This window comes from Pseudomonas sp. o96-267, assembly GCF_003935465.1.
Classification (GTDB): Bacteria; Pseudomonadota; Gammaproteobacteria; order Pseudomonadales; family Pseudomonadaceae; genus Aquipseudomonas; species Aquipseudomonas sediminis.
The window spans coordinates 82909-140579 of the sequence record NZ_RHQP01000005.1; the positions used below are offsets into that span (position 1 = coordinate 82909).

55 protein-coding genes (1 of these 55 running past the window's edge) are annotated in these 57671 nt (G+C 60.8%); 2 read left to right on the plus strand and 53 right to left on the minus strand.

Features of this window, described 5'->3' with window-relative positions; translation table 11 throughout:
• Positions 1-162: 162 nt before the first annotated feature.
• From EGJ86_RS04795 to ccmA, 10 genes are all read right to left on the minus strand, one after another.
• Positions 163-489 (minus strand): hypothetical protein, encoded by a 327-nt coding sequence (locus EGJ86_RS04795; protein ID WP_106734324.1) that lies wholly within the window; start codon positions 487-489, stop codon positions 163-165.
• Positions 486-1697 (minus strand): c-type cytochrome biogenesis protein CcmI, encoded by a 1212-nt coding sequence (gene ccmI / locus EGJ86_RS04800; protein ID WP_125834256.1) that lies wholly within the window; start codon positions 1695-1697, stop codon positions 486-488. Before ccmI ends, EGJ86_RS04795 begins: the two co-directional genes overlap by 4 nt.
• Complete coding sequence (locus EGJ86_RS04805) at positions 1694-2182, minus strand: cytochrome c-type biogenesis protein (protein ID WP_125834257.1); 489 nt, start codon at positions 2180-2182, stop codon at positions 1694-1696. Before EGJ86_RS04805 ends, ccmI begins: the two co-directional genes overlap by 4 nt.
• Entirely contained in the window at positions 2179-2718 is a 540-nt protein-coding gene (locus EGJ86_RS04810) for a DsbE family thiol:disulfide interchange protein (protein WP_106734321.1), read from the minus strand. Before EGJ86_RS04810 ends, EGJ86_RS04805 begins: the two co-directional genes overlap by 4 nt.
• Complete coding sequence (locus tag EGJ86_RS04815) at positions 2715-4688, minus strand: heme lyase CcmF/NrfE family subunit (protein WP_125834258.1); 1974 nt, start codon at positions 4686-4688, stop codon at positions 2715-2717. Before EGJ86_RS04815 ends, EGJ86_RS04810 begins: the two co-directional genes overlap by 4 nt.
• The gene (gene ccmE, locus EGJ86_RS04820; protein WP_125834259.1) at positions 4685-5173 is read right to left on the minus strand and encodes a cytochrome c maturation protein CcmE; all 489 of its coding nucleotides are present in this window, start codon (positions 5171-5173) and stop codon (positions 4685-4687) included. The genes EGJ86_RS04815 and ccmE overlap by 4 nt, the downstream gene beginning before the upstream one ends.
• Complete coding sequence (gene ccmD / locus EGJ86_RS04825) at positions 5170-5346, minus strand: heme exporter protein CcmD (RefSeq protein WP_079783423.1); 177 nt, start codon at positions 5344-5346, stop codon at positions 5170-5172. The genes ccmE and ccmD overlap by 4 nt, the downstream gene beginning before the upstream one ends.
• On the minus strand, positions 5343-6098 hold the full coding sequence (locus EGJ86_RS04830; protein WP_079783422.1) for a heme ABC transporter permease: 756 nt from the start codon (positions 6096-6098) through the stop codon (positions 5343-5345). The genes ccmD and EGJ86_RS04830 overlap by 4 nt, the downstream gene beginning before the upstream one ends.
• A gap of 65 nt (positions 6099-6163) precedes the next feature.
• Positions 6164-6835 (minus strand): heme exporter protein CcmB, encoded by a 672-nt coding sequence (gene ccmB, locus EGJ86_RS04835; protein WP_037002833.1) that lies wholly within the window; start codon positions 6833-6835, stop codon positions 6164-6166.
• Positions 6832-7476, minus strand: coding sequence for a cytochrome c biogenesis heme-transporting ATPase CcmA (ccmA, locus tag EGJ86_RS04840; protein ID WP_125834260.1), 645 nt, complete (start codon positions 7474-7476; stop codon positions 6832-6834). The genes ccmB and ccmA overlap by 4 nt, the downstream gene beginning before the upstream one ends.
• A 204-nt stretch (positions 7477-7680) precedes the next feature.
• On the opposite strand from ccmA, the gene EGJ86_RS04845 reads away from it, so the two are divergent.
• Positions 7681-9210, plus strand: a complete 1530-nt coding sequence (locus EGJ86_RS04845) for a flagellar hook-length control protein FliK (RefSeq protein WP_125834261.1) — start codon at positions 7681-7683, stop codon at positions 9208-9210.
• The gene (locus tag EGJ86_RS04850) at positions 9207-9557 is read left to right on the plus strand and encodes an EscU/YscU/HrcU family type III secretion system export apparatus switch protein (RefSeq protein ID WP_125834262.1); all 351 of its coding nucleotides are present in this window, start codon (positions 9207-9209) and stop codon (positions 9555-9557) included. Before EGJ86_RS04845 ends, EGJ86_RS04850 begins: the two co-directional genes overlap by 4 nt.
• A 58-nt stretch (positions 9558-9615) precedes the next feature.
• Here EGJ86_RS04850 and EGJ86_RS04855 read toward each other — a convergent pair whose 3' ends face one another.
• From EGJ86_RS04855 to flgK, 43 genes are all read right to left on the minus strand, one after another.
• Positions 9616-10029: a DUF2802 domain-containing protein gene (locus EGJ86_RS04855; protein ID WP_099523112.1), complete on the minus strand. Its 414-nt coding sequence runs from the start codon at positions 10027-10029 to the stop codon at positions 9616-9618.
• Positions 10030-10032: 3 nt separating this feature from the next.
• Positions 10033-10512, minus strand: coding sequence for a chemotaxis protein CheW (locus tag EGJ86_RS04860; protein ID WP_003243242.1), 480 nt, complete (start codon positions 10510-10512; stop codon positions 10033-10035).
• A 95-nt stretch (positions 10513-10607) separates the two neighbouring features.
• Positions 10608-11411, minus strand: coding sequence for a CheW domain-containing protein (locus EGJ86_RS04865; protein WP_125834263.1), 804 nt, complete (start codon positions 11409-11411; stop codon positions 10608-10610).
• An 86-nt stretch (positions 11412-11497) separates the two neighbouring features.
• Positions 11498-12286: a ParA family protein gene (locus EGJ86_RS04870; protein WP_099523114.1), complete on the minus strand. Its 789-nt coding sequence runs from the start codon at positions 12284-12286 to the stop codon at positions 11498-11500.
• Positions 12287-12368: 82 nt separating this feature from the next.
• Positions 12369-13178: a flagellar motor protein MotD gene (gene motD, locus EGJ86_RS04875; RefSeq protein ID WP_125834264.1), complete on the minus strand. Its 810-nt coding sequence runs from the start codon at positions 13176-13178 to the stop codon at positions 12369-12371.
• 12 nt (positions 13179-13190) lie between these two features.
• A complete protein-coding gene (locus EGJ86_RS04880) occupies positions 13191-13931 on the minus strand; it encodes a flagellar motor protein (protein WP_075748382.1) in 741 nt (246 codons plus the stop codon).
• Positions 13932-13956: 25 nt separating this feature from the next.
• Positions 13957-15090, minus strand: coding sequence for a chemotaxis response regulator protein-glutamate methylesterase (locus EGJ86_RS04885; protein WP_125834265.1), 1134 nt, complete (start codon positions 15088-15090; stop codon positions 13957-13959).
• 45 nt (positions 15091-15135) lie between these two features.
• Positions 15136-17364, minus strand: coding sequence for a chemotaxis protein CheA (locus EGJ86_RS04890; protein ID WP_125834266.1), 2229 nt, complete (start codon positions 17362-17364; stop codon positions 15136-15138).
• Between the two features lie 12 nt (positions 17365-17376).
• Entirely contained in the window at positions 17377-18165 is a 789-nt protein-coding gene (locus EGJ86_RS04895; RefSeq protein WP_125834267.1) for a protein phosphatase CheZ, read from the minus strand.
• Between the two features lie 19 nt (positions 18166-18184).
• On the minus strand, positions 18185-18559 hold the full coding sequence (locus tag EGJ86_RS04900) for a chemotaxis response regulator CheY (RefSeq protein ID WP_169968482.1): 375 nt from the start codon (positions 18557-18559) through the stop codon (positions 18185-18187).
• Positions 18560-18658: 99 nt separating this feature from the next.
• On the minus strand, positions 18659-19405 hold the full coding sequence (fliA, locus tag EGJ86_RS04905) for an RNA polymerase sigma factor FliA (protein ID WP_166432387.1): 747 nt from the start codon (positions 19403-19405) through the stop codon (positions 18659-18661).
• On the minus strand, positions 19402-20232 hold the full coding sequence (fleN, locus tag EGJ86_RS04910) for a flagellar synthesis regulator FleN (RefSeq protein WP_162843938.1): 831 nt from the start codon (positions 20230-20232) through the stop codon (positions 19402-19404). The genes fliA and fleN overlap by 4 nt, the downstream gene beginning before the upstream one ends.
• Positions 20233-20345: 113 nt before the next feature.
• A complete protein-coding gene (gene flhF, locus EGJ86_RS04915) occupies positions 20346-21656 on the minus strand; it encodes a flagellar biosynthesis protein FlhF (protein WP_125834268.1) in 1311 nt (436 codons plus the stop codon).
• An 11-nt stretch (positions 21657-21667) separates the two neighbouring features.
• Complete coding sequence (gene flhA, locus EGJ86_RS04920) at positions 21668-23815, minus strand: flagellar biosynthesis protein FlhA (protein WP_125834269.1); 2148 nt, start codon at positions 23813-23815, stop codon at positions 21668-21670.
• Positions 23816-23898: 83 nt separating this feature from the next.
• On the minus strand, positions 23899-25035 hold the full coding sequence (gene flhB, locus EGJ86_RS04925) for a flagellar biosynthesis protein FlhB (RefSeq protein ID WP_125834270.1): 1137 nt from the start codon (positions 25033-25035) through the stop codon (positions 23899-23901).
• 2 nt (positions 25036-25037) lie between these two features.
• Positions 25038-25814 carry a flagellar biosynthetic protein FliR gene (fliR, locus tag EGJ86_RS04930; protein WP_099523124.1) on the minus strand — a complete coding sequence of 259 codons (777 nt, stop codon included), beginning with the start codon at positions 25812-25814 and terminating at the stop codon, positions 25038-25040.
• Positions 25815-25827: 13 nt separating this feature from the next.
• The gene (fliQ, locus tag EGJ86_RS04935) at positions 25828-26097 is read right to left on the minus strand and encodes a flagellar biosynthesis protein FliQ (RefSeq protein WP_096826229.1); all 270 of its coding nucleotides are present in this window, start codon (positions 26095-26097) and stop codon (positions 25828-25830) included.
• Positions 26098-26108: 11 nt separating this feature from the next.
• Positions 26109-26894, minus strand: a complete 786-nt coding sequence (fliP, locus tag EGJ86_RS04940) for a flagellar type III secretion system pore protein FliP (protein WP_099523125.1) — start codon at positions 26892-26894, stop codon at positions 26109-26111.
• On the minus strand, positions 26894-27325 hold the full coding sequence (gene fliO / locus EGJ86_RS04945; protein WP_106734305.1) for a flagellar biosynthetic protein FliO: 432 nt from the start codon (positions 27323-27325) through the stop codon (positions 26894-26896). Before fliO ends, fliP begins: the two co-directional genes overlap by 1 nt.
• Before the next feature lie 2 nt (positions 27326-27327).
• Positions 27328-27804, minus strand: coding sequence for a flagellar motor switch protein FliN (gene fliN, locus EGJ86_RS04950; protein WP_125834271.1), 477 nt, complete (start codon positions 27802-27804; stop codon positions 27328-27330).
• Positions 27805-27875: 71 nt separating this feature from the next.
• Positions 27876-28847, minus strand: a complete 972-nt coding sequence (gene fliM, locus EGJ86_RS04955) for a flagellar motor switch protein FliM (RefSeq protein WP_017679168.1) — start codon at positions 28845-28847, stop codon at positions 27876-27878.
• A 12-nt stretch (positions 28848-28859) separates the two neighbouring features.
• Complete coding sequence (gene fliL / locus EGJ86_RS04960; RefSeq protein ID WP_125834272.1) at positions 28860-29381, minus strand: flagellar basal body-associated protein FliL; 522 nt, start codon at positions 29379-29381, stop codon at positions 28860-28862.
• Positions 29382-29609: 228 nt separating this feature from the next.
• On the minus strand, positions 29610-30836 hold the full coding sequence (locus tag EGJ86_RS04965; RefSeq protein WP_125834273.1) for a flagellar hook-length control protein FliK: 1227 nt from the start codon (positions 30834-30836) through the stop codon (positions 29610-29612).
• A 67-nt stretch (positions 30837-30903) separates the two neighbouring features.
• The gene (locus tag EGJ86_RS04970; protein ID WP_099523130.1) at positions 30904-31257 is read right to left on the minus strand and encodes an Hpt domain-containing protein; all 354 of its coding nucleotides are present in this window, start codon (positions 31255-31257) and stop codon (positions 30904-30906) included.
• Between the two features lie 30 nt (positions 31258-31287).
• Positions 31288-32976, minus strand: a complete 1689-nt coding sequence (locus tag EGJ86_RS04975; protein WP_125834274.1) for a fused response regulator/phosphatase — start codon at positions 32974-32976, stop codon at positions 31288-31290.
• A gap of 2 nt (positions 32977-32978) precedes the next feature.
• A complete protein-coding gene (locus EGJ86_RS04980; RefSeq protein WP_099523132.1) occupies positions 32979-33284 on the minus strand; it encodes an STAS domain-containing protein in 306 nt (101 codons plus the stop codon).
• Between the two features lie 85 nt (positions 33285-33369).
• Positions 33370-33819 (minus strand): flagellar export protein FliJ, encoded by a 450-nt coding sequence (gene fliJ / locus EGJ86_RS04985; RefSeq protein WP_021489636.1) that lies wholly within the window; start codon positions 33817-33819, stop codon positions 33370-33372.
• Positions 33820-33865: 46 nt separating this feature from the next.
• The gene (gene fliI, locus EGJ86_RS04990; RefSeq protein ID WP_125834275.1) at positions 33866-35212 is read right to left on the minus strand and encodes a flagellar protein export ATPase FliI; all 1347 of its coding nucleotides are present in this window, start codon (positions 35210-35212) and stop codon (positions 33866-33868) included.
• On the minus strand, positions 35202-36002 hold the full coding sequence (gene fliH / locus EGJ86_RS04995) for a flagellar assembly protein FliH (RefSeq protein ID WP_125834276.1): 801 nt from the start codon (positions 36000-36002) through the stop codon (positions 35202-35204). The genes fliI and fliH overlap by 11 nt, the downstream gene beginning before the upstream one ends.
• A gap of 3 nt (positions 36003-36005) precedes the next feature.
• Positions 36006-37022, minus strand: a complete 1017-nt coding sequence (gene fliG / locus EGJ86_RS05000; RefSeq protein ID WP_125834277.1) for a flagellar motor switch protein FliG — start codon at positions 37020-37022, stop codon at positions 36006-36008.
• Positions 37015-38799 (minus strand): flagellar basal-body MS-ring/collar protein FliF, encoded by a 1785-nt coding sequence (gene fliF, locus EGJ86_RS05005; RefSeq protein ID WP_125834278.1) that lies wholly within the window; start codon positions 38797-38799, stop codon positions 37015-37017. Before fliF ends, fliG begins: the two co-directional genes overlap by 8 nt.
• A gap of 10 nt (positions 38800-38809) precedes the next feature.
• Positions 38810-39139, minus strand: a complete 330-nt coding sequence (fliE, locus tag EGJ86_RS05010; protein WP_013714978.1) for a flagellar hook-basal body complex protein FliE — start codon at positions 39137-39139, stop codon at positions 38810-38812.
• Between the two features lie 251 nt (positions 39140-39390).
• Positions 39391-40806 (minus strand): sigma-54-dependent response regulator transcription factor FleR, encoded by a 1416-nt coding sequence (gene fleR / locus EGJ86_RS05015; RefSeq protein ID WP_125834279.1) that lies wholly within the window; start codon positions 40804-40806, stop codon positions 39391-39393.
• Between the two features lie 3 nt (positions 40807-40809).
• Complete coding sequence (locus EGJ86_RS05020; protein WP_125834280.1) at positions 40810-42024, minus strand: PAS domain-containing sensor histidine kinase; 1215 nt, start codon at positions 42022-42024, stop codon at positions 40810-40812.
• A 281-nt stretch (positions 42025-42305) separates the two neighbouring features.
• Complete coding sequence (locus EGJ86_RS05025; RefSeq protein ID WP_125834281.1) at positions 42306-43781, minus strand: sigma-54 dependent transcriptional regulator; 1476 nt, start codon at positions 43779-43781, stop codon at positions 42306-42308.
• A gap of 246 nt (positions 43782-44027) precedes the next feature.
• Entirely contained in the window at positions 44028-44324 is a 297-nt protein-coding gene (gene fliT / locus EGJ86_RS05030; RefSeq protein WP_055986443.1) for a flagellar protein FliT, read from the minus strand.
• A 23-nt stretch (positions 44325-44347) separates the two neighbouring features.
• Entirely contained in the window at positions 44348-44725 is a 378-nt protein-coding gene (fliS, locus tag EGJ86_RS05035; RefSeq protein WP_055986446.1) for a flagellar export chaperone FliS, read from the minus strand.
• Between the two features lie 252 nt (positions 44726-44977).
• Positions 44978-46381 (minus strand): flagellar filament capping protein FliD, encoded by a 1404-nt coding sequence (fliD, locus tag EGJ86_RS05040; RefSeq protein WP_055986451.1) that lies wholly within the window; start codon positions 46379-46381, stop codon positions 44978-44980.
• A gap of 60 nt (positions 46382-46441) precedes the next feature.
• A complete protein-coding gene (locus EGJ86_RS05045) occupies positions 46442-46807 on the minus strand; it encodes a flagellar protein FlaG (protein WP_082469402.1) in 366 nt (121 codons plus the stop codon).
• A 69-nt stretch (positions 46808-46876) separates the two neighbouring features.
• A complete protein-coding gene (locus tag EGJ86_RS05050; protein WP_055986457.1) occupies positions 46877-48319 on the minus strand; it encodes a flagellin in 1443 nt (480 codons plus the stop codon).
• A gap of 341 nt (positions 48320-48660) precedes the next feature.
• Positions 48661-55089, minus strand: a complete 6429-nt coding sequence (locus EGJ86_RS05055) for a glycoside hydrolase family 99-like domain-containing protein (protein ID WP_055986459.1) — start codon at positions 55087-55089, stop codon at positions 48661-48663.
• 290 nt (positions 55090-55379) lie between these two features.
• A complete protein-coding gene (locus tag EGJ86_RS05060) occupies positions 55380-56975 on the minus strand; it encodes a flagellar hook-associated protein 3 (RefSeq protein WP_055986462.1) in 1596 nt (531 codons plus the stop codon).
• A gap of 11 nt (positions 56976-56986) precedes the next feature.
• Positions 56987-57671, minus strand: partial view of a flagellar hook-associated protein FlgK gene (flgK, locus tag EGJ86_RS05065; RefSeq protein WP_055986465.1) — the 3' end only. 1337 nt of this gene lie beyond the right edge of the window; 685 of the gene's 2022 nt are visible here — the last part of the coding sequence; its start codon lies off the right edge, out of view — the gene reads right to left on this strand; it ends in the stop codon at positions 56987-56989.

Here is a 57671-nt window from a genome sequence, read left to right on the forward strand (position 1 = left end):
GTCGTTCCCATCGTGTTCGGGGTGGTGCTGGTGACGGTGATCTGCTATGGGCTGTTAGCCATGTTCTGGGCGCATTGAGCACTAATCACACCCAACTAAACCGGCGCCTTCGGGCGCCGTTTTCGTTAGAAATGCAAAGCGGGTGAAACCCGTCCTACGGGATCAGCGGTTCTGGTACTGGCGAAACAACCCTGGCGGAATGCCCGAGCTGTCGGTGTCCTTCCACGGCCCGCCAGCTTGCGACGACCAGCTCCAGCCGCCGTCCCAGCGATAGAACACACGCTCGCGGTAGTAGAGATCCCGCGCGCCTTCGACGACGTAGACACCCAAGCCCGGATTCCAGTGGCTCTTCACCCCAGGCGGCGGTGCGTAGCGCGGGTGCGATGGCTGCTGTACTGGTGGCAAGTCACCCACCGGCGCGCTCGGTTGCTGCAGTACGCAGCCACTCAGGCCGAGCCCGAGTGCGCAGGCCAGCGCCAGGCGCTTCACTGGGTCTGCCCGTCGCGGCTGTCGATCAGCAGCGCCTGAACGTCACGGGCGGTGTTGGAAACCGGGCCAGTCTGGCCGGTCCATTCGCCCTGGGTAGCGTTACCCGCGCGGGACACACGCGCCACCAGCTGTACCTGGTCGAATCGGGAAATCTTCAGTTCGGGCATCATTGCATCCACGTCGGAGAGGCTGATCTGCACCGGCAGGTCGGAGACCTTCAGGCGTTTGACTGCCAGCGGCATCGGCGGGCCGCTGAGTGCACGGGCGAAGACGAATACGGCATCGTCCGGCTGCACGTTCTGCTGCACCTCGGGCGACAGCGACACGCTGACCTCCAACGCATGCACCTTGGCACTCGGCGCGGCTGCCGCACTGGGCTGCTCGCCCTCGCCCATCTGCTGACGGGCGCGCTCGATACCACCGGCGATGGCCGCACGCGACGGGTCCTGCTCCGGCAGCACGGCGACCAGACGCTCCCAGTAACGCACGGCATCAGCATAGCGCTGGTTTTCATAGGCTGCGATACCAAGCAGGCCCAGGCTGGTGACCTCTTGCGGGTCGGCCTTCAGCGCTTCGTCGGTGAGCGCCTGCATCTGCTCGCTCCACTGCTTGCCTTCAGCGAAGTACAACGCCTGCGCCCACTGGCCGAGCAGTTCCGGGGCGCGCCCGGCAATCTCCACGGCACGCTCGAACGCCTTGGCGGCATCGCCAGCGCGCTCCTGCGCCATGTAGGTACGGCCGAGGAAGTACCAGGCCTCGGCGGAGTCTGGCTGCTGCTGGACAGTCTGCTCCAGGCGCGCAGTCATTTCCTCGATGCTCTGCGGCTGCGCAGCGGCCAGTTGGCGAGTCTGTACAACCTCATCGACCGCGCCCCAATGCAGGTACAGGGCCACGCCCAGCACAGGTACCAACAGCGCCGAAACCAGCGGAATCTTGCCGCCGAGCACGCTGCTGCGGCGCTGCACGCCTTCGGTGTCATCGAGCAGCTCGCGCGCCGCTTCGGCGCGGCCGGCCTCCATCTGCGCGTCATCGAGTACGCCAGCCTGACGCTGGTTTTCCAGCTCCTGCAGGCGCTCCTGATAGAGGGTGACGTTGAGTGCGGTACGGTCTTCTTCGGCCTGCAGCTTGCGAATACGCAGAACCGGAATCAGCAGAAACGCCAGGGCAGTCAGCAACAGCAGCCCGGCGGGCAACCAGAAATCGATCATCGGTCTTTCTTGTCCTGAGAGGCTTGTTCGAGCAACGCGGCTAGGCGCGCCTGCTCATCGGCGGAGAGGCCAGCGGCTGGGTGATTCTTCTGCTCGCTGCGGCGACGCAGAACGATCACTCCGAGCACACCGAACCCCAGTACCAGCAGGCCGGCCGGGCCATACCAAAGCAGCAGCGTGCGGCTGGTCAGCGGCGGTTTGTAGAGCACGAAATCGCCATAGCGCGAGACCAGAAAATCGATGATCTCGTCGTTGCTCTTGCCCGCTTCGAGCAAGCGGTAGATCTCGTTGCGCAGGTCCATGGCGATCGGCGCATCGGAATCGGCGATGTTCTGGTTCTGGCACTTCGGGCACCGCAGCTCTTCGACCAGGTTGCGATAACGCTGGCGTTCGGCCTCATTGGCGAACTCGAAGGTATCGATGGCGGCATGCGCGCTGGCCAACAGACCAAGCGCCAGACCGGCAGAAATCAACAGGCGCTTCATGGCTGTGCCTCGTCGACCAGTTGCTGGTAGATCGGCGCCAGCTGCTCGCGCCAGACGCGCTCGTCGATGGTGCCGACGAACTTGTGGCGAATGATGCCCTTGGCATCGACGAAGAAGGTCTCCGGCGCGCCGTACACGCCCAGGTCCAGCCCCAGGCTGCCCTTGGCATCTTCGATATTGAGCTGATAGGGGTTATGCAGGTCGCGCAGCCACTTCTGCGCCGGCTCGCGCTGATCCTTGTAGTTGACCCCGTGGATCACCACGCCGGCCTCGGCCAGCTTGTTCAGCACCGGATGCTCATGACGGCAGGCCGGGCACCAGGTCGCCCACACGTTGACCAGCGCAGGCCGGCCCTTGATGTCGGCCTCGCTAAGGGTGCGCTCAGGATCGTCCAGCGACGGCAGGCTGAAAGCCGGGAACGGCTTGCCGATCAACGCCGAGGGCAACTCCGAGGGGTCGAGAAACAAGCCGCGATAGAGAAATACGGCAATCGCCAGAAAGGCCAGCAGCGGCAACAGCAGGAGCAGGCGTCTCATGCACTGGCCTCCTGCATGCCAAGGGCTTCGCGCACGCGGGTTCTGACCTTGATCCGGTAGCGCTTGTCGGCCGCGGCGAGGAAGCCACCGAAGCCCATCAGCAACGCACCCAGCCAGATCCAGCGGACGAACGGCTTGATGTGAATGCGTACGGCCCAGGCGCCCTGCTCCAGTGGCTCGCCGAGGGCGACGAACAGGTCGCGAGTGAAGCCAGCATCGATGCCCGCCTCGGTCATGGTCGCCTGCTGCACGGTGTACAGACGCTTCTCCGGGTGCAGCACCTTGATCTGCCGCTCGCCATCGAACACACGCACCGTGCCTTTATCGGAAATGAAGTTGGGCCCTTCGTGATGCACCGCACCCTCGAACTGGAAGCGATAGCCGGCCAGCTCCACGGAATCACCCGGCGCCATACGCAGATCGCGCTCGTAGCTGCCAAGGCTGGTGAGCACCACGCCCAGGGCGCACACAGCGAAACCCAGGTGCGCCATCTGCATGCCCCAGTAGCTGCGGCTCAGGCTCGGCAGCCCCTTGATCAGACCCTTGTGGCGCGTCTTGTCGAGGATGTCACGCACGCCAGCGAGGATTACCCAGAAGGCCAGCAGGCAGACGGCCAGTACAGCCCAGTGGAAATCGCCATGCAAGAAGGTGGCGATGACCGCCAGGACCACACTGGCCACCAGTACCGGCGCCAGCATGCTGCCCAGCCATTTCAGCGGGGTATCCTTCCAGCGCACCAGCACGCCGACGCTGATCACCGCCATCAGCAGTGCCCTCAGCGGCAGGAACAACGCGTTGAAGTAAGGCGGGCCAACCGACAGCTTGGCGCCGGTCAGCGCGTCGAGCACCAGCGGGTAGAGCGTGCCGAGCAGGATCATCGCGGCCGACACTACCAGCACGATGTTGTTGACCAGCAGCAGCGTCTCACGCGACCACAGGCCGAAGCCAACCTGGCTCTTGACCACCGGTGCGCGCACGGCGAACAACGCCAGCGAACCGCCCACCACCACCAGCAGGAAAGCGAGGATGAACACGCCGCGCTCCGGATCGGTGGCAAAGGCGTGCACCGAAGTCAGCACGCCGGAACGTACCAGGAAGGTACCCAGCAGGCTCAGGGAGAAGGCGGCGATGGCCAGCAGCACGGTCCAGCTCTTGAACACCCCGCGCTTCTCGGTCACGGCGAGGGAATGAATCAATGCGGTGCCCACCAACCAGGGCATGAAGGACGCGTTCTCTACCGGGTCCCAGAACCACCAGCCACCCCAGCCAAGCTCGTAGTAGGCCCACCAGGAGCCCAGGGCGATACCGATGCCGAGGAAGGCCCAGGCGATGATGGTCCAAGGACGCGACCAGCGCGCCCAGGCGGCGTCCAGCTTGCCGCCGAGCAAGGCGGCGATGGCGAAAGCGAAAGCCACCGAGAAACCGACATAGCCCATGTACAGCATCGGCGGATGCACGATCAGGCCGAAGTCCTGCAGCAGCGGGTTGAGGTCGCGGCCATCCGCCGGCGAGTTCGGCAGCAGGCGCTCGAAGGGGTTGGAGGTAACGATCAGGAACAGCAGGAAGCCGACACTGATCATGCCCATCACCGCCAGCACGCGTGCAAGCATTTCTTCCGGCAGGTGGCGCGAGAAGATCGCCACGGCGAAGGTCCAGCCCGCCAGGATCAAGGCCCACAGCAGCAAGGAGCCTTCGTGTGCGCCCCATACCGCGCTGAACTTGTAGTACCAGGGCAGCGCGCTGTTGGAGTTGTTGGCCACGTAGGCGACGGAAAAATCGTCGACCATGAAGGCATAGGTCAGGCAGATGAAGGAAAACAGCAAAAAGGCGAACTGACCCCAGGCAGCCGGCTGCGCCAGGCTCATCCACTGGTGGTCACCACGCCAGGCACCGATCAGCGGCAGCGTCGCCTGTACCAGACACAGGCACAGCGCCAGAATCATCGCCAGATGGCCGAGCTCGGGGATCATTGTGCACTCTCCTGCTGATAGCCCTGTTTGGCGGCTTTGGCCTCATTGTGCTTCTGCATCATTCCGCTCTTTTCCAGCGCCTGCATGACTTCAGGCGGCATGTAATTCTCGTCGTGCTTGGCCAGCACCTCGTCAGCTACCAGCACGCCTTGTTCGTTGACCCGGCCCAGGGCGACGATGCCCTGCCCTTCACGGAACAGATCCGGGAGGATGCCGTGGTAGCGAATGGTCACGCCATGAGCGCCGTCGGTGACGACGAAGTCGACTTCCAGGGTATCCGCGGAACGCTTGACCGAGCCCTCTTCCACCAGGCCGCCGGCACGGATGCGGGTAGCGACCGGCGCCTCGCCATTGGCGATCTGGCTCGGGGTGTAGAACAGGTTGATGTTCTCCTGCAGCGCGGTCAGCGCCAGCGCGACGGCGATGCTGACGCCGCAGAGGATGGCCAGAACGATATACAGGCGTTTCTTGCGAACCGGATTCACTTCGACTTCTCCCGGCGCAAACGGCGCGCCTCGTCTTGCAGGTAACGGCGGCGTGCCAGGATCGGCAGCACCACATTCAACGCCAGGATCGCCAGGCTGATGCCGTAGGCGCTCCAGACGTAGGGGCCATGGGTGCCCATGGCGAGGAATTCGGAAAAGGACGAAAAGCTCATGCCTTGCCCTCCACAAGTGCCTGTACTTCGGCTTTCACCCAGCTGCTGCGCGCTTCGCGCTTGAGCACTTCCAGGCGCATGCGATAGAGCAGCACGGCACCGAAGAAACAGTAGAAACCCAACACCGCCAGCAGCAGCGGCAGCCACATTTCCACCGGCATCGCCGGCTTTTCGGTGATCTTGAAAGTGGCAGTCTGGTGCAGCGAGTTCCACCACTCCACCGAGTACTTGATGATCGGGATGTTGACCACACCGACGATGGCCAGCACGGCGCAGGCCTTGGCGGCGCTGTCGCGATTGCTGATGGCGTTGCCCAGGGCGATGACGCCGAAGTAGAGGAACAGCAGGATCAGCATCGAGGTCAGGCGTGCATCCCAGACCCAATAGGTGCCCCAGGTCGGTTTGCCCCAGATGGCGCCGGTAAGCAGCGCAATAGCGGTCATCCAGGCACCGATGGGGGCAGCCTGTTGCACGGCGACGTCGGCCAGCTTCATCTTCCAGACCAGGCCGACCAGGCCAGCAACAGCCAGGGTCACGTAGATGGACTGAGCGAGAAAGGCGGCAGGAACGTGGATGTAGATGATGCGAAAGCTGTTGCCCTGCTGGTAATCCGGCGGCGCGAACGCCAGGCCCCAGATCAGGCCAGCGGCGATCAGCAACACGGCAGCGATGCTGAGCCAGGGAAGCCAGCGGCCACTCATCTCATAGAACCACTTGGGCGAACCCCATTTGTGAAACCACGTCCAGTTCATGCTCGACTCATTATTCAGGCCTGATCCGGCGGTTGCCCGGTTCAGAGGTCAATCACGGTTCGTTGTTATTCGCCGACGCTGATGGTCAGACCGGCGGCAATCGCAAAAGGTGTCAGGGTCACCGCCAATGCAGTGAGGCTGGCCAGCCATAACAGATGGCCGGTCGCCGGCAGTCCTTGCAGGGCCGCCTGCAACGCCCCGCTGCCAAGAATCAGCACCGGGATGTACAGCGGCAGAATCAACAGCGCCAGCAGCAGACCGCCGCGCTTGAGACCGACGGTGAGCGCCGCGCCCACCGCACCGAGCAAGCTCAGCACCGGGGTGCCGAGCAGCAGGGAAATCAGCAGCACCGGCAGACAACGCCCAGGCAAGCCGAGCATCAGCGCCAGCAAGGGCGCCAGCAGCACCAGCGCCAACCCACTGAACAGCCAGTGTGCCAGCACCTTGGCCAACACCAGAAGAGGCAGGGGGTGCGACGAAAGGACCCACTGTTCGAGCGAGCCGTCCTCGAAATCACTGCGGAAAAGCCCGTCCAACGAGAGCAGCACGGCCAAAAGCGCCGCGACCCAGACCAGGCCAGGGGAAAGGGTTTGCAACAATTGCGTTTCTGGTCCCACCGCCAGCGGGAACAGCGCGATGACGATGGCGAAGAACACCAGCGGGTTGGCCAGATCGGACGGGCGGCGAGCGAGCAGACGCATTTCGCGCGACAGCAGCTGTGTGAAAACGTTGCTCATGCGGCGTACTGCCCCAGATCCAGGTCGCGATAGGTCACCGGTGTGCGTTGCAGACTGTGGTGAGTGGTCAGCACCACGACGCCACCACGTTCGCAATGGCCGGCCAGGTGCGCTTCGAGTTGCGCCACACCACTCTTGTCCAGCGCGGTGAACGGCTCATCGAGCACCCACAACGGGGGTGTATCGGCCAGATAAAGACGGGCCAGCGCGACACGGCGCTGTTGGCCGGCCGACAGGGTATGACAGGGAACGTCCTCGAAACCGCGCAGGCCGACCGCTTCCAGCGCCTGCCAGATCGCCTCGCGACTGGCCGGGCGATGCAGCGCGCAGAGCCAGGCCAGGTTCTCTTCGGCGCTCAGCAGGCCCTTGATGCCGGCGGCATGGCCAATCCATAACAGGTTGCGCGCCAACTCGCTACGCTGCTCGGCCAGGGCCAGGCCCTGCAGGAGAATGTCACCGGAGGTCGGCTGACGCAGGCCGGCGATCAACCGTAGCAAGCTGGTCTTGCCGCTGCCGTTGGGGCCGCTGATCTGCAACATGTCGCCCGGCTGCAGGGCGAAGTGCAACTGCTCGAAGAGCATGCGCCAGTCCCGCTCACAGCTGAGCGCCACGGCTTCGAGAAGGGGAACGGGACGGGTCATCGATACCTGGCAGGGTTAAAGTCGACGGTGCTCCGGCCGCTATACTGACGCGTGCCGGAACTACTATGCGCAGCGGGGCGGCATTATACATGGCGCGTCACTGTCCCCGCAGTCAGCATTTTCGACAGGGTGTTAATCTGTGGCAGGCAAATCAGCCGTAGGCTGTACTCGTGAAGCAGTACGCCATCAGATACGTGAGAGCCCATGAGCGAAATCAGCAGCCCACGCCCACTTCCCCCTTCCGTGCCAGTGATTCGCAACACTGCGACGGCGGCAGACATGGCCGTGCGCCTGTTGCAGCCACTGGAAGGCATGCTGGCGGCCGGCGAAAGCGCCAAGGCCGAAATCGTGGCGATTCGCGAACAAGCGCAAAGCTTCCAGCTGCTGCTCAAACTGACCCTCGCAGGCGGCAAGCAGGCGACTCTGCAAGCCGAGAGCCCCAGGCCGCTGGCTCAGGGCAGCGCGCTGGTGGTCACCGCACTGTCCGAGACTCGCCTGGCGCTGGCCTTGCAGGCTGGCGGTGACAAGCCGCTGACCAGCCTCGACCTGCAGCAACTGCCCCCCGGTACGCTGGTGCAGGGCAAGGTCGTCAGCAACGCCCCACTGCCGACACAGAATGCGCAGACGATCTATCGCCTGGTGGTCAACCTGCTCAACACTCCGCTAGCGGGCAACAAGCTGGCCATCGACAGCCCCTTGAATCTGCCGCTCGGCAGCCTGCTCAGCGCGCAGGTACAAGGCAGCCAGAGCCTCGCCTTTCTGCCGCTCAGCGGCCGCCTCGATCAGTTGGTGCTGGGCCAGCAACTGGCCGCCCAGCAGAATCGCCAGGCGTCACTGGAGGGCTTGTTCAAGGGCCTGCAGAACCTGAGCGGTGGCGATGAGGCGCTGCGCGGCAGTATCGACAAGCTGCTTGCCGGCCTCCCCGATAGCACCCAGCTGAGTACCGCCAAAGGCCTCGCGCAGGCACTCGAAGGCAGCGGTGTGCTGCTCGAAGCCAAACTGCTGCAGGGCCAGACCGGCTCATTGCCGCAGGACCTGAAAGCCAACCTGCTGCGCCTGATCGCCCAGCTGATGCCGCAGTTGCCAGGAGTCTCCGGCCCCCTTGCGGGCCTGCAGAACGCCCTCAACCAGAACTTGCCCAACCTGGCTCGGCAACTGCTCGGGGCAGGCGCTGCCGGCTCAGCACGCCAACAGGCGCTGACCTTTCCCCTGCCCTCGCGCTTGCTGCAGAACATGGATGGCGAAGCCGATCTGGAAACCTTGCTGAAGCTCGCCGCTGCAGCCGTCTCACGGCTGCAGACCCATCAGCTATCGAGCCTGGCGCAAACCCAGGTGGATGCCAACGGCAACCTGCTGACCACCTGGCAGCTGGAGCTGCCCATGCGCCACCAGCAGGAAGTGATTCCACTGCAGATCAAACTGCAGCGCGAAGACAGTGGCAAGGCGGAGAAAGCGGAACAGAAGGAAATGCTCTGGCGCGTGGAACTGGCCTTCGACCTCGATCATCTTGGCCCGCTGCAGGTTCGCGCCCAACTACTGCGCGGCAGCCTCTCCAGCCAACTGTGGGCCGAACGCGCCGATACCGCATCGCTGATCACCGCAGAGCTGGGCAACCTGCGTGAGCGCCTGCTAGCCGCAGGACTGGAGGTTGGCGAACTGGCCTGCAGCCAGGGCATGCCACCGCAAGGACCGAAAACCTCGCTGGAACAACGCTGGGTAGATGAAACCGCATGAGCCGCAAGCCGCAACCTGAAGCGCGTCAGGCCATCGCCCTCAATTATGACGGGCAAAGCGCACCGATACTCAGCGCCAAGGGTGATGACGAACTGGCCGAAGCCATCCTCGCCATCGCTCGCGAATACGAAGTACCGATCTATGAAAATGCCGAGTTGGTGCGTCTGCTGGCGCGCCTCGAACTGGGCGCCGCCATTCCTGACGCGCTGTATCGCTGCATTGCCGAGATCATCGCCTTCGCCTGGCACCTGCAAGGCAAGGCACCGGAGGGTTTCACTCCGACACAGGAAAGCGAGCGCGACGTCACCCCGCCACTCCCCCGCCTGAGTGGGCCGAGTGCCGATTAACGGGAAACCACCAGAACGCGTTGAGTGACCGGCAGAAAGAGCTTCGCGGCCGCAGCGCTTAGGCTTTCTTGGGTCGATGCAGCCGGCTGATCAGCTCGGCCTCGGCCGTACTGAGGCCGCAGGACTGGGTGAGATCGTCGACGCTGGCGCCCATGCCAACCAGGCGAGCGGCCTGGGTGAAGGACAGACTGTTGGGATCGCGCTGCTCGATCTGGCTGACCTTGTCCGGCAGTGGCGCCACCACACGGCGCAGCTCATGCAGCTCTTCGCCCATGCGAATGCTGCCGGTCAGGTAGGCGTCGAGACGTTTACTCAGCTCCCTGATCCGCGCATCGCGCACGGCGTCACGCTTGGCCTGTTCGTCCAGCAGGCGTTGCTGGTTGCGGTACAGGCCTTTGCAGACGATGCCCAGGGCCACGCATAGCAGCGCCACGAAGGCCAGGGCCGCGGCAAGCATGGCGAATTCGGACATGGCTCAGATGCTCTCCAGCTCCGACCACTCTTCCTCGGACATCATCTTGTCCAGCTCGACCAGAATCAGCAGTTCGCCGTTCTTATTGCACACGCCCTGAATGAACTTGGCCGACTCATCGTTGCCGACGTTCGGTGCAGTCTCGATCTCGGACTGACGCAGGTAGACCACTTCGGCCACGCTATCGACCAGGATGCCGACCACTTGCTTGTCCGCTTCGATGATGACGATGCGGGTATTGTCGGTGACCGGCGCCGAACCCAGGCCGAAACGCTGGCGGGTATCGATCACGGTGACCACATTGCCGCGCAGGTTGATGATGCCCAGCACGTAGCTCGGCGCACCCGGGACCGGAGCGATCTCGGTGTAACGCAGGACTTCCTGCACCTGCATCACGTTGATGCCGTAGGTCTCGTTGTCCAGGCGAAAGGTCACCCACTGCAGAATCGGATCTTCGGCACCTTGTGCAGAACTTTTCTTCATGTCCCTAGCCTCGTCAAAAACCGCTCAGTGCGGCATGCGCGGGTCGACCCGCTTGTCATCAACTATAGAGCCCGTTGGCACAGGCCCACCAATTCTCAATGCAGTTTTCCGCCATTCAGGCGCTTCGCCCCACCGCTGGCGATCAGTTCAGCCAATGCCGCCACGTCGAGCAGCGCGCACATGTGTTCGATCACCGTGCCAGCCAACCAGGGACGCTGGGTACGCTGGCTGCGCCACTTGACCTCGCTCGGGTCCAGGCGAATCGAACGGCTGACCTGATGCACCGACAGCCCCCACTCGTAGCCCTGCACCGAAATCACGTACTGCAGACCCTCGCGGAAGTCCTCGCGATAACGGTCTGGCATCACCCAACGGGCGGTATCCAGTACCTTCAGGTTACCGGCCTGGCTCGGCAGGATGCCGAGAAACCAATCCGGCTGACCAAACAGCGGAGTCAGCTCCTGGCCTTCGAGCGGATAGATCGAGCCCAGGCAAATCAGCGGCACGGCCAGGGTCAACCCGGCAACGTCGAACAGCAGGCATTCGAACGGCTCCTCGGCCCAGGCAGGACGACCATCGGCCAGGAGCGCTGCCGGCTGCGGCGCCAGCTCGGCAGCGGGAGCAACTACCGGCGGCGCCTCATCGATGACCGGAGCCTGTATCGGCGCGAGTAACTCAACCGGCGCAACGTCCGCCTGTACCTGCGGCTCGATCACGCTAGCGAGTACTACCGGCTCAACCAACCGCGCATCGCGCACTTGCTCCTCGAGCACTGCAGCCTTGAACTCGTCGAGGCTGACGGACATCTCCAGTTCGGCGGCAGCTTCCTGCAGCAGCCCATCGAGGTAGGACTGCAGAGCCAGCTGGGAACGCGTAGCGGTGGCGAGGTTACGACTCATGACTGGAACCCGGAATAAGATCTTGACAGCCTATCGGCCGCGGCATGCTCAGACTTGAGTGTCGCAGTTCAACACAGACGCTCATTTCAAGCCACCTGCGCCGCCGGCTGATGACTCAACAGATGCTTGAGCAGCGCACGATAGGCGATCACCCCACGGCTGCCGGCATCGAACTGCGAGGGCGTGCGCCCTGCCCGGCTGGCATCACGCAAGCGCGTGTCGACCGGAATGTAAGCCGGCCACAGGTGCTCAGGGTAAGTATTGCGCAGTACCCGCAGCGTACTCATGGACGCCTGGGTGCGGCGGTCGAACAGCGTCGGCACGATGGTGTAAGGCAAGGCCTGCTTGCGCGAACGATTGATCATCGCCAGCGTGGTGATCATGCGCTCCAGACCTTTCACCGCGAGGAACTCGGTCTGCACCGGAATCACCAGTTGCTGGCTGGCTGCCAGGGCATTGACCATCAGCACGCCGAGCAAGGGCGGGCTGTCGATGATGGCGTGATCGAAATCTTCCCACAGCTGCGCCAGGCTCTTGGCGATCACCAGACCCAGGCCATTCTGCCCTGGCGACTGGCGCTCGAGCGTGGCCAGCGCGGTGCTCGACGGCAACAGGGAGATATTCTCGTGACTGGTGCTGTGCAGCAGTTGCTTGGGCAGGCCCTGCGGCACGTTGCCCTGATGCAGGAACAGATCGAAGCAACTGTGCTCCAGCGCATCGGGATCATGACCGAAGTAACTGGTCATCGACCCATGCGGATCGAGATCGACCACGACCACACGCTTGCCGGCATCGGCCAACAGGCCTGCCAGGGCGATGGAGGTGGTGGTCTTGCCGACCCCGCCCTTTTGGTTGGCTACTGCCCAAACTTTCATTTTCTCTCATCCTCCCGGCAAGAGGCGCTCAGGCCGAGAATGGCTGTCGCACGCACACAGCAGGCGACTGGGATTTGACGGCTCACGACTGTGGAACCCCCGACGCAGACGCTGGTGCAGGTTGCGTGCCAGCCTCTGACTGCTGAGTCGCGGCACTGCCAGCGCCACGTCGCGTGTCGAGGTTGCGCGAAATCACCAGCACGACGCGGCGATTACGTCCCCTGCCCTCGGCAGTGGCATTGTCCGCCACCGGTTGGAATTCACCGTAACCGACGGCTGCCAGACGTGAAGGGTTGACGCCATCCATGGCCAGCATACGCACGATGCTCGCCGCACGCGCCGAAGACAACTCCCAGTTGGTCGGGTACAGGGCGGTCTGGATCGGCAGGTTGTCGGTGAACCCCTCCACCTTAACCGGATTCTGATAGGGCGCCAGAATCTTGGCGACCTTCTCGATGATGTCGAACGCCTGATTGTTCGGAATGGCATCACCACTGGGAAACAACAGACTGGAGCTGAGCTCGATCTCGATCCACATCTCGTTGCCGCGCACGGTCAACTGCTCACTCTGGATCAGCTCGCCAAATGCCTCGCGCACGCTGGAGGCGATGTTCTGCAGGGTCGAATCCGAGCTGGGGTCGTCCATCGAGGTGTTATCAGGCTCGCTGGTGCGCGGCCGCTCCTCGCCGACCGGAATCGGCTTGATCGAGCGATCAGGCTGGTTGAATACACCGGTCAGTGACTCCGAGAGGATCTTGTACTTGCCTTCGTTGATCGAGGAAATCGAGTACATCACCACGAAAAAGGCGAACAGCAAGGTGATGAAGTCGGCATAGGAGACCAGCCAACGCTCGTGATTCTCGTGCTCTTCATGATGCCGCCTGCGCGCCATGCCATACCTCCATCAGTCCATGAAGCCTTGCAGCTTCAGTTCGATGGAACGCGGGTTCTCACCCTCGGCGATGGACAGGATGCCTTCGAGGAGCATCTCGCGGTAACGCGACTGGCGCAGCGCGATGGACTTGAGCTTGTTGCCCATCGGTAGCAGCAGCAGGTTGGCAAAACCGACACCGTAGATGGTGGCGACGAACGCCACGGCAATGCCACTGCCGAGCATGCTGGGATCAGCCAGGTTGCCCATCACATGGATCAGGCCCATTACCGCGCCGATGATGCCAATGGTCGGTGCATAGCCGCCCATGCTCTCGAACACCTTGGCGGCCTGGATATCGCGCGCCTCCTGAGTGTAGAGATCAACTTCCAGAATGCTGCGAATGGATTCCGGCTCGGCGCCGTCGACCAGTAACTGCAGGCCCTTGCGCGCATAGGGGTCAGGCTCGGCATCAGCCACCGCTTCCAGACCGAGCAGGCCTTCCTTGCGCGCCACCATGCTCCACCCGGTCACACGATTGATGCCGCCGACCAGATCGATGCGTGGCGGGAAGAAGATCCAGCGCATGATGCTCATGGCACGCTTGAACACCTGCACCGGTGCCTGCAGAAAGGCCGCGCCCAATGTCCCGCCGATGACGATCAGCGCCGCCGGACCGTTGAGCAGGGCCCCAGCATGGCCGCCTTCGAGATAATTGCCGCCCAGAATGGCAACGAATGCCAGAATGACGCCAATAAGGCTCAGTACATCCATGCGCATGTTTCCGATTTAGCGTCCGTCACTGGCAGGCCTCGGTCAGGTGCCGGCCGATGTCATCCAGGCCGTAGACCGCATCCGCCAGATTGGCTTTGACCACGGCCATGGGCATGCCATAGATCACGCAACTGGCCTCGTCCTGAGCCCACACCTGGCTGCCGCCCTGCTTGAGCAGGCGCGCGCCCTCACGACCGTCGGCGCCCATGCCGGTCAGCACCACGGCCAGTACCTTGTCGCCATAGGACTTGGCGGCAGAGCCAAAGGTGATATCGACACAGGGTTTGTAGTTGAGGCGTTCGTCCCCCGGCAGGATTCTTATCGCACCGCGCGCATCGACCATCATCTGCTTGCCACCAGGAGCCAGCAATGCAAGGCCTGGGCGCAGGATATCGCCGTCCTCGGCTTCCTTGACCTGAATGCGGCACAGCTTGTCCAGGCGCTCGGCGAACGCCTTGGTGAAGGCTGCCGGCATGTGCTGGATCAGAACCAGCGGCGCCGGAAAATTGGCCGGAAGCTGGGTCAACACGCGCTGCAGCGCCACCGGGCCACCGGTCGAGGTGCCGATGGCCACCAGCTTGTAGGCCTTGCGCTTGGGCGCAGGCGATGCGGAGGCAGCGCCACCGGTCGCTGACACTGGTCGCGCTGGAACCGCAGGGGCCGGGGCAGGTCGCGCCGAAACGGCTGGACGAGTTGTCGGCGCCGCACTAAGACTAGCCGCAGTCGGCGCCGGAGCCACTGCGGCCGAACTGAAACGGCGATTGCTGCGAGCGATGCTGTGCACCTTCTCGCACAGCATCTGCTTGACCTTTTCGGGGTTGCGCGAGATGTCTTCGAAGTTCTTCGGCAGGAAATCCACCGCACCCGCATCCAGCGCATCGAGCGTGACGCGGGCGCCTTCATGCGTCAGCGAGGAGAACATCAGCACCGGTGTCGGACAGCGCTGCATGATGTTCCGCACTGCGGTGATGCCGTCCATCATCGGCATCTCGTAATCCATGGTGATCACGTCGGGCTTGAGCGCCAACGCCTGATCGATGGCTTCCCGTCCATTGGTGGCCGTGCCCACGACCTGAATACTGGGGTCAGCAGACAGAATTTCCGACACGCGCCGACGGAAGAAACCGGAGTCGTCCACCACCAAGACCTTGACTGCCATACACACTCCTAGACGGCGTGGACGTCAGGTCCACGCCGCGAAACATCAGAAACGTCGAGCGTAGCGCTTGAGCATGCTCGGTACGTCGAGAATCAACGCGATGCGTCCGTCGCCCGTGATCGTGGCACCGGACATTCCGGGCGTGCCTTGCAGCATCTTGCCCAGTGGCTTGATGACCACTTCTTCCTGGCCGACCAGTTGATCGACGACAAAGCCGATGCGCTGACTGCCAACGGTGAGAATCACCACATGGCCTTCGCGCTGGCCTTCATGGAAGGCCTGTGGGACCAACCAGCGCTTGAGATAAAACAGTGGCAGCGCCTTGTCGCGCACGATCACCACTTCCTGACCATCGACCACATTGGTGCGCGACAGGTCGAGATGGAAGATCTCGTTGACGTTGACCAGCGGGAAAGCGAAGGCCTGGTTCTCCAGCATCACCATCAGCGTCGGCATGATCGCCAGGGTCAGCGGCACCTTGATGATGATTTTCGAGCCCTGCCCCTTCTGCGAGAACACGTTGACCGTGCCATTGAGCTGGGAAATCTTGGTCTTCACCACGTCCATGCCGACACCGCGGCCGGACACGTCGGAAATCTCGGTCTTGGTCGAGAAGCCCGGGGCGAAGATCAGGTTGTAGCATTCGAACTCGTTGAGGCGATCAGCTGCGTCCTTGTCCAGCAGGCCCTTCTCCACAGCCTTGGCGCGCAGCACATCGGCGTCCATACCCTTGCCGTCATCGGTGATCGACAACAGGATGTGGTCACCCTCCTGCTCGGCGGACAGCACAACGCGACCAGCGCGTGCCTTGCCGCTCTTCTCGCGCTCTTCCGGGGTTTCCACGCCGTGGTCCACGGCGTTGCGCACCAAGTGCACCAGCGGGTCGGCCAGCGCCTCGACCAGGTTCTTGTCGAGGTCGGTTTCCTCGCCCACCAGCTCGAGGTTGATCTCTTTCTTCAGGTTGCGCGCCAGATCGCGAACCAGGCGCGGGAAGCGGCCGAAGACCTTCTTGATCGGCTGCATGCGGGTCTTCATCACCGAGGTCTGCAGATCCGCGGTGACCACGTCGAGGTTCGACACCGCCTTGGACATGGCCTCGTCGCCGCTGTTGAGCCCAAGGCGAACCAGGCGGTTACGCACCAGAACCAGCTCACCGACCATGTTCATGATCTCGTCGAGCCGTGCGGTGTCGACCCGCACGGTGGTTTCCGCTTCGCTGGCTGGGGCCTTCTCAGCCGCAGCAGGGGCTGGCGCCGGCGCCGCGGCACGCGGTGCGGCAGCTTCAGCCTTGGCCGCAGCTGGCTTGGCTGCTGGTGCAGCGGCCTTGGGCGCGGCGGGCGGTTTCTCAGCAACTACAGGGGCCGGCTCGCTTGGCGGGACGAACTTGCCCTTGCCGTGCAACTGATCGAGCAAGGACTCGAACTCGTCGTCGGTAATCTCGTCACTTCCCGGTGCAGGCGCTGCAGCAACAGCGGCTACAGGCGGCGCAGCTTCGGCTGCGCCGGAGAACTGGCCCTTGCCATGCAGCTGATCGAGCAGCGCTTCGAATTCATCGTCGGTTATGTCGTCACCTGCCGCGGCGGCAGCCGGCGCAGAGACCACGGCACTGGCAACAGCAGGCGGTTCGACCGCGCCGGAGAACTGCCCTTTGCCGTGCAACTGGGCGAGCAACGACTCGAATTCGTCATCGGTGATTTCGTCACTGGCAGCGCTCTCTGCACTCGGAGCGCCTGCTGGCGCATCACCCAGCGCATTGAGCAGCTGCTCGAATTCGCTGTCGGTGATGTCTCCGGAAGCAACGGACGGAGCGACCGCCTGGGGTTCTGGCTCCGGCTCGGGTTCGGGCTCCGGCTGCTGAATTGCCGCAGGGGCCGCCTCGCCGCCGCCCGGCTCTGCCAGACGCGACAGGGCTGCCAGAAGCTCAGGCGATGCGGGCGTCGGCTCACGCCGCTCACGCACTTCGCCGAACATACCATTGACTGCATCAAGAGCCTCGAGCACCACATCCATCAGCTCCGAATCGACGCGACGCTCACCCTTGCGCAGGATGTCGAAGACGTTTTCGGCGATATGGCAGCACTCCACCAACTCATTGAGCTGGAGGAAGCCCGCTCCGCCCTTGACGGTATGGAAACCGCGAAAGATGGCATTGAGCAGGTTCATGTCGTCCGGTCGGCTTTCCAGCTCGACTAACTGTTCGGACAACTGTTCGAGAATCTCGCCGGCCTCTACCAGGAAATCCTGGAGGATCTCTTCATCGGCGCCGAAGCTCATATTGTGTGCTCCTTAGAACCCTAGACTGGACAGCAGGTCGTCGACATCGTCCTGGCTGGAGGCAACGTCATCACGCTTATCGGCATGAATCTGCGGACCTTCACCCCGCGATGGTTCTTTTAATTTTTCCTGTTCGGCGCGCAGCACGTCGTGGTTGTGCTGAATGCCGGCAAAACGGTCGACCTGGCTGGCCATGAGCATCAGCTTGAGCAGGTTGCTTTCCACTTCGGTCACCAGTTGGGTGACACGCTTGATCACCTGGCCGGTGAGGTCCTGGTAGTCCTGCGCCAACAGAATGTCGTTGAGATGACCGGAGAGCTTGGCGCCATCTCGCTCGCTACGGGCGAGGAACAGCTCGACACGCTTGGCCAGCTCACGAAAGCCATCGGCACCGATTTCGCGGCGCATGAAACGACCCCACTCGACGCTCAGGCTTTGCGCTTCATCGCTCAGGTCGTTGACCAGCGGCGCGCTCTGCTCGACCAGATCCATGGTCCGGTTGGCAGCCTTTTCGGTCATGGTCACGACGTAGTTCAGGCGTTCGGTAGCGTCGGCGATCTGCGACAGTTCCTGCGCATGCGGCATACGCGGATCGAGCTGAAAATTGACAATGGCGTTGTGCAGTTCACGGGTCAGTTTGCCGACCTCGTGATACAGCCCGCGATCACGGACCTTGTTGAGCTCGTTGATCAGTTGCACCGCAGCGCCGAAGTTGCCTTGTTCAAGGCTATCGACCAGATCGCGGGCGTTGTTTTTCAGGGTCGACTCGAGGTCACCCAGCGTGGAGTCATCGTGTTCCATAGCACCCTCGCGGCTGGCATCAGCCGTTGACTCGCTCGAAGATCTTCTCGATCTTTTCCTTCAGCACCTGAGCGGTGAAGGGTTTGACCACGTAACCATTCACACCGGCCTGAGCCGCCTCGATGATCTGATCGCGTTTGGCTTCAGCAGTCACCATCAGCACCGGCAGGTGCTTGAGACGCTCGTCGGCACGCACGGCACGTAGCAGGTCGATGCCAGTCATTCCGGGCATGTTCCAGTCGGTCACCAGAAAGTCGAAGCTGCCGCTTTGCAGCATCGGCAGCGCCGAGGTGCCGTCATCGGCTTCTGCGGTATTGGTGAAACCCAAGTCCCGCAAGAGGTTCTTGATGATCCGTCGCATCGTCGAGAAATCGTCAACGATGAGGATTTTCATGTTCTTGTCCAAGTCGACCTCCGTACAGTCCCAAACGTATTGCGCTTGCAACTACGTCCTTTAATCGTGAAACCGTTTGCGCCTGCGAGCACGCCACGTTCAGCCAGCGCGCCATTCACTCAGCCGCGAGCGCAAACGCGCCGCGCACTGGCTGTGCAACTGGCTCACGCGTGACTCGCTAACCCCCAGCACTTCACCGATTTCCTTCAAGTTCAGTTCTTCATCGTAATACAGCGCCAGCACCAGACGTTCACGCTCCGGCAAACCGGCGATGGCATCGGCCAAAGCCGCCTGGAAGCGTTCGTCTTCGAGGTCCCGCGAAGGTTCGAGGTGGTTGTGCCCGGCGTCTTCGTGCAACCCGCCGTGCTCGCCGTCCTGCAACAGGTCGTCGAAACTGAACAGGCGGCTGCCCAAAGTGTCGCCAAGAATGCCGTAGTAATCCTCCAGACTCAATTGGAGTTCGGCCGCAACCTCGTGATCTTTAGCGTCACGCCCGGTTCTTGCCTCAACCACACGAATGGCGTCGCTGACCATGCGGCTGTTGCGGTGCACCGAACGCGGCGCCCAATCACCCTTGCGCACCTCATCGAGCATGGACCCGCGAATGCGGATACCGGCGAAAGTCTCGAAACTGGCGCCCTTGCTGGAGTCGTATTTGCGCGAGGCTTCGAGCAAACCGATCATGCCGGCCTGGATCAGATCATCGACCTGCACGCTGGCCGGTAGACGGGCCAACAGGTGGTAGGCGATGCGTTTGACCAGCGGCGCATAGCGCTCGATCAGTTGGTGCTGGGAGTCCTGCGCCTGAGCCTTGTTGTACATACGAAGTCCAGAGGCTGCTGTCATACGGCCGAGTCTGCGGTCGGTTGTTGCACCAGACGCTCGACGAAAAACTCCAGATGACCACGGGGATTGGCCGGTAACGGCCAGGTATCTACCTTCTGAGCTATCGCCTTGAACGCCAGGGCGCACTTGGAGCGAGGGAAGGCTTCATAGACAGCGCGCTGTTTCTGCACGGCCTTGCGCACACATTCGTCGTAGGGCACGGCACCGACATACTGCAGGGCGACATCGAGGAAACGATCCGTCACCTTGGTCAGCTTAGCAAAGAGATTGCGTCCTTCCTGCGGGCTGTGGGCCATATTGGCCAGCACGCGGAAGCGGCTGATGCCATGGTCACGGTTGAGCAGCTTGATCAGCGCGTAGGCGTCGGTAATCGAGGTCGGCTCATCGCAGACCACCACGAGGATCTCCTGCGCGGCACGCACGAAGCTGACCACCGCATCACCGATGCCTGCGGCGGTGTCGATCACCAGCACGTCAAGATTTTCGCTGATGTCGCTGAATGCCTGGATCAAACCGGCGTGCTGCATCGGCGTGAGGCTGACCATGCTCTGCGTACCGGACGCCGCCGGCACGATACGCACGCCACCCGGCCCCTGCAGCAGGACGTCACGCAGATCGCATTCACCCGCGATGACATCGGCCAGGGTGCGTTTGGGCGTCAGGCCCAACAGAACGTCGACGTTGGCCAAGCCAAGGTCAGCGTCCATCAGCATCACCCGACGGCCGAGATCGGCCAGGGCCATGGACAGATTGACCGATACATTGGTCTTGCCGACGCCACCCTTGCCGCCAGTCACCGCAATCACCTGTACGGGATGCATACCCATGTTCTTTCTACACCTTGTCTAACTTCGACTTGGCCCTACAGGTCGTTGAAATAACCTGTTGGGGCCGCTCACTCCCGCACCACGTGGCGAGAGGGTGCAACATTCTCGCAGCTTCAGCCGGCCCGCTTGGCCGGGTTGTGATAGAGGCCGGCGAACATCTGCGCCATGGCATCTTCACTCGGTTCCTCGGCAGCCTGCAGGCCCACCGCCCGGCTGACCAACTGATGACTGCGTGGCACCTGCAGATCATCCGGAATCCGCGGCCCATCCGTCACATAGGCTACCGGCAGTTGCTGGCCTATAGCCAGGCCTAAAACCTCGCCCAGGCTCGCCGCTTCGTCCAGCTTCGTCAGTATGCAGCCAGAAAGGCCACAACGCTTGTAACTATGGTAGGCCGCCTTGAGCACTTGGCTCTGACTTGTTGCGGCCAATACCAGATAATTCTTCGCCTTGATGCGTGCCGAGGCCAGACTTTCCAACTGCAGACGCAACGCCGGATCGTTACCCGGCAGGCCAGCGGTATCGACCAGCACCACGCGCTTCTTGGCCAGCGGTGCCAGCGTCTGCAACAGGGACTGGCCCGGATCGATCTGGGTCACCGACACACCGAGGATGCGCCCCAGGGTCTTGAGCTGTTCCTGCGCGCCAATACGGAAGCTGTCCATGCTCACCAGAGCGACCTGCTGCGCGCCGTACTTAAGCACATAACGCGCAGCCAGCTTGGCCAGCGTAGTGGTCTTGCCCATGCCGGCCGGACCGACCAGGGCGATCACGCCCCCCTCTTCCAGCGGCTCGACCTTGGGCGTAGCGATCGCATGGGCCAGATGTGCCAGCAGCATACGCCAAGCCTGACGCGGTTCGGCAACGCCGGCCACCTTGCTCAGCAGCGCCTGCGACAGTTCGGCGGACAACCCCATACGCTGCAGGCGGCGCCACAGATTGGCTTGCTGCGGACGACGATTCTGCAGTTGTCCCCAGGCGATCGACCCCAGTTGCACCTCAATCAGCTCACGCAGGCCGTGCAACTCGAAACGCATGGCCTCCAGGGCACGGGGATCGACCGCAGGCGCGGCAGGTGCGGCAACGTCTAGCGGGCGCTGCGGCTTGACCGGAGTTGCCGGCAGCTCGGGCGCCAACAACGACTCGTTGGCGAACAGTTGGCGATCCTTGCCGGCATCCTGTACTGCACGCGTGCTCAGCTCGGCCTGGGCACTGGCAATGCGTGCCTGGGTCTTGCGCAGCTCGGCTTCCAGCGCCGGGTTAGGGCGCACGGGTGCCGGCACCTGATAATCCAGCGCAGCAGTCAGCTCGACGCCACCGGCAACGCGGCGATTGCCGATGATCGCGGCATCAGCGCCCAGTTCGTCACGCACCAGTTTCATGGCGGTCCGCATATCGACAGCGAAGAAGCGTTTGACCTGCATGACCCTTTACCTCAGTTCTGGCCGACCGTAGCGACTATGGTGACCTGCTTGTTGTCCGGAATTTCCTGGTAGGCCAGCACATGCATGCTGGGTACCGCCAGCCGCGCGAAGCGCGACAGCATCGCCCGGACGGGCCCGGCCACCAGCAGAATCACCGGCTTGCCGAGCATTTCCTGGCGCTGCGCCGCTTCCACCAGGGAACGCTGCAGCTTCTCGGCCATGCCAGGTTCGAGGAGGATGCCATCCTCGCTGCCCTGACCGGCCTTCTGCAGACTATTCAGCAATATCTGTTCCAACCTTGGTTCCAGGGTGATCACAGGCAGCTCCGGCTCTAGTCCCACGATGCTTTGCACGATTGCGCGGGCCAGCGACACCCGCACGGCGGCGACCATGGTGGCGGGATCTTGACTCTTCGGTGCGACGTTGGCGATGGCTTCGGCGATGGTACGGATGTCGCGTACCGGTACCTGCTCCTGCAACAGCGCCTGCAGCACCTTGAGCAGCGTCGACAGCGACACCAGGCCTGGCACCAGCTCTTCGGCCAGCTTCGGCGAACTCTTGGCCAGCAACTGCATGAGTTGCTGCACTTCCTCATGCCCGAGCAGCTCGTGGGCATGCTTGTGCAGGATCTGGTTGAGGTGAGTGGCGACCACCGTGCTGGCATCGACCACCGTGTAGCCGAGCGATTGCGCCTGATCGCGCTGAGTGGGGTCGATCCACACGGCCTCCAGACCGAATGCCGGATCCTTGGCGGCGATGCCGTTGAGCGGACCGAACACCTGACCGGGGTTGATCGCCAATTCACGATCCGGATACACCTCGGCCTCGGCCACGCTGACACCCATCAGCGTCAGGCGATAAGCGTTGGGCGCCAAGTCGAGGTTGTCGCGGATATGCACCGAGGGCATGAGAAAACCCATTTCCTGCGACAGCTTCTTGCGCACGCCCTTGATCCGCGCGAGCAGTTGACCACCCTGGTTGCGGTCCACCAGAGGAATCAGGCGATAGCCTACCTCCAGGCCGACCATGTCCACCGGAGTGACATCGTCCCAGCCCAGTTCCTTGACCTCCTGAGCCTTCTGCGCCGGCAGCAGCTCCTGCTGGCGCTGCACCTCCTTGACCTCTTCTTCCTTGACCTTGCGGTTCTTGTGCGCGATCCAGTAGGCGCCACCGGCCGCCACCAGACCAAGGCTGATGAAGGAAAAGTGCGGCATACCCGGCACCAGCCCCATGGCAATGAGGATCGCCGCCGCCACCGCCAGCGCCCGCGGTGACGCGAACATCTGCCGATTGACCTGCGCACCCATGTCTTCGGAGCTGGAAACACGGGTCACCATCACCGCCGCGGCGGTGGACAGCAGCAGCGAAGGAATCTGCGCAACCAGGCCATCACCGATGGTCAGCAGGGTGTAGACCTTACCGGCGTCGGCGAAGGCCAGGCTGTGCTGCAGCACGCCGATGGCGATACCACCAATGAGGTTGATGAACAGGATCAGCAGGCCAGCGATGGCATCGCCACGGACGAACTTGCTGGCACCGTCCATCGAACCGTAGAAGTCTGCCTCCTGGGCCACCTCGCTGCGGCGTTTCTTGGCTTCATTCTGATCGATCAGGCCGGCGTTGAGGTCGGCGTCGATAGCCATCTGCTTGCCTGGCATGGCGTCGAGGGTGAAGCGAGCGCTCACCTCGGAGATACGCCCGGCGCCCTTGGTGACCACCACGAAGTTGATGATCATGAGGATGGCGAATACCACGATACCAACCACGTAGTTGCCGCCGATCACCACCTCACCGAAAGCCTGGATCACCTGACCAGCCGCGCCATGCCCTTCGTGACCATTGAGCAGCACCACACGGGTCGAAGCCACGTTAAGCGCCAGACGAAGCAGCGTGGCGGCCAGCAGGATGGTGGGGAATACAGCGAAATCCAGCGGGCGCAGCGCGTAGATACTGACCAGCAACACGACGATGGACAGCGCGATACTGAAGGTGAACAGGGTATCGAGCAGAAACGGCGGGACCGGCAGCATGACCATGCCGAGCATGACCAGCAGCAGCAGCGGAATGCCCAGGTTGCCATGGCGCAAACCTGCAAGGTTGCTGCGTACGTCACCGATTAACTGTGCGCGATCTACTGCCACGTCCCTACCCCAAGCCATTCAATCTTTTGACGCGAAAGTGCGTCCTAGAGAGGTCATGGCAAGAAGCGTTCCAGAAGTGACACGACAGCGCACTACACGCCCTAAGAGTCGCGGCGTAGATCCGCCGGAATCGGGAAGTCCGGCAGCGGGCCTGGGCGCTTGCCCTTGCCGGCCTGGTACTGACGAAGCTGATAGACGTAGGCCAGCACTTGAGCCACGGCCAGATACAGGCCAGCAGGAATTTCCTGGTCCAGCTCGGTGGAGTAATACACCGCACGGGCCAATGCCGGGGACTCCAGCACCATCACCTTGTGCTCCTGGGCGATCTCGCGAATCTTCAGCGCCAGGAAGTCGCCGCCCTTTGCCAGCAGCACCGGTGCGCTCCCCTTCTCCGGGTCGTACTTGAGCGCTACGGCGAAGTGCGTCGGGTTGGTGATGACCACGTCAGCCTGCGGCACGGCTTGCATCATCCGCCGTTCGGCCATCTCACGCTGCAGTTGACGAATACGTCCTTTCACTTCGGGCTTGCCCTCAGTGTCCTTGTACTCGTCGCGCACCTCCTGCTTGGTCATCATCAGCTTCTGCTTGTGACTCCATAGCTGGAACGGCACATCCACCGCGGCGATCAGGATAAGCCCGCAGGACAGCCAGAACGCGCTCCAGCCGACAACCTTCAGGCTATGCAGAATGGCGGGCTCGACGGGCTCGTTGGCAATGGCCAGCAGATCGTCCTGGTCCACCGAAAGCACTACCAGCGCTACCGCGAGGATTACCAGAAACTTGGCCAGCGCCTTGAGCAACTCGACCAACGCCTGAACCGAAAACATGCGCTTGAGACCCGCCAATGGGTTCATCCGACTGGCTTTGGGTTGCAGCGCCTCGGCAGAGAACAACCACCCCCCCAGCGCGATGGGACCAGCGATGGAGGCGATCAACAGCGCAATGAAAAAGGGTTGCACCGCCAGCAATGCCTGCTTGCCCGAAGCCAGCAGATAAAGCGCCATGCTGCGCTCGCTCATCAGAACATCGCGCGGCAAACTGAAATTGCCGCGCATCACATCCATCAACACATTGCCCATGTAGGCGCCGAAAATGATCAGGGCGACAGTGCCGGTGAGCGTCACCGCCAGCGTGTTGAGTTCCTTGGACCGAGCGATCTGGCCTTTCTTGCGCGACTCTTCAAGTCGCTTGCCTGTGGGTTCCTCGCTCTTGTCAGCGCCGCTCTCGCTTTCGGCCATCGCTACCTCACAAGAGCGAATTCGCTCAGCTGTTGCAGGGCTTCGCTGGCCAGCGCCTGGAACAGGTTGCCGAAATCGGAAAGCCCCACCCAGAAAATCACCAGGCCCATGGCCAGGGTCAAGGGGAAGCCGATGGAAAAGATGTTCAGTTGCGGCGCGGCGCGCGTCATCACGCCAAACGCCAGGTTGATCACCAGCAGCGCAGTGACCATGGGCAGCGTCAACAACAGGCCGGCGCCGATCACCCAGCCCAGTTTGCCAGCCAGCTCCCAGTAATGATTGACCATCAACCCTTGCCCGGACGGCAGCGTGACGAAGCTCTCCGCCAGAATTTCCAGCACTACCAGATGGCCGTTGATGGCCAGAAACAGCAAGGTCACCAGCATCAGCATGAACTGGCCAAGCACCGGCACCGACACACCATTGGTAGGGTCGACCATGGAGGCGAACCCCAGGCCCATCTGCATGGCGATGATCTGCCCCGCAACGGCGAACAGATGAAAGAACAACTGCAGAATAAAGCCGAACATGGCGCCGATCAGCACCTGCTCGAGGATCAGCAGCAGACTACGCAGGCTCAAGGCATCGACCTGCGGCATCGGTGGTAACGTCGGTACCAGCACCACACTGATGGCCAACGCCAGATAGAGGCGCACGCGGTTCGGCACCAGCTGGGTACCGATGATGGGCATCACCATCAACATCGCCGCGATGCGAAACAACGGCAGCAGGAACTGGCCGACCCAGCCGCTGATCTGCTCGTTGCTCAACTCCAGCATCGCGCCCAGCCCCTCAACCGATGAGGTACGGAATGTTCTGGATCAGCGTCTGGGTGTACTCCATCAGCTGACTCACCAGCCAGGGGCCGGCCCATATCAGCGTGATCAGCATCACCATCAGGCGCGGCAAAAAGCTCAGCGTCTGTTCGTTGATCTGCGTGGCAGCCTGGAACATGGCAACCATCAGACCGACAATCAGGCTTGGCACCACCGCCAGACCGACGATCAGCACGATCAGCCAGAGCGCTTCGCGAAACAGGTCAACCGCTACCTCGGGAGTCATCAAAGGCCTCGCTATATGGTGCCGAAACTGGCGGCCAAGGTGCCCATGATCAGCGCCCAGCCGTCAACCAGGACGAACAGCATGATCTTGAATGGCAATGAGATGATCAGTGGCGACAGCATCATCATCCCCATCGCCATGAGGATACTGGCGACCACCATGTCGATGATCAAAAACGGAATGAAGATCATGAAGCCGATCTGGAAAGCGGTCTTCAGCTCGGAGGTGACGAACGCCGGCACCAGAATGGTCAACGGCACGTCTTCGACACCGGCCAGGTCGGTACGCTTGGACAAACGAACGAACAATGCCAGGTCACTCTCACGAGTCTGCGCCAGCATGAAGTCGCGGATTGGTACCTCTGCCCGTGTCAGCGCCTCCTGAGCGACGATCTCCTCGTTCAGATAAGGCTGCAGCGCATCGGTGTTAATCCGGTCGAAAATCGGCGCCATGATGAACATCGTCAGAAACAGCGCCAGGCCGACCAGGATCTGGTTGGACGGCGTCTGCTGCAGACCCAGCGCCTGACGCAGGATGGAGAAGACGATAATGATCCGCGTGAAGCTGGTCATCAGCATGACGAACGCCGGGATGAAACTCAGCGCCGTCATGATCAGCAGAATCTGCAGGCTGACCGAGTATTCCTGCTGCCCCTGGGCGTCGGTGGACAGGGTGATGGCGGGGATCGACAACGGACTGCTGCCCGTCTGGATCAGCGAATTGCCTGCAGGAGGGTCCTCGGCGAACGCCAGAGAAGCGGCGAGGCTCAGCACCAGCACCAGCAACAAACGCAGCATCAGGATTTGTCCTTCTGATCCTTGCCCATCAGCTCCATCAGGCGCTGGGCGAACTCTGGCGTGGCCTGCTCGGCATCGGCCAGATGCACTGGCTCCTTGAGCACGTGCAGCGGGGTAATGCGCCCAGCGGACAGCCCCAGCAAAATCTGCTCGTTGCCTACCTGCACCAGCACCAGGCGATCACGCGGGCCGAGCGCCTGGCTCGACAACAGCTTGATCACCTGCCCGCCCTTCGGGTTCAGTTGCTGCACACGGCGCAACAGCCAGGCGAGCAGGAAGATCAAACCGATCACCAGCAACAAGCCGAGCAGCAACTGGCCGAGCTGACCGGCTATGTCGCTGCCAGCCATGGGAGTCGCTGCCTTGCCGGCAGGCTCGGCAGCCATGGCCGCCAGAGGCATGCTGAGAAACAGAGCGAGAAGACGAGCCATGGTCAGCGCAGCTTCTTGATACGTTCGCTGGGGCTGATCACGTCGGTCAGGCGAATGCCGAACTTCTCGTTGACCACCACCACTTCGCCATGAGCGATCAACGTGCCGTTGACCAGCACATCGAGCGGCTCACCAGCCAGACGATCCAGCTCGATCACCGAGCCCTGATTGAGCTGCAGCAGATTACGGATAGTGATATCGGTGTTGCCCACTTCCATGGAGATGGACACTGGAATATCCAGGATCACATCCAGATTGGGGCCATCCAGATTGACCGGCAGATTACCGGGAGGCGGTGCGCTGCCGAACTCTTCCATCGGTGCACGCGGTACGGCCGGTTGCGCTGCCTGAGCGGCCCCCTGCCCTGCGAGCATGGCATCGATATCGTCCTGATCGGCATCACCTGCCTCGGCCAGCGCTGCGGCCCATTCATCGGCCAGTGCCTGTTCCTCGGGGGAGGTGTTTTCTTCGTCTGCCATCGTGATTCCTCGCCTGGCTTCTGCTATTCGTTCACGTCGGGCTTTGTCAGCCCTGGAGAGTTACCAACGCCTCAGCGTTGGCGTTCGATTGGTTCCAGCACCTGCAGGGCCAGATTGCCCTTGTGCGCTCCCAGCTTGACCTTGAAGGTCGGCACGCCATTGGCGCGCATGACCACGTTGTCCGGCAATTCCACGGGGATCACATCACCCGGCTGCATATGCAGGATGTCGCGCAGCTTCAACTGGCGACGGGCGACGGTGGCGGCCAGCGGCACGCTGACATCGAGGATGTCCTCGCGCAGGGCCTTGATCCAGCGCTCGTCCTGATCGTCGACATCGGATTGGAAACCGGCATCGAGCATTTCGCGGATCGGCTCGATCATCGAGTACGGCATGGTGATGTGCAGATCGCCACCACCACCGTCGAGCTCGATATGGAAGGTGGACACCACCACCACTTCGCTGGGGCTGACGATGTTGGCCAGCGCCGGGTTGACCTCGGAGTTGACGTACTCGAAGTTGATATCCATGACCGCGTGCCAGGCTTCACGCAGGTCGACGAACGCCTGGTCCAGCACCATACGCACGACACGCAGTTCGGTTGGAGTGAACTCACGGCCTTCGATCTTGGCATGGCGCCCATCGCCGCCGAAGAAGTTGTCCACCAGCTTGAACACCAGCTTGGCGTCGAGAATGAACAGCCCGGTGCCGCGTAGCGGCTTCATCTTCACCAGGTTGAGGCTGGTAGGCACGTACAGCGAGTGCACGTATTCGCCGAATTTCATCACCTGCACACCACCGACGGCGACGTCAGCCGAGCGGCGCAACAGGTTGAACATGCTGATGCGGGTATAACGGGCAAAGCGCTCGTTGATCATCTCCAGGGTCGGCATGCGCCCACGGACGATACGATCCTGACTGGTCAGGTCGTACTGTTTGACGCTCCCCGGCTCCGCTGCGTCCTCGGTTTCCACCAGGCCGTCATCGACGCCATGCAACAGCGCATCGATCTCGTCCTGGGAAAGCAGGTCTTGCACGGCCATCTTCGGCTCCCGCTACTGCAACACGAAATTGGTGAACAGCACCTGCTCGACCACAGTGCTGCCGGTTTCCTTCTGCGCCAGCTCCTGCACGCTGGCCAGCGCCTGCTGCAGAAGCATTTCCTTGCCCAACGGCGTTTGCAGCGCGGCAAAATCTTGACCGGACAGCAACATCACCAGACGGTTACGCAATACCGGCATATGCACCTTGAGCTTCTCCATGCCGGTGGTATCACGGCTCATCAAGGCCATGCTGACCTGCAGGTAGCGGGTACGGTTCTGGTAATTGAAGTTGACCACGAAGGCCGGCATCAGGTCCTGATAGACAGCTGGCTGGCGCACTGGCGCCGCCGATGCCGCAGCCTCTGCCGGTTTGGCCTCCTCGCTCTTATCACCCTTGCTGAGAATGAACCAGGTACCGCCCACGGAAAGGCCAACGGCCAGAAGCAGACCCACCACAATCAGGATGATGAGTTTGAGCTTGCTCTTGCCGGCGGGTTGTCCGTCAGCAGCCGGTGCCGCTTCTTTCTTAGCCATGCCAATAATCCGTCACTATCGGAGTTCTTTCCGCATTCAAAGGGTTAAGAGCAAGTGTTATGCCAGCATATGAGCAGGCTTGTCTAACTCTGGGCGCGGATTTAACAGCGCCAGCTACTTGCTGTCACCCAAAATGCATTCGCCCGGGCACCTTTCGGCAACCCGGGCGAATACAAGTCTAGCGGAGGAACACCGATAATCGGGCATTGCTCAGCGTTTGAGCCCCACTTATGCGTAGTAGTCGACCAGCCCGCGGCCAGAGGTCAAACGCTCACTGCGCACTTCCTGATGGACGCCCGGCTGCAGCTCGTCACTGGCTAGCAGATCATCACGCGAGCCAGAACCACCACGACCGCCCTCGCCCTGCCCCTGCCAGCCGCGGTTAAGCGACTGATCGGAAACGTTGGCATCGGCCAGATTCATGCCTTGCTGCGCGAACAGCTCACGCAAGCGATGCATTTGCCCTTCCAGCGCTTCGCGCACCCCGGCATTGGGGCTGGCGAACGTCACCTGGGCCTGATCCTGGGACAGGTTCACCCGCACCTCAAGACGCCCCAACTCCGCCGGGTCCAGTTGAATTTCAGCCGACTTGAGGTTCTGACTGGACAACCACATGACACGATCCACCACGGCCTCGCTCCAGCCCCCCTGATGCATGGCCACCGGCTGGCCGGGCACCAGCGGCGTGCGCTGGGCGGCACCGACCTGATGATTGAGCGCCTGCGTCAGCGCATTGAGCTTGCTGACGAACTGATCCGGGCGATTGGGCTGAACGCTGTCCTTGAGACTTTCCAGGGCATCCTTGGCCAGGCTTTCCAGCGGCAGGTCCAGCACCGACTCGTCAGAGCTTTCGGCCGCCTCCTCCCCCTTGCCCATAGCGGACATGGCCGCAGCGAAGTCCGTGCTGGTCGCCACCCGCGTGCTCTTGATCGCAGCGTCTTGCGACAACTGCGCCTTGCCCGCTTCTTCTGCCGGCTGCTTGAGCTGCGCCAGCGGATCGAGAACATCTTCCTCCAGCACTGGCTCAGCAGTATCCGCAGCACTGGCATTGGCGCCGGTGATCACCAGCGCCGGCAACTCCGGCGAGTCCTGGGTGACCGCAGCATCCTCTACTGGCACCTGGATACCGCCCAGTGCCATCGCCAGCAACGGGTCGAGCTCTTCTTCAACGCCCTCCTGGGTCGGCAAGGAATTGCCGGGGGCGGCAACCGAGGGCTGCTCGGCGGCAGAAGAGGCAGTGTCAGCCGCTCCTGAAGAAGCAGCAGGCTTCTGCTCTTGGCTGGATTTATCGGTACTGCCAGTACGCTCGCCAGGCTTGGCCTGACGCTCCTTGGCATACATATCGGCAAAGCTGGAAGCACCGTTCTTGCTGGGTTCCGGCGCTTTGGCCGGTTGCTTCGCTTTGCTCTTCACCTCAGGCGTAGCCTGCAGGCGTAGGTCGGGCAACGCGGACATGGACGCTCTCCGTCTGATCGGTCGTGACGGGATCAGAGCAAAGGACGGGCCAACTCGTGAAAAGGCATCAGAGGCGATAACGCTGGCGCTCGGATTTGAACAGGATGCGCACGATGGCGAACTCACGCTCGACCTGCTCGATCAGCGCCGGGGCCAGGTCCAGTGCCTCGCGCCGACCGGCGTCCTCGAGTTCCTTGCACAGGCTGGCCAACAGTACCGCGCCCATGTTGCTGCAACTGCCCTTGAAGCTGTGCGCAGCCAGTCGCAGCCCCTGCGCATCATCCTCGGCCTGCGCCTGATGCAGCAGGCGCAAACGCTCTTCGGAATCGGCAACGAAGGTATCGAGCAAAATCGGGTACTCGTCTTCCATGACGTCCTGCAGCGCCGCCAGGACGGCATCGTCGAGATGGATATCGGACACCGGGTCACTCCCTGAACATCAAGCCCCGGATTATGCCTCAGCGGACCAACAAAACTCCACGCTGACGCCTCGTCCGTCGGGGCCGCAACCAAAACCGTCGCTCAGCTCACGGACCAGCGCCAGACCGCGCCCGCAAAGTGCGTCATCTCGCAGTGCCACGACACTGGCTGGATCGAAACCAGGCCCGCTGTCCTCTATCCCGACGATAAGGCGGCCGCCATTTCCCTCCGGGAGCATCTGCAGGTGAAAGCGCACATAGCCATCGTGTAATGACGCCAGACGCAAACGCCGCTCTCGGTAGTACTCGGCAAAACCGCTGGCATCCTGCTTGAGCGAGGAATCCAGCCCCATCACGCCATGTTCCAGCGCATTGGAATAGAGCTCGGCGAGCACGGTATACAGCTCGCCGCCACGCGGTCGCAACGCCCGTACGTCCAGCAGCAGCTGCAGCAAGAATGGCAACGGATTGAAATGGCGCAGGCTCAGCGCTCGAAACTCGAAACTGGCCGCCCAGTCCATCACGCTGCCCTGGCCGCTGTCGGCAAAAGCCAGCGGCCGGGGGCGCTCGTCGTCTTCGGCAAGCCCGACCTGGACCATGCTGACGTCGTCCTGCTGTTCACCGCGGAACGCCACCAGCGCCTGCTGGATTTCCTCGAACAAGGCCTGTGGCTGCCGATTGGCCTCCAGCAGCCGGAGCAGGCGTTCCTCGCCGAACAGCTGGCCGCACTGGTCACTGGCCTCGAGTACCCCGTCGCTAAGCAGAAAGATGCGATCCCCTGGCGCTAGCGGATAGACCTCGCAACGGTCACTGAACGCCGCAGGCTCCAGAACCCCCAGCGGCAGATGGCGAGATACCAATGGCTGACGCGGACGGCCATCGGCATGCAGCAGATAGCCATCCGGCAGCCCGCCATTCCACACTTCGAGCAGCCCACGCTTGCTGCTGATGTTGAGCAAGGTGGCACAGCAGAACACCCCAACCGGCAGGATGCGCTTTAGCTTGGCGTTGATCTCGCGAAGGATCTCGGCGAGCGCATGGCCTTTGGCGGTCATGCCATAGAACACCTCGGCCAGCGGCATAGCGCCAATAGCCGCCGGCAAACCATGACCGGTGAAATCACCCAGCATCACGTGCATGCCGCCGGACGGCTTGTAGGCTGCCAGTAACAAATCACCGTTGAACAGCGCATAAGGCGACTGCATGTAGCGGATGTTTGGCGCATCCAGGCAGCCGGAATGTGCCACCTTGTCGAATACCGCCTTGGCTACGCGTTGCTCGTGCAGCAGGTGCTCGTTGTGCAAGGCGATCAAGTCGCGCTGCTGCAATACCGTATCGTGCAGACGGCGCAGGCGGTCCATGGCCCCGATCTTGGCCTCGAGTATCACCCGGTTATAGGGCTTGGCGAGAAAATCGTCGCCACCGGCCTCCAGGCAACGCACCAGCGCCTCGCCCTCGGTCAGCGAGGTGAGAAAGATGATAGGCACCAGCGCCTCGCCGGCCTGATCCTTGATCCGCCGCGCCGCCTCGAAGCCATCCATCACCGGCATCAGCGCATCCATCAAGACCAGATGCGGACGCTCCTGCTCGAACAGGGCGACAGCCTCCAGACCATTGCTGGCGGTCAGTACGCGGTGCCCTTGGCGACTGACGATGGTGGACAACAGCATGCGGTCGGCCGCGTTGTCCTCGGCGATCAGGATCGCAAGACGCTCAGACATGCTCAGCTGATTTTGAACAACTGCTCGAAGTTGGAGATGGCGAGGATCTTGCGCACGTCACTGCTGCAGTTGAGCAGGCTAATCTGCGCCGAATCGCCGCCTGCGTGATCGCGCAAGAGCAGCAGCATCCCCAGTGCCGAGCTATCCAGATAACTGGTGTCACGCAGGTCGACTTGGTAGCGCTTGGGCGTCACGCTGACGCGCTCATAGGCATCACGGAATTCCTGGTGGGAGGCGAAGTCGAAGCGTCCTCGAATCACGATGGTCAGCTCTTGCCCATCTGCCGAGGGCTGCGAGGTAATGGCCATGTCTACTCCTTTGTCGAGACTCTGCCAGATAGGGCAATTCACGTCTGAAGGTGTAGCATTTGGCCGGCGACGAAACAACCTCTATTCATGGCTCGCCACGGTCTATCAAGCGCTGCGCCAGCTCGTCGAGCAGTTTCTGCTCGCGCTTGTCCTCGGCCAAACGGGCTTCATCGATATAGCGCTGCACCAGTTTGCGCAGCCCCTCGAGACGTGCATAGCGCTGCTGCCAAACGGCACGCACCTTTTCCAGGTTGGCGCGGTGCCACTCCAGACTTTGCTGCTGCTGGCCGACCGCGGTTTCAAGCTGTGACAAAAAGCGCTGGTAGTTCATCAGCCACTGGCCGGAAACGCCCTTGCTGCCCTCACTGATCCACTGCTGCTGGTAGTCGCCACGAAAACGCTCCAGCTCGCCCAGCTTGGCCTCGGCCTGCCCCACCAGCCCTTGGCAATGCCCGAGTTGGCGAGCCGCCTCGCGCTCTGCTTTTTCTGCCATCTCGACAACCGGCTGCAAACGCTTGGCACGACTGAGGCTCATTGCGTCACAGCCTCGATTGCAGCGAAAAGATAGCTAGCCAATACCATCATTGCCCCAGAACGGCAGCCAGTTGCTCCCGGCTCTGCGGCATGCCGACGCTTTCGTCCAACCCCTGACGCAGGTACTGAGCCATGACCGGTTGCCGCGCAATAGCCAGGTCGGTGTCCGCATCCCCGCCTGGAACGTAAGCACCGACGCTGATCAGGTCGCGACTCTGCTGGTAGCGCGACCATAGCTGTTTGAAGCGCTGCGCCTGCTTGAGCTGCTCGGGAGGAACCACCTGCGGCATGACCCGACTGATCGAAGATTCGATATCAATAGCGGGATAGTGCCCTTCCTCGGCCAGGCGCCGGGACAGGACAAAGTGCCCGTCGAGCACACCACGTGCGGCATCGGCGATGGGGTCCTGCTGGTCATCACCCTCACTCAATACGGTGTAGAACGCAGTGATCGAGCCGCCGCCGGCTTCGGCGTTGCCCGCACGCTCGACCAGCTTGGGCAGCTTGGCGAATACCGACGGCGGGTAGCCCTTGGTCGCTGGCGGCTCGCCAATGGCCAGGGCGATTTCGCGCTGGGCCTGGGCATAGCGAGTCAGCGAATCCATCAACAGCAGAACGTTCTTGCCCTTGTCGCGGAAATATTCGGCGATACGGGTGCAGTACTGCGCGGCACGCAGACGCATCAGCGGCGCCTCGTCGGCCGGCGAAGCGACCACCACGGAACGCTTGAGGCCTTCCTCGCCAAGGATCTCGTCGATGAACTCCTTGACCTCACGACCACGCTCGCCGATCAGCCCGCCCACGATGATCTCGGCCTCGGTGAACCGGGTCATCATGCCCAGCAACACGGACTTACCCACGCCGGTACCGGCGAACAGGCCCAAGCGCTGGCCACGCCCGACGGTAAGCAAACCGTTGATCGAACGAATACCAACATCCAGCGGCTGGCTGATGGGGTCGCGGTTGAGCGGGTTGATGGCAGGGCCATCCATCGGTACCCAGTCCTCGGCCTTCATCCCGCCCTTGCCATCCAGGGCGCGACCGGTGCCGTCGAGCACTCGGCCAAGCATGGACATGCCCATGGGCAAACGCCCGGCATCGGGTAGCGGCACCACGCGTGCGCCAGGCGCAATACCAGCCAGACTGCCCGCCGGCATCAGATAGATCTTACCCCCGGAGAAGCCCATCACCTCGGCCTCGACCTGAACTGGATGGTAGCTGTCTTCGTTGATGACCAGGCAGCGACTGCCTATGGCCGCGCGCAGCCCTTCAGCCTCCAGGGTGAGACCCACCATGCGTAACAGGCGGCCTTCAAGTATGGGCTGGCTGGGCAAGCTGATCGCATCGCTGTAGCCCTCCAGACGCCGGGCGAAGCTCACGCGGTCAACGCGCATCGTCGCGATCCAGGTCCAGATTGATGTCCGCTTCCGGCGGCTGGGTACTCTGCGCGCGCTGCTGTTCGAACAATTGCTTGAGTGCCTGCGCCATGCGCGTCTCGACGCTGGCGTCGATCTGGCTATTCTCCGACTCGATACGGCAACCACCTGGCAGCAAGCTGTCATCCTCGAGGATGCGCCAGCTTTCCTCATGACGCTCGCGCAGCGCCTTGATCGCCTCGAAGTCTTGCGGGTTGACCTGAATGCGCACGTTGCCCGCGCCCATCGGCAACAGTTTGAGCGCTTCGCGCAGCACCTGACGAATTTGACTGGAGTCAGTGCTCAGCTCGCGCTGAATCACCTCGCGCACCATATGGCTGACCAGACGCACCATGGCCACTTCCATTTGCTGATCCTGCTCGGCAATCGGCTCGAGCAACTGCGTCATGAGTTTTTCCAGGCTGCCGACCTTCTGCGCCAAGGCCGCGTCGGCCTCTTGCTTGGCTTTGATCTGGCCGGCGTGAAAGCCGTCCTTCTCGCCCGTGGCGAAACCTTCGTTGTAGGCATCCTGGCGAATGGCTTCGAGTTCATCGAGCGTCAGTGGTTTGACATCTTCGAGTGCGACCTCTTCGACCTGCGCGGCGTCCTGCTGCTCGGATTCAGCTGGAGGCTGCACATGTTCTTCAGTAGCGGCCTCGGCTTCTGCCAGTTCGTCACCCGGCGCGTCGAAGCTGGGCAACGCCCAGCGATCGAACGTGCCGAGATCCTTGGCGCGAATCAGCTCGCTCTCAGGCTCCTTGGCAGCCATGGCTTAAACCATCTCCTCGCCGCCCTTGCCGCCGAGCACGATCTCTCCGGCTTCGGCCATGCGCCGGGCAATGGTGAGAATTTCCTTCTGCGCGCCTTCGACATCGCTGACGCGCACCGGCCCTTTGGCCTCCAGGTCGTCACGCAGCAGCTCGGCTGCACGCTTGGACATGTTCTTGAACACCTTATCCTTGATGGCCTCGTCGGCCCCCTTGAGTGCCAGCACCAGCACTTCGGACGAAACTTCGCGCATCAAGGCCTGGATGCCGCGATCGTCGACATCGGCCAGGTTGTCGAAGACGAACATGAGGTCTTCGATCTGCGTCGACAGGTCTTCGTCTACCTCGCGGATGGAGTCCATCAGCTGACCTTCCACCGAACTGTCGAGGAAGTTCATGATGTCCGCCGCACGTTTGACGCCGCCCATGGTGGCGCGTGTGGTGTTGGCGCTGCCGGAGAACTGCTTCTCGAGGATCTGGTTAAGCTCCTTGAGCGCGGACGGCTGCACGGTGTTGAGCGAGGACACGCGCAGGATGATGTCCAGGCGCACCTTGTGGTCGAAATGGCTGAGCACTTCACCAGCCTGATCCGGGTCGAGGTACGCGACGACGATGGCCTGAATCTGCGGGTGCTCGTAGCGAATCACGTCGGCAACGGCACGTGGTTCCATCCATTTCAGGCTGTCCAAACCACTGGTGCTGCCGCCAAGAAGAATGCGGTCGATCAGATTGCCGGCCTTGTCCTCGCCCAGTGCCTGGGTGAGCATCTTGCGAATGTAGCCATCGGCACCGACGCCGAGGCTGGTCTGATCGCCGACGATGTCGACGAACTCGGCCATTACCTGCTCGACCTGCTCGCGATGAATGTTGCGCATGCCAGCCATGGCCACACCGACGCGCTGCACCTCTTTCGGCCCGAGGTGACGCAACACCTGTGCAGCATCGGTTTCGCCCAGCGAAAGCAGCAGAATCGCGGCCTTGTCGACCTTGTTCAGCTTGGTAGCGGTGCGATTGTCACTCATCGGCGTTGATCCACTCTTTCACGACCTGGGCGACGCGGCCAGGGTCTTCCGCCACTAGGCTCTTGATAGCGTTCAGTTGCGCATCATACCCCTCACTAGGGCTAGGCAACATGATGCTCTGCGGGCCGCCAAGACTGACACGGTCATCGGACAGCTCGCCATCCAGACCTGCCATCGAGCCAAGCTCCACATCACCGGAGCCTGCCAGTTCCTTGCCCCTACCACCGCCGGTGATATTGTTGAGCACCGGACGCAACACGCCGAACACCAGCACCAGGATGAACAGAACACCGAGCACCTGCTTGACGATGTCCCAGAACCAGGGCTGGGTGTAGAACGGAATATCCGGAATTTCTTCGCCCATCGACGCGGTGAACGCCGTGTTGATCACGCTGACGCTGTCGCCGCGACTGGCATCGAAGCCCACCGAATCCTGAACCAGACGAGTGAAGCGCGCCAGGTCATCGGCGGTCCACGGCACCCGGCTGCTTTCGCCGGTGGCCGGATCGACACGTACCTGATCGTCCACCACCACCGCCACCGACAGGCGACGCAGGCGCCCCTGCTGCTGACGTGTGTAGCTGATGGAACGGTCCAGCTCGAAATTGCGGGTGGACTGCTCACGCTTGTCGGCCGGATACGGAGCGAGCATCGGCTGGCCGGTAGCCGGGTCCATGATCTGCTGACCATTGGCATCGACCAGCGGCTGACCAGCCGCTATCGGGCCGGCTGGAGCGGCAGCGCCTGCAGCCTGCTGCGGAGCGGCAGCCGGGCCTGGCGGCTGATTGGACAGCGCACCCGGCACACCCTGTGGCGGCAAGCTGCTCTGACGCTGCTCGTTGACCTGTTGCTCGCTGCGCAGTGCGGGTTGATCCGGATTGAACATTTCGGAAGTGGACTCGACCGAACTGAAATCCACATCAGCCGACACTTCTGCCTTGTAGCGGCCGGTACCCAGCACCGGCTGCAGAATGTTATGCACACGCTGGGTGAACAGCGTTTCCATACGACGGGTGTAGTCGAACTGCTTGCCAGCCATGGTCAGCTCGGACAGCTCCTGCTGATCGGAGAGCAGATTGCCCTTCTGGTCGACCACCGTGACTTGGCCCTTGTCCAACTCAGGCACACTGGTCGCCACCAGGTTGACGATGGCCATCACCTGACTCGGTTCCAGGCTGCGGCCCGGGTAGAGTTCCACCAGTACCGAGGCACTAGGCTTGCGCTCATCACGCACAAAAACGGAAGCCTTGGGCATCGCCAGATGCACGCGCGCCGCTTTGACGTTGTTGAGGCTGGACACCGTGCGCGCCAACTCGCCTTCAAGGCCGCGGCGATAGCGGGTCGCCTCCATGAACTGGCTGGTACCCAGGCCCTGCTCACGGTCGAGAATTTCAAAACCGACGCTATTATCGGTCGGCGCCACGCCAGCGGCAGCCAGACGCATACGCGCACTACTCAGATCGTCGGCCTTGACCAGCAACGCGCCGGAGTTGGGCTCGACGGTGTAGTTGATACCCGCAGCGTTGAGGGTTTCCACCACCTGAGTGGCATCCATTCCATTGAGGCTGCCATAGAGCGGGCGATAGTCCGGCTGCTGCGACCAGAGCACCACGGCAAAACCGATCGCCACGCTGGCAGCCAGACCGACCAACAGGCCGAGCTGACGCAGCACCGACATCTCGGCGAGATTTTCCAGGAAGCTAAGGCCCAACAGGGGCTTCTTCGGCTCGCCTGACTCGGCCTTGGCCGGTACGTTTGCTACTACTGCTTCAGCCATGACTCAACCCTCAGACCGGCATCTGCATGATGTCTTGATACGCCTGGACCAGCTTGTTACGCACCTGGGTCATGGCCTGGAAGGATACGCTGGCTTTCTGCGAGGCAATCATCACATCGGTCAAATCGACCCCGCTCTGCCCCATCTCGAAAGCGGTCGCCAGTTTATTGGAAGCCTGCTGGGTCTCGTTGACCTTGTTCACCGCCTGGCCGAGCATTTCCGAGAAACTCGGCGCCCCTTGCACTGGCTCGCTCGCAGCAGGCTTCTGACGCGCCATGGCCTCAGCCTGCATGGAACGCATTTCCAGCATCAAGCGATTGAATTCGACACCTTGGCTCATGACTTCCTCCACTGCCCGCTTTTTGACACTAGCGGCGCTATGCAGGGGTATTAGCAACAAGGGTGCCAGAATGAAGGAGAGTTCGGAGAGCTGTACAACCGGGAAACCGGTCACCATGATCGGTACGCACAGAACGCCCTAGGGCCGGGCGTTCATGCAAGGTGCGCCGTGCGCACCGCGAAGCTGACGACACACCTGAGCTGCCATGGGGCGCTTAACCTGACAGGCAAAGATGCCCCGAGCGAGAAGTCTCAGCTGGCGTACAGATAAGCCTCGACATCCATCCCGGCATCTCGCATCTGCGCCAGCTTGTATCGCAGGGTGCGCGGGCTGATCCCCAGGCGTTCGGCGGCCTCCTTGCGGCGGCCGCGCTCGGCACGCAGGGTGTCGATGATGACCTGAAACTCACGACGACGCAGGTCCTCGCCCAGTGCGCCGGAATCCACCGCAGCCGGCGGCTCGGCCGGCTGCACCACTGGCGGCGCAACGTTTGGTACGACTGCCAGGCGCGGCGCGGCGCTCTGCACCGTCTGACCTATGGGGGCGTGCAGGCAGAGATCCTGCGCCTGTATCACCCCACCCTGCTGCAGGATCAAGGCTCGCTGAATGGCGTTGTCCAGCTCACGCACGTTGCCCGGCCACTGATGCTGCACCAGGCTCTGCGCAGCCGACTCGGACAGACGCACCGGCACCTGATTCATTTTTTTGACGTGCTTGGCCAGCAGCCGCTCGGCCAGCGGCAGAATATCGGCAGGCCGCTCACGCAACGGCCGCCAGGCCAAGGGGAAGACCGACAGTCGATAATAGAGGTCCTCGCGGAAGCGTCCTGCGGCAACCTCGCTAGCCAAGTCACGGTTGCTGGTGGCCAGCACGCGAATATCCAGGTTGATTGGCTTGCGCGCGCCGACCCGTTCCACCTCACGCTCCTGCAACACACGCAACAACTTGGCCTGCAGCCCCAGCGGCATTTCGGAAATCTCGTCGAGCAGGATGGTGCCTCCGTCGGCCAACTCGAACTTGCCCGGCTGAGCAGTGACCGCACCGGTGAACGCGCCCTTCTCATGCCCGAACAAGGTGGCCTCGAGCATGTTGTCGGGAATCGCCGCACAGTTGATGGCGATGAAAGGCCCGGAGGCGCGCGGCGACTGCTGATGGATATAACGCGCCAGCACCTCCTTACCGGTCCCCGACTCACCCGTGATCATCACCGTCGAATCACTCTGCGCCACGCGTGACGCCAGCTCCAGCAGCTGCACGCTGGCCGGCTCGAGCGCTACCGGACCATCGCAATCCCCCGCCGTCAATTTACCGAGAGCGTGCTTGGCCACCAGTTCCAGCAACGTGCGCGGCTCGAACGGCTTGACCAGATAATCAGCGGCGCCCTGACGGATGGCATCTACCGCCCTCTCTACCGCGCCGAAAGCCGTCATCAGCAATACCGGCAGTTGCGGATAACGACTACGGATCTGCGCCAGCAGTTGATGACCATCCATACCCGGCATGTTGACGTCGCTGACCACCAGCCCGAACGGCTCTTCGGTCAACGCGACCAACGCCGCCTCGGCGCAATCGACCGCCCGATAATCATGCCCGCCCAGGCACAGGGTATCGGCCAGGGCTTCGCGCAGGGCGCGATCGTCTTCAACCAACAGGACTTTGGCAGCCATGGATTACTCCTGATTCGAGTGAGGCGCTGCATCAAGCAGCGGCAAAGAAACGATGGCGCAGGTGCCACGACCTGCACGTGATTGCAGCAGCAACTGGCCCTGATGAGCACGCGCCACCGCCTTGACCACCGCCAGGCCGAGGCCGGTTCCGGTAGTCTTGGTGGTGAAGAAGGGCTCGCCCAGGCGCGCCAGGGTTTCCTGGCTCATACCCGGTCCGTTATCGCTGACGCATAGCCGTAACTGGCCACCGCGGCGATACAGATGAATCTTCAGACGCGCATCGCGCCCGGCAGCCTGAATGGCGTTGTCGATCAGATTGAGGACGGTGCCGACCAGCGTGTCGCGGTTGCACAGCAGCTCGCCGTCGCGCACATCGCACTGCCAGCGCACAGCCATATCGCCCACATGCGCGTCGGCAGCCGCACGCAGCGCATCGAACAGGGCCGACGGCGACAGACGATCCGGCAATGGCAGCTCGCCCCGGGCGAAGATCAGCATGTCGCGCACCTGGTTTTCCAACTCGTGCAGCCGCTCCTTCAAGCGCCCGGCGAAGCGCTGCTGCTGTTCGGCCGGCAGTACCTGTTCATTGAGGTGGCTTGCATAGAGCAACGCAGCGGAAAGCGGTGTACGGATCTGATGGGCCAGGGAAGCGACCATGCGCCCCAGCGCCGATAGGCGCTCATGGCGAGAGAGCTGATCCTGCAGGCGACGGGTTTCCGTCAGGTCAGTCAGCAGCACCAACTGCCCCGGCTCCCCATGCAGGGAACGCGTGGCGATAGATAGACGGCGGCCGTCGCGCATGGAAATTTCATGACCATCGTCTTCGCGCGGGGCGAAGTTGCGTGCGATCACCTGACGCCAGAGCATGCCCACCAGGGGCTGGCCGAGCAGCGCACGCGCCACGGGGTTGGCCTCGCGCACGACGCCCTGACCGTCGATGACGATCACACCGCCAGGCAACAGATCCAGCAGGCTTTGCAGACGATGGGCCAGGCGCTCCTTCTCCGCCAGTTCCTGCATGCGCTGTGCACTGACCAGCGCCAGTTGCCCCTTCAGCTCATTGACCCGCGCCTCAAGCAGGCTGTAGGACTCACTGAGCTGATTGGACATCTGGTTGAACAGGGCAAAGGCCTGCTCCAGTCCCGCGCGGCTGGCTTGTTCGAGCGGTGCGGAGCCGTTTGGCTCTGCTGACTCGGTAGGACGAAGGTTGGCTTCCATCGGCTTCTCTCGTACGACGTACCGTCAGAAGACGGTCAGATACAAGAGCTCTAGCAATCCTCGTGCCTACTTTTTTGTTCTTATTTATCAATCACTTGAAAAAACGAAGCCGGAGCTTGCGTCAAAGCTCCGGCTTTCTTTGCGGCGTTACGGATGTTCTGAAAAAGTTACTCACCGTCACTCCCGCGAAGGCGGGAGCCCAGGAGTTTCGCAGGTTCTGGATTCCCGCCTGCGCGGGAATGACGAGTTTTCCAGAGTTTCCTTAGCCTGAGGCTGAGGAATCAATCCTCTTCCTGACCATCCTCTTCGCGGCGGCTCATGCCGTACTTGCGCATTTTCTCGACCAGCGTGGTACGGCGAATACGCAGGCGCTCAGCCGCACGCGCCACCACACCGCCCGCATCGTCCAGCGCCTGCTGGATAAGGCCCTGCTCCAGATTACCGAGGTAGTCTTTCAGATCCAGCCCCTCCGGCGGCAGCATGGCTGGCGTATCGAGGCCCGGTAAACCGGCCATGATCGCAGCGCGCTCTTCCATTTCATCACGCAGGCTGGCTGCAAGCTGCTCATCCTCGTCATCGACATGACGGAATTTCTTCGGCAATTCGCCCACCCCGATCACACCGTATGGATGCATGATCGCCATGCGCTCTACCAGGTTGGCCAACTCACGTACGTTGCCTGCCCAGTCATGGCGACACAACGACATGATGGCAGCCGAATTGAAACGAATGGAGCCGCGCTTCTCGTGCTCCATCCGTGAAATCAGCTCGTTCATCAGCAGCGGGATATCTTCGATACGCTCGCGCAGCGGCGCCATCTCGATCGGGAAGACGTTGAGGCGGTAATACAGGTCCTCACGGAAACTGCCGTCCTCGATCATCTTCTCCAGGTTCTTGTGCGTGGCGGCGATGATGCGCACATCGGCGGTCTGCGTCTTGTTGCTGCCGACACGCTCGAAGGTTCGTTCCTGCAACACACGCAGCAGCTTGACCTGCATCGGCAGCGGCATGTCGCCGATCTCATCGAGAAACAGCGTACCGCCGTTGGCGAGCTCGAAGCGCCCTGCCCGACTGGTAATGGCCCCAGTAAAGGCACCCTTCTCGTGACCGAACAACTCGCTTTCCAGCAACTCGGCCGGAATGGCGCCACAGTTGACCGGCACGAACGGTGCCTCGCGACGCTTGGAGTGGTAGTGCAGATTGCGCGCCACCACTTCCTTGCCAGTTCCGGACTCACCGAGGATCAACACGCTGGCCTCGGTATCGGCGACCTGCTGCATCATCTGCCGCACCTGCTGAATGGCGCGACTGGTGCCGACCAGGCTGCGGAACAGATTGGGCTCGCGCTGCCGCCCACGATCACGAGCCTGGTCGTACATCTCGCGATAGACCTGGGCACGGTGCAGCGAATCGAGCAGCTTGTTATAGCTAAGCGGAGTCTCCAGGCTGGCCAATACACGCCTGCGCAAATCCTCCGGCCACTCGACGATACTGGTGTCGCCGACCGTCAATAACGGCAGGAACTCATCCCAGCCAGCAATCTGCTTGGTCAATTCGAGCACACCGCCCTTGGCCTCGACATCGCCAAGCAAAACACTGAGCACTTCGCGACTCGAACCCAGCTCAGCCACCGCAGCGCGCCAGTCCTGACTGGTGCAAGTCAGGTGCTCTCCCCCGAGAAAATTCAGAATTATCGCCAGCTCGTGGCGGCGCACAGCATTGTCGTCGATCAACAGGATTTTGGTTTCACGCCACATCTTGTATACGTCTGGCCCGAGAAGTGAGGGGAAATGGTACGCCGAGGACTTAGCGAAAACCGGCAATTAGCCAGTAGTAAAGTCAATATACCGGATGTAGTCAATTTTATGGCGTGAATATTTGCACTGGCGTTCGAGCCTGAATGCGGCCTTCTACATGGAAGAAGGGAATCGTCTGTGAAAAGACGACAATTGCAGTTTAATGTGCAGCTAAAGACTCAAACAGCAAAAGCGATGCTAGGCCTCTCAACCGAACAACTGATAGACCTTGGCGCCCTGATGAGACTGGTTGAGCTGCAATAACTCACCGGCCAAGCGCCGCTGCTCGCCCTGGCAGATACCCACCAACTCACGGTAGAGGTCAAGCAATTGCTCCAGGCTGGAGCGAAGCTGCTCTTCATCCTGCTGACCCTCGAACATGGCGGCATCCACCGCCATGCGGCATTGCAGATCCAACTCGCCAATGGCGCTCCAATCCTGGTTGGCCAGGGCATCACACAGGGCCTGTCGGGTCGCCTGCAAACGCTGAACGGATGAGCTCATGACTTACTCCTATGGATAAACGATCAGGCGATGCCGTCCCAGCCTTCTTTGATCTCTCGTAGCAGGGAGGCAACATGTTGCAACGCCTGGGCGTCGTTCTTGAGATTGGCCTGGGTCAACTGGTGGACGATGTACTCGTAAAGGCCATCGAGATTTTCAGCCAGTTGCCCACCCTGCTCCTTGTTCAGCGCCTCGCGCAAACCGCAGACGATTTTTACAGCCTTGCCAATCAATAAGCCCTTCTCAGCAACCTGGCCACGCATCATCGCCCCCTGAGCCTGAGCCAGACGATCCAGCGCCCCCTCGAGAAGCATCTGAATCAAACGATGAGGGCTAGCCTCGACGAGCTGAGCCTGAGTGTTGACCTGCTGATACTGTCTGAGTGCTGATGCTGCATACATGACGACTGCTCCTATTGCCTGAGCTGGTAAACCTACTTACCTCAGTTATCGACGTGCTCATCGAAAGCTTTAGCGGCGGTTACCCTTTCTTTTGGCATTGCAGGCCACCATACAACACACCCCATCTTGAACGACGCTCAAGACAATGCTCCCGATACAGGCCACTCAGCCTATCAGGAACACACATAAAGCACGAGGCGAGAGCCAGGGTCAGGCTGAACGCACCGACCCATCTGAGACACTGAACGACACTCAGTCTTTTGAGTTATTCAGCGCATTGAGCGTTGACATGATGCTGTTACTGGTGGCGGTCAACTGGGCAACCAGGGTGTCCATGTTGTTGTACTTGGTGTAGAGGGTGGTGGTCAGGTTCTCGATACGACGGTCCAAGGCTTCCTGCTGCTCGGTCAGTTGCGACTTGGTCATATTCAACGCCTCGATACGCGTCTCCAACAAGCCACCCGTGGCCGTATAAGGACTGACTACCTCCTTGAGGCGAGGTATCAAGCCATTATCGCCCGCGAAGAACTCCTTGACATTGGTGTACTGGCTCGCCAAGGCGCTATTCAATACATCACTGTCAACCTCAAGCGTACCGTCCTTCTTAGTCGTGATGCCTAGCTGCGCAAGAATACTCAGCTCACCGCTACTGGTAGAAGGCTCGACCATGGCGCTACGCACCGAGTTCAATAGCGAGCGAACCGACGCATCCCCCACCAGAGCCCCTGCATCGGTGCTGGAGCCATCTTCACTGGCCGTCACCTTAGTCAATGCATTGGTAACGGTCATCAAGGTGTTGTAAGCCGTAACGAAGCTTTCTATCGAGGTTTTCAAACCGTCGGTATTGGCCGCCACGGTGAGGGTAGTACTGCCCTCACCAGCCAGCTTGATGCTCAAGCCACTGAGAGCCGTCACGGTGTTCGAAGAGCTGCTCAACTCGAGACCGTCGAGCTTATAGGACGCATTACTGGCCTGCGTGATGTAGCCAGCGGACGTACCGCTCTGCTGCGTCAGGCTCTTATTGCCATCCTCATCGATATTGACGTTAAGCGCAGCGAGATCACCCGTGCCCTTGACGTAAAGATCAGTGCCCTCACCCGTGGTTTCCGAAGACAGCACCAAGCGCGAGCCATTGGAATCGGTGACGATGTTGGCACTGATGCCGGCAGACGAGGACAGTTGCGAGTTGATTGCGTCGCGAATTTCCGTCAGCGAGGCACCCGCCTTAATCTCAACGTCGTAGGAGGCGTTACTCCCCACATCGATGGTCAAGGTGCCGCCAGAGGCGTAAGTGGTCGAGGAGCCACCTGGCTGACTGGCGCTGGCCACCTTGGAAGCCTTGGCCAGGCTGGTCACTTCGAGGCTGTAGCTGCCCGCCACAGCCGTGTTACCCGCCGTCACGCTGGCGACAGAGCTGGAAGATGAGGTGCCACTGAGGGCATCGAAGCTACTGGAAGCCGTCGTAAGACTGGTCAGCGCCGCCTCGAAAGCTTCAAGGGCGCTTTTCAACGTGCCGATGGCCGAGATACTGGTATCGGTCTTGGTCGTCAGACGGTCGATCTGCGCCTGCTTGGGCGCTTTTTCGGACGCTATCGTGGCCTCTACGATCGCTTTGATATCAATCCCGGACCCCAGGCCTACGCTCGTGACAACCATGACAACCTCCTCGCAACGAATAATTGACGCCTAGCAGACACTCAGCAATTAACGGGCCACTCAAGCCTCTTCACGGAACAAGAGACTGCGCATGTCTTCCAGACGCGCCGCCAGCTCGAGCGCCTCTTCGGACGGAATCTGCCGAACCACTTCGCCGGAACTGCCATCAACAACCTTGACCACGACACGCCCGGTGCTGTCGTCCAGTTGAAAATTGATGTCTCGACGGATGGACTGCATGGCATTTTGCATATTGGCCACGACAGACTCCAGTTGATCGCGCGGCATTTCTGCCGATTGCTCACTGCTAGCCGAGGAATCCTCCACTTGCACTGGGGGCTGCCCGACAGGCGACTCTCTACCCACACCGGCCTGACGCTGGGTCGGCACCACGGTGCTTATGGGTGTAACGCTGGAAATGGTCATAGGTTCACCCCGCAATGGGCAAAGGGGGAAGGCTTACGCACTTCCCCCTCGACCGTGTCAGACTTCAGCTTACTGCAGCAGACTCAGTACCGAGGAAGGCAACTGGTTGGCCTGAGCCAGGATAGCAGTAGACGCTTGCTGCAGGGTCTGTTGCTTGGTCAGCTCGGCCGTTTCAGCGGCGAAGTCGGCATCCTGAATCCGGCCACGAGCGGAGGTGGAGTTTTCCGAGATGCTTGCCAGGTTGGACACAGTGCTGTCGAAGCGGTTCTGTACGGCACCGAGGTCAGCACGCTGCGAATCGATGTTGGAGATGGCCTTGTCGATTACAGCGATGGCATTTTGAGCCCCCGTGGCACTGGTGATATCCGTATCGGCAATACTGGTCAGCGAAGACGAGGCGGTGGTGCCAGTGCTAAACAAGCCCGTCACACCTCCGCCAGCCAAGGAGTAAGACTTGGCCGAGTTCAGCTCAACCGCACCGGTAACGATCATGTCATCGGTAATCGTTGTACCATTAGCAGCATATTCACCGGAGCCATTCTGAACATTCACCTTGACGTTAGTCAACGAGGACGTCACGCCAGCGGTCGAAACCTCACCGAAGACGATGTTCTCGCCCGACTCAGAGGTAATGCTCAGCTCTTGGGTGCTTTCGTTGAAATTAACGGCGATACCCAGAGCAGAGGCGTTGGAACTCAACTGCTCGGCCAGGCTGCCAAGGCTGTCCACACCGATCATGTCGATGGCTTTGGAATCACCGACTTGGATGCTGAAGTTCGCCGGAGTGCCCGATGCAGCAGCGTCAACTTCCAGCTTAGCGACGGTACGCGCCGATGCACTGAGACCAGTTACGGCACCATCGAGTGCCTTGGCAATATCCTTGGCCGAAGCGCCATCTTCAATAGAGACGGTCTTGGCCTCACCGCTACCGGTAACAGTAATGGAGCCACTGGCAACACCTGTAGTATCGGGAGTGATGGCCAGGCTCTGCACCTGCTGCGAACCGATCTTGGTTGCCGAGACATTGCCCAGGGTCACGTTGATGGTTTCGTTGGCGTTGGCGCCCACCTGGAAGCTGGTGGTGCCGAAGGAGCCATCGAGCAGGTTACGACCACCGAAGGTGGTGGTTTCAGCAATACGGGTCAGCTCAGTAGTCAGCTGTGCGTACTCAGCCTGCAGGGATGCACGATCTTCAGCGCTGTTAGAGCCGTTGGCCGACTGCAGGGAGAGCTCACGCATACGCTGCAGGATGTTGGTGGATTCCTGCATCGCGCCTTCAGCAGTCTGGGCGATGGAGATGCCGTCGTTGGCGTTCTTGGTCGCCACGTTCAGGCCGTTGATCTGGCTGGTCAGGCGGTTGGAGATTTGCAGGCCGGCCGCATCGTCCTTGGCGCTGTTGATTTTCAGGCCACTGGACAGACGCTGCATGGTGGTGGACAGGGCGTCGGACGCCTTGTTCAGGTTCTTTTGGGTGTTGAGCGATGCAATGTTGGTATTGACGGTAAGAGCCATGACGAGAACCTCGTGGTGTGGGCTTGTACGACTCCCGGCCTTGGCAACCGCCCGGGATGGCCTAGAGAGCTTTCACTGGGGTTATCGTCGCCCCTGGCCAATCCTTTAGCATTTCTTTGATTTTTTTTTCGAGCCAAAATACTGACAGAACAAGAGAAAGAAAAAATCTTTCACAGCAGAAGCTTATGGATCTGCGCACTCTGCGAACGAGCAAGAGGTGGCGCGCAGTGCGCGAACAATCCCATGCCACCACACCCACCGCGCAGTACAGCCTGGCGCAGGAGTGCCGCCTTGCTGCGCCGCTCCACACTTGCGCTATGCCAAGATGCCTCTCAAGCGAATCAGTCGGGCAGCCAGGCACGCCCCCACTCCAGCGCCGCCTCCTCGGTCAACATCCAGTCAGCCAACACGTACGCCTGCAATTCAAGCCCAGCACGGCGACTGGCCTGCGGATCGGCAAGATGAGCACGAATCGCTTCGACCCAAGCCTTGCTATGGTTGCTGACACGGGTCACGGGGAGCACACCTCGATAAGGTTCGATATCGCTACAAATGACCGGGTATGCGCATGCGCCATACTCCAGCAGACGCAAATTGCTCTTGCATATATTGAAGCGATTGCGCTCAAGCGGTGCCAGAGCAATATCCAGATCCAGGCTGGCCAACCGCTGTGGATAACGCTCGAAGCTCACCCCGGCATGATACTCGGCGACATAGGGCATCAACTGCGCAGGACACATGCCGAAGAAGACCCAATCCACCTCACTGGCCAGTGCCTTGATGACATCCGCCAACAGCAGCAGATCACCCGTATGCCCAGCACCACCCGCCCAACCGACACGGGGCCGGCCAGGACGTCGGCGCGGTGACGGCACCGGCTGAACATTCCAGAGCGTTGGTTCCAGCCGATTTTGTGCAACGCGAATATCCGGGTGTAGATGCCGCAGCGCATGCCCCAGCTCTTCGGTCGAGACGACCAAGCGGTCGCACAAGGCAACGGCCTGGCTCAACTCACGCTCGACATGCTTGCCGAAAGCGCCGCGATGCTCGCTGAGCTCAGGTAACTCGAGAATATAGTCATCCAGCTCGAACACCTTGAACGCACTAGAAAATGCCTTCAACCGCCGTAACTGGGGTTCAAAAGCACCATACAGTCGTTGCAAGATAATCGCGTCAGGCGCCATACGCTCGATATGCAGCGGTGTATGCAAATAGCTGCTGATGGCTCCCTGAGCAAAGCCGTAGTCACGCAAAGCATTGAAAGGCTGAATCACCCTATATTGACCACTACCAAATCGGTCGGCAGCCAAGCACAGGAAAGAAGGTACTGCCCGCGCAACAAACGGCTGCCACGGCAACTGCTCGGTGACGGCCTCGAGCCTGAAATCCGCTTGCAGACTGAGTGATCGACTATAGGCCGGATCTGCCGCAGCAATACCCAGCCAGCGCTCATAGAACAGGTCAATGCTGGCGTCACTCATTGCCTGCTGCGCTCTACTCCCACTGCTGCCTTGCAGCAGGGTGGCATAGGGTGTCCAAACCGTCAGATAACCATCCCCACGGGCACGCAAGCAGAAGTCGACATCCGCGAAAGACTGCGCCTGCTCTGACTCGTCAAAACCCTGCAAGGCCAATAGCACATCGCGGCGCACCAGCATGCAGTCAGCACTCACAGCGCTGTAATTCTGCTCCACAAGCGCGCGATGCATATAACCAGGCTGGCGGGCATCAGCGCCCTCGAAGGGGCTACCCACTACACCATAAAGCCCCAATATCAACCCTGCATGGAGAATACGTTGATCAGCCCCGATAAGCCGAGCGCCGACGATCCCGACCTCAGGCCGTTGCGCGTGATTGAGCATGGCCTCGAGCCAACCAGGTTCGATCACGGCGGTATCGGCCGACAACAGCAGCAGGTACTCGCCCTGAGCCCTGGCTGCAGCAAGATTGAAAAGCGCCGCCCGGCTGTGCGCCTGGTCTAGGCGTATCACTTGTAGGCTCGAGCCCGCCATCGCCTGCATGCCTGCAAACCAGTCAAGGCTTTCCGCCTGCTGGCTGGCGTTGTCGATGAGCATGAGCTCGTAATGGCGGTAGCTGGTTTTCTCCAGAATGCTCTCGACGCAACGCTGCAACAAAGGCAACTGGTCTTGCGCATGCACAACAATCGAGACACGCGGCTGAGCGGCGGCGCCATAGTGAACACGCGCCAATGGCGCAACGCTGCCCGGGCTGACTTGGTGAGAGATGCCCAAACGCGACAAATGCGCAGATGTCACCAGAGCGACCTGCTCCTGCACCGCACCTTCGGCCAACCACCGCCCCAAGCCATAAGAAGAATGAATCAGCACATGCGCGATATGGCCAACACTGCCGAACCCCTTGCGCTCAAACAATCGCCACAGCAGATCAACCGGGCTGAGAGTAGCAAAGTTGCCAATGAAGCCCCCCACCTCCAGCAAAGCCTTGCGCTCGAACGCCAGTACCCTGCCGCAATAGGGATAGCTGCGCAGCAGGTCCAGGTTGAAATCCGGTTTGAAGAAGGGCTCCGTATACTCGCCATCGAGCACCCGGTCTTCGTCGAAGTAACAACAGGCAAGCCCCGTATGGTTGGCGCTGTGATCAGCGAGCAGCAATAACGTCTGCTCATCCAGCACATCACCGGCGCGCAGCAGCAGCAGCCAATCGTACTCGGCACGCTCAAGGTGACCATCGAGAATCGCCCAATCCTGCGCCTCTGGCAGCCACTCAAGAGAGGCGTCGCACTGCACGGATAACGGCTCACTGCGCAGCCACACCTGCTCGGCGCCATAGGTTTGCCGATCGAGGCTGTCCAGTGTCGACTGCAACACCTCAGCGGCCGCATCCGAGACATCGATGACGATCAGGATACGCGGCAACGCGCCCCAGCTAGCCATGCGCTCGGCTACTCGCGCGCGCTCACCTGGTGCCAGAACGCGAGACGCGCACCACTGCTGATAGTCCTGTTGGAAGGCATTGGATGGCTGAGCCTGAATCGGCAAACGCTTCTGTAGCGCCTGCTGCGCGTCACGGGTTGCCTCCAGGTAGCCGCGACCGAATCGCTCATCTGGCTCAAGATGACAACCTTCGCCCCATTCGTTCCAGGCATTGATGAATACCAGACGCTCATCGCCCTCGAACTCTTCGCAGGTACGCTCAAGGGTACGCTCGAGCCAGCTCTGGTAGCGCGCGGGCGTGGCGTTGACAAATAATCCCGCGCGCCCCTTTCTACGCCTTGCGCTGTTGTCCCAGCTTGGCACCAAGGATCTGAAGCGTTTGTAAGGCGGCCTGGGGCGTTCACTCCAATGATCGGCCAGCTTGTTGTAATCCCCCAGGAACTGCAGGGGAAGCTGCGGTAGGAGTAGCGGCTCGTCCGGGGCGATCTGAGAAGCGTTAACCTGATGAGGCAAAAACTCGCAATTGGCATCAAAGCCCACCACGTCCGGGTCATACACGCGGAAGCTTTCGACCCCCACAAGATAGACCTCGCCTATGCCCGCCTGGCGCCATGCCTGCCTCCAGGCGGCCAAAGTCCCGGGCAGGTCAGGAATGATATCGCCGCGATACACCAACACCACGGGCTTACCCGCAACCCGGATATAACGCGGATCACTCAAGTAAGGCGTCAAATCACGGGCAAAGTGCTCATGCTGCGCTGGATCATAAGTCTGCGCGATGAGCACCTCCTGATCACCGCCATCCCAGCGCCGCGTCCAGTTTTCATTGGCCCAGCATAGGCAAAATGGCAAATCGATCTCAGGGTGCTCGAGCAGCATATCGACCGGTTTTTCCAGCAAGCGCTTACCGTCGAACCAGTAGTAGTAGAAACAAAAACCCTCAAGCCCATGCTCACGAGCCAACGCTGCCTGGCGCTCAAGCACGGATATATCGGATAGATCGTAATAGCCCATTTCGCCCGGCACATGAGGCTGGTAGTGCCCATCGAACGTCGGCGTGCCCTGCCGCACGTTGGTCCATTCGGTAAACCCTTCCCCCCACCAGCGATCATTCTCTGCAACCTGATGAAACTGCGGCAGATGAAAGGCGATCATTCTCGGCATCTGGTTTGTAGAAGCGGGCGCAGTTGAATCCACACACACCTCAACCTCAGCAGAGAGCATGAAGTCGTTACGCACGGACTGCTCGACATAGCCAGGACGAATGTTTAGTACAAAGGTTTCCGGCTTCGAGAAGGCCGCCCAATGCCAGCCACCGACGATAGATTGCAGCTCCTGCTCGATGAGCACAAAGCGCTCAATAAGTGATCGCTCTACTGGTAGGCCAACAGCGCTGCAGAAATAAGAGTAGATAGAAAGAATATTGGTCGGCGTACCGGCCCACGGCTCAGACACATTACGAATCGAAGACAGCGAGATAAAAATACCGCGAAACAGGATATAACCAAGCGGAAGATCTTTCTGGCCCCGCCACTCCTGATCAAAAAACACGGCCTCTCCATTGGGCTGCAAACACATGTTTCTGGGGATAGCATCGAACAAACTACCTGGCACCAGCGAAGCTGCCGTGAGTGAATCGAGCCTCGACGCAAGCCCGGCATGTTGAATGAGCGCCTGAAACCATCGCGCCGCCCAGCGCTGTATCACTGCAAAAGTCCATCCTGGTCGCTTCAGCGCCTCAGCCAACTCGAACTGCCAATGCCGGCCCTGGTAAAATGGCTCTTCATAATCACGCACAGCCAACCAATCACGCTCGGCAAGATCAGGATAAAGACGACGATTCTTGACAAAAACCTTGCTGCCACGTTGCTCGAACTCAACGACCTTGGCGAATACGTCCTTACGCCCTGATGAATAGTGCAAGAGCAGAGGTTTTACAGGTGCTGGAACAGACTTGCGATTAGCCACAACAAGGAACGCATTGGCCAAGTCCGGCAACATGCCATTAGAGAGCACATTCCGACACAGTTGCGCCGAGGGGAATAGCTCCAGACTCGACGAAGCGTCATTGAGTGCCCCCCACAATACAGGCAGGAGATCCAAAGGCATGTCCAGGGCGGACTGTGTCACTATAGTGCGCGGGCGCCTGTGATCAGGGAATGGATAAAGCCACTGATTGACCAGAAAACCGGCATCCGTCAAAACTTGCTGTAACGCGGCACGCCCAAAACTTTCGCAGCCTTGCCCGCCAAAAGCAGTGTTGGCACTGATCTGCGAACCATTCAACATACCGAGCGACAGTGCATTCTCGCAGACCAGCAAGAGTGTTCCATCCTCCGCAAGGTACTCTTGCAATCGCGACAGCAATGTCTTGAGCGCAGCAGAGTGCTCAACCTCATTACCCAGAAACCGATCCGCGAACAAGGCCTGATCCATCAGAATAATGTGGTCAAACGTTGCTTTATCGAGACACTCAAGCGCACCAACGACAACCTCAACATTCGTCAAGCCGGCACAGCGCTTCTCTAAAACCTGCCCAAGCCGCTGACTCGGCTCAAGCGCCACGATTTGCGTACCTGGCAAGGCGGAAAGCGCCTCGGTAAGTGAGCCGCTGCCAGCGCCCAACTCAAGAACACGCCCAGAAATAAGATGTTCAAACGGACGAATTAAATTGAAACGCTCCTTGCTCAGATGAAAACTTAAACACTCACTCCCCTGCTGCCCACCCGCAACATTCGGCGCGCACCTCAACGCGGGCAGGATGCGTGACTCGTCACCTGGACACTTTAGACTTAGCGAGCTGAAATAGCTCTGCAGCAATCCCTGATTGAAATAAACCGTAGAATCATCTGGCCGCGTATAGCGATAACCGTTTTCGACCATGAAATTATCTAGCGTCTGCATGGCACACAGCAAACGCCGAGCGCGAATGGTATCGCCCAGCCCACTCAACTTAGCCGCATACTCCTCGCTCAGAGCCGGCTTATGCAGCAAGGCATGATAAAGCAGGGAATAATAATGATCATTCGAACAGGGGGTATAAAATCCTCGCCCATCAAACGTGCGCCGCGCCAAGATATCTTGCGCAAATGATGCACAGTAATAACTGTCGCCTACTCGCCGAAAATCAAACCTTACCTCCTCCCCCGCGATATTCACCGCATAGTGAACACGGTGCTCCCCCGCATAAACCAGATGGCCATTGGCAATGAGTGCCGCATTTTCATCAGCCACCAGCAAGTCGATATCACCATGCTCACCAGATGTATAGACACCTGGCAGATCATCGAAATTACGTAATACGACATAAGGAGTGGTTTCATTCAACGCTGTAAAGAGCTCCGGCAAACTAGCCCAGCTGCTGTCGCCCACCAGCTCTTGCCGCAACTGCTTTATCTGGCCCTGCCACTCGCTGTCTGCAACGCTAGCAACGAAATCCTCTAACCGCTGCCCGAGCAGTAGAAAGAGGTCATGTCGCGTTTCATCAATATCGTTGGTCGCATGTATAGGGAGACTCCCCTGCGCTCGACTCCGAAAATGATCCTTGAGATCGAACACTGCAGAGTTGACACGCCGGCGCCCCCCCAAGGTCAGGCGATGAGCATAAACAGGAGATTCATCCTCAAACAACAAAACCAGAAAGCTTCCGGTCCCGCAGTGGCGCTGCTTGTCACTGTCTGCTGTTAATTTTTTGCCATAAAACCGAGAAAGGTTCGTGGCAAACCGCTCCTCAGACCAAGTCAACTCATAAGCGGCAAGCAGCTTGAACCTCGCCCGAAGCTGCTCTATGAAGGCATCCTGTATATGCCTAGCACGATCCCAAACGATACAGAGATGGATTTCACGAACAGACATACACTCTCCGAGCTCCTGACGAGCTGCTGACTATGATGGCTGCGTGGAACGTGTCGTTACCGCTATCTGGCAAAGAAATTGACCGAACCTGTGTACTGAAAACCATCAACACAGCGTCAACCAACACCCCGACTCGCTTTGATCAAGCACGTTAGCCGGAGCGCCTTCCACACGAAGCCCATTATTATTGCTAGACAACAGTAGTGGCAGCATCAATGGAGCTGCCACTTTTTTGACTAGCGAGGGGAGTCCAGCAAGAAACCAGCCAGACTCACTACTTCAGATAGCCATCATAGCTTGTTGAACAGGCTCAATTGAGAAATCCGCACGAACGAAGCCTGCGCCGCCTCCAGCTTGGTCAGCTGCAGCACCAGCTTGGAGATGGCTTCGGCCATATCGGTATCGCGGATGGATGACTGGTTGCTGGTGTTGCTGATCTGCATGCTTTCGTTCTCGGTGGTCAGGGTATCGATCGCATTCAACCGGGCGCCAATCGAAGATTGAGTCGCAGACACCTGATTCATGCCGTTGTCCAGGTTGCTGATTGCCGAAGCAACTGCATCACGCAACGCCAACTGCGCAGCAGTGTCACCGGCAACCGGGGTCTTGAGCGTGGCGCTGAGGCTGGTGATGGTTTCGAAGATGCTCTGGGTTTCCGCCGATTTCCCCTGCACCACGAAGGTGTCGCCAGCCGCAGCGGCATCGCTGATCTGCAGCTCCACCCCGGCAAAGCTGATGGTATCCGGGTACGTCCCGGACAGCGCACCACTGCTGATCGGCGTGCTACCGCTAAGCACGGGCTGGGCATATACCTCGTAGTCCGTGGCACTGGTGAAACGAATCTGCACACCATTGCTGGGAAACTGAGTGGTGTATGCAGTCTGGTTGGTGACGCTGCCGGAGGTGATCTGCGCCGTACTGGTATTGCTGGCGCTACGGGTAATCGCCACTTCAGTCGCCGCCACGCCAAAGGTGAAGCTGTAGCCGGTCAGCAGGTCATCCAGGCTGCCCTCACCGTCGCTGTCTTGCAAGGCGACGTCGAGCTCGAAGGTCGCCCCTCGGAAGTTGATGGTAGTGCCATCGATGGCCACTGGGTCGAATGAGCCGGATGTGGAAGACGCCTCACTGGTGACGTCATTACCGTTGACATCCAGGATGCGAAATTGCGTACTGCTGACCAGCTCCAATGTATAGGGCTGACCATCGCGAAAGCTCTTGTTGTACTGAGTGGTATTGGCCACCAAGCCCTGAGACAGGTAGACACGCTGACCATCGGTGTTGGGATCATTGTCCAGTCCCGACTGGGTACGACTGGCATTGACCACATTCTCGAAGATGCTCCAGCCACTGTCGTTGATGGCCAGCGAACCGGAGCCAGACACCTGCAGACTGAGACTGGTCTGGTCACCCTGGTAAGTCACCGAGCCATCGGGGTTACGTACGAAGGGCTGAACGCCACTTTTGGAACCGGCGAAAATGTAGTTACCACTGGCATCCTTGCTGTTCATCAGGTCGAGTAGCTGATCGGTGATCTGATCCAGCTCACTGGCAATGGCGCTGCGATCCTCGTCGGAAAGCGAACCACCGCCGGCCCGCACGGTCAGCTCTCGCGCCTTCTGCAAGATATTGGTCACCGATGTGAGCAGCGCTTCTTCATTGGTCAACGAGTTGGTCGCAGTGGTCATGTTGGTACTGTATTGCTTGAGCTGCTCCTGCTGCTGATCGAGCTGCAACAGGCGGGCGGCCCCGACCGGATCATCAGCCGGCGTCTGGATACGTACACCACTGGAAATCTGCTGCTGGGTCTTGACGATATCGGCATAACCCTTCTGGTAACCGGAGATGTTGGAATAGAACATCTGCGGTGTGGAGATGCGCGTGCTCATGTCGTCAGGCCTCAAAAGCTGTTGATGAGTGTATCGAACGTGGAGCGAGCAACTTTAATGATTTGCGAGGCCGCCGTGTAGTACTGCTCGAACTTGATCAGATTGGCCGCCTCTTCGTCGAGGTTCACGCCAGACAGCGACTGCTGGCTGGTAGTGGCCTGGGTAAGGATAGCCTCGGTTGCCGAGGCATCCATTTTTGCCTGATTGGTCTTGGCGCCAACGGTTTCGATCAACGAACTGTAAGCGGTGGTCAGGCTCATGCCACTGTTGCCATTGACCGCCACGGTATTGCTGGTTTGCAGGGCCAACACGGCCAGACCATTGCGGTTGTCACTGCTGCCTTCGGCATTGAAGGCGATGCTCAGGCTATCGCCAGCTACCGGCGAGCCCGCCAGGGTCATCTCGAATGAATAAGCGCTGGGCACCGTCGGAGGATTGGCGGCGATATTGACGGTGACCTTGTTGCTCTGCCCGGGCACAATGCTGCCCGTACCAATGTTGTTACCGGAAGCATCGTAGAGGGTATAACCCTGAGCGCCACCACTGGCCGCATCGTACACCAGCTTGATCGGCATGCCGTTCTCGAGGCTGGCCTGCATGTCCGCGACAGCGGCGCTGTCATAAATGTCGATCAGAGTGGTCAGCGTTGGCTGAGTCACGCTGCCTGTGCCCACGTTGCCCGTGGTGAGCGTGGCG

Bases quoted from the DNA above. Each gene is read 5' to 3' on its own strand.
- EGJ86_RS04975 (WP_125834274.1), bottom strand. From the start codon at position 32,976: ATGTCTGAGCGTCTTGCGATCCTGATCGCCGAGGACAACGCGGCCGAC.
- fliP (WP_099523125.1), bottom strand. From the start codon at position 26,894: ATGCTGCGTTTGTTGCTGGTGCTGGTGCTGAGCCTCGCCGCTTCTCTG.
- EGJ86_RS04850 (WP_125834262.1), top strand. From the start codon at position 9,207: ATGAGCCGCAAGCCGCAACCTGAAGCGCGTCAGGCCATCGCCCTCAAT.
- EGJ86_RS04860 (WP_003243242.1), bottom strand. From the start codon at position 10,512: ATGAAGAAAAGTTCTGCACAAGGTGCCGAAGATCCGATTCTGCAGTGG.
- fliD (WP_055986451.1), bottom strand. From the start codon at position 46,381: ATGGTTGTCACGAGCGTAGGCCTGGGGTCCGGGATTGATATCAAAGCG.
- fliO (WP_106734305.1), bottom strand. From the start codon at position 27,325: ATGGCTCGTCTTCTCGCTCTGTTTCTCAGCATGCCTCTGGCGGCCATG.
- fliT (WP_055986443.1), bottom strand. From the start codon at position 44,324: ATGAGCTCATCCGTTCAGCGTTTGCAGGCGACCCGACAGGCCCTGTGT.
- EGJ86_RS04815 (WP_125834258.1), bottom strand. From the start codon at position 4,688: ATGATCCCCGAGCTCGGCCATCTGGCGATGATTCTGGCGCTGTGCCTG.
- fliQ (WP_096826229.1), bottom strand. From the start codon at position 26,097: ATGACTCCCGAGGTAGCGGTTGACCTGTTTCGCGAAGCGCTCTGGCTG.
- ccmI (WP_125834256.1), bottom strand. From the start codon at position 1,697: ATGATCGATTTCTGGTTGCCCGCCGGGCTGCTGTTGCTGACTGCCCTG.
- fleN (WP_162843938.1), bottom strand. From the start codon at position 20,232: ATGGGTATGCATCCCGTACAGGTGATTGCGGTGACTGGCGGCAAGGGT.
- fliN (WP_125834271.1), bottom strand. From the start codon at position 27,804: ATGGCAGACGAAGAAAACACCTCCCCCGAGGAACAGGCACTGGCCGAT.
- EGJ86_RS04870 (WP_099523114.1), bottom strand. From the start codon at position 12,286: ATGAAAGTTTGGGCAGTAGCCAACCAAAAGGGCGGGGTCGGCAAGACC.
- EGJ86_RS04830 (WP_079783422.1), bottom strand. From the start codon at position 6,098: ATGAACTGGACGTGGTTTCACAAATGGGGTTCGCCCAAGTGGTTCTAT.
- fliI (WP_125834275.1), bottom strand. From the start codon at position 35,212: ATGCGCGTTGACCGCGTGAGCTTCGCCCGGCGTCTGGAGGGCTACAGC.
- fliJ (WP_021489636.1), bottom strand. From the start codon at position 33,819: ATGAGCCTCAGTCGTGCCAAGCGTTTGCAGCCGGTTGTCGAGATGGCA.
- EGJ86_RS05020 (WP_125834280.1), bottom strand. From the start codon at position 42,024: ATGGAAGCCAACCTTCGTCCTACCGAGTCAGCAGAGCCAAACGGCTCC.
- fliH (WP_125834276.1), bottom strand. From the start codon at position 36,002: ATGGCTGCCAAGGAGCCTGAGAGCGAGCTGATTCGCGCCAAGGATCTC.
- flhB (WP_125834270.1), bottom strand. From the start codon at position 25,035: ATGGCCGAAAGCGAGAGCGGCGCTGACAAGAGCGAGGAACCCACAGGC.
- flhF (WP_125834268.1), bottom strand. From the start codon at position 21,656: ATGCAGGTCAAACGCTTCTTCGCTGTCGATATGCGGACCGCCATGAAA.
- fliF (WP_125834278.1), bottom strand. From the start codon at position 38,799: ATGGCTGAAGCAGTAGTAGCAAACGTACCGGCCAAGGCCGAGTCAGGC.
- fliG (WP_125834277.1), bottom strand. From the start codon at position 37,022: ATGAGTGACAATCGCACCGCTACCAAGCTGAACAAGGTCGACAAGGCC.
- EGJ86_RS05050 (WP_055986457.1), bottom strand. From the start codon at position 48,319: ATGGCTCTTACCGTCAATACCAACATTGCATCGCTCAACACCCAAAAG.
- EGJ86_RS04895 (WP_125834267.1), bottom strand. From the start codon at position 18,165: ATGGAACACGATGACTCCACGCTGGGTGACCTCGAGTCGACCCTGAAA.
- EGJ86_RS04890 (WP_125834266.1), bottom strand. From the start codon at position 17,364: ATGAGCTTCGGCGCCGATGAAGAGATCCTCCAGGATTTCCTGGTAGAG.
- fleR (WP_125834279.1), bottom strand. From the start codon at position 40,806: ATGGCTGCCAAAGTCCTGTTGGTTGAAGACGATCGCGCCCTGCGCGAA.
- EGJ86_RS05045 (WP_082469402.1), bottom strand. From the start codon at position 46,807: ATGACCATTTCCAGCGTTACACCCATAAGCACCGTGGTGCCGACCCAG.
- fliR (WP_099523124.1), bottom strand. From the start codon at position 25,814: ATGCTGGAGTTGAGCAACGAGCAGATCAGCGGCTGGGTCGGCCAGTTC.
- EGJ86_RS04885 (WP_125834265.1), bottom strand. From the start codon at position 15,090: ATGGCAGTCAAGGTCTTGGTGGTGGACGACTCCGGTTTCTTCCGTCGG.
- EGJ86_RS05060 (WP_055986462.1), bottom strand. From the start codon at position 56,975: ATGAGCACGCGCATCTCCACACCGCAGATGTTCTATTCCAACATCTCC.
- EGJ86_RS04855 (WP_099523112.1), bottom strand. From the start codon at position 10,029: ATGTCCGAATTCGCCATGCTTGCCGCGGCCCTGGCCTTCGTGGCGCTG.
- EGJ86_RS04810 (WP_106734321.1), bottom strand. From the start codon at position 2,718: ATGAGACGCCTGCTCCTGCTGTTGCCGCTGCTGGCCTTTCTGGCGATT.
- fliE (WP_013714978.1), bottom strand. From the start codon at position 39,139: ATGAGCCAAGGTGTCGAATTCAATCGCTTGATGCTGGAAATGCGTTCC.
- EGJ86_RS05025 (WP_125834281.1), bottom strand. From the start codon at position 43,781: ATGTGGCGTGAAACCAAAATCCTGTTGATCGACGACAATGCTGTGCGC.
- motD (WP_125834264.1), bottom strand. From the start codon at position 13,178: ATGGCGCGCAGGCGGCATCATGAAGAGCACGAGAATCACGAGCGTTGG.
- fliL (WP_125834272.1), bottom strand. From the start codon at position 29,381: ATGGCTAAGAAAGAAGCGGCACCGGCTGCTGACGGACAACCCGCCGGC.
- EGJ86_RS04805 (WP_125834257.1), bottom strand. From the start codon at position 2,182: ATGAAGCGCCTGTTGATTTCTGCCGGTCTGGCGCTTGGTCTGTTGGCC.
- ccmB (WP_037002833.1), bottom strand. From the start codon at position 6,835: ATGAGCAACGTTTTCACACAGCTGCTGTCGCGCGAAATGCGTCTGCTC.
- EGJ86_RS04965 (WP_125834273.1), bottom strand. From the start codon at position 30,836: ATGTCCGCGTTGCCCGACCTACGCCTGCAGGCTACGCCTGAGGTGAAG.
- EGJ86_RS04900 (WP_169968482.1), bottom strand. From the start codon at position 18,559: ATGAAAATCCTCATCGTTGACGATTTCTCGACGATGCGACGGATCATC.
- fliS (WP_055986446.1), bottom strand. From the start codon at position 44,725: ATGTATGCAGCATCAGCACTCAGACAGTATCAGCAGGTCAACACTCAG.
- ccmA (WP_125834260.1), bottom strand. From the start codon at position 7,476: ATGACCCGTCCCGTTCCCCTTCTCGAAGCCGTGGCGCTCAGCTGTGAG.
- EGJ86_RS05055 (WP_055986459.1), bottom strand. From the start codon at position 55,089: ATGTCTGTTCGTGAAATCCATCTCTGTATCGTTTGGGATCGTGCTAGG.
- flhA (WP_125834269.1), bottom strand. From the start codon at position 23,815: ATGGCTTGGGGTAGGGACGTGGCAGTAGATCGCGCACAGTTAATCGGT.
- EGJ86_RS04845 (WP_125834261.1), top strand. From the start codon at position 7,681: ATGAGCGAAATCAGCAGCCCACGCCCACTTCCCCCTTCCGTGCCAGTG.
- fliM (WP_017679168.1), bottom strand. From the start codon at position 28,847: ATGGCCGTGCAAGACCTGCTTTCCCAGGACGAGATCGATGCGCTGTTG.
- EGJ86_RS04865 (WP_125834263.1), bottom strand. From the start codon at position 11,411: ATGAGTCGTAACCTCGCCACCGCTACGCGTTCCCAGCTGGCTCTGCAG.
- EGJ86_RS04880 (WP_075748382.1), bottom strand. From the start codon at position 13,931: ATGGATGTACTGAGCCTTATTGGCGTCATTCTGGCATTCGTTGCCATT.
- ccmD (WP_079783423.1), bottom strand. From the start codon at position 5,346: ATGAGCTTTTCGTCCTTTTCCGAATTCCTCGCCATGGGCACCCATGGC.
- fliA (WP_166432387.1), bottom strand. From the start codon at position 19,405: ATGACAGCAGCCTCTGGACTTCGTATGTACAACAAGGCTCAGGCGCAG.
- EGJ86_RS04980 (WP_099523132.1), bottom strand. From the start codon at position 33,284: ATGGCCATTACCTCGCAGCCCTCGGCAGATGGGCAAGAGCTGACCATC.